The following is a 56,100-nucleotide window of genomic DNA, read 5'->3' as shown; positions in this document are numbered from 1 at the left end:
GTCAGACAACATCATTTTTAATGTGCCACCTTCGCGAGCAAGCTCGCTCCTACAGGAATTGATTCCATGTCCGATCTGAACTTGTTGATCACCCTGAACGTGTTGCTGGAGGAAGGCAGCGTGGCCCGCGCCGCGCAGCGTTTGCACCTGAGCCCGTCAGCCATGAGCCGGGCGCTGGCGCGATTGCGCGAAACCACGGGCGATCCGCTGCTGGTGCGGGCCGGCCGCGGGCTGGTTCCCACGCCTCGGGCGCTGGAGTTGCGTGAACGCGTCGGCGTGCTGGTGCAGGACGCCGAAGCCGTCCTGCGCCCCGCCGAGGCACTCGACCTGAATCAACTGACCCGTACCTTCACCCTGCGCACCAGCGACGGCTTCGTGGAAAATGTCGGACCGCAACTCATCGCCCGCATCAACGAAGAGGCACCCGGCGTGCGCTTGAATTTCGTGCAGAAGCTGAACAAGGACAGCACCCTGCTGCGCGAAGGCTCGGTGGATCTGGAAACCGGCGTGATCGGCGAATCCACCAGCCCGGAAGTGCGGACCCGGATGCTGTTTCGCGATCGGTTCATTGGCGTCGTACGTGAGGGTCATCCACTGACTCAAGGTGAAATGACACCTGAGCGTTATGCCGCCGCCCGGCACATTCTGGTCTCACGTCGGGGCCACGAAAAAGGCGTCATGGACGACGCCTTGAATGAGCTAGGGCTCAAGCGCGACATCATCACCATCGTCGCCGGTTTCTCTTCGGCGATTGCTTTGGCGCGGGCTTCAGACCTGGTAGCCAGCGTGCCGGAGCGGCACGTTGGCAACCTGTGCCAGGGGATGCACTGCTTTGCCCTGCCGTTCCCTACGCCAGCGATCACGGTTTCGATGCTGTGGCACCCGCGCATGGACGCCGACCCTGCACATCGTTGGCTGCGCGGTTGCGTGTGGGAGGTTTGCAGCCGGCAATGACCCGGCGGCCCTCGCCTACTCCTTCAGGATCAGCAGCGCTTCGCCTTTCTTCACGATGTAGGTTGCCAGTTCCGAGGCCTTGCCCTGCCCCACGTTCTTCGCCACATGGGCGACACCTTCGGGGATGTACAACGAGTCACCGGCCTTGAGCGTCACCGGTGCCTGCCCTTCCAGTTGATATTCAAAGGCGCCGCTGATCACGTGTGCCACCTCGACACCGGGGTGAGCATGTTTGGGCGATGTCACGCCCGGATCGAAGTCCACGACCACCTGGAGGACTTCGCGATCGGCGGTGCCCAGGTCTTCGCGTACCAGGTCGGTGCGGTGCAGGCCCTGCTGCCAGCTTTTCATCGCCGGGGCCGGTTGTGCTTCCTGGGCTTGAGCGAGGCTCGCGACAGTGGCGAGCCCTGCGGCGGCCAGAACCAGACCAAGCTTGCCGAGGGTGTGACGGGGGGTGATACGCGACATTGTCTTTCCTCCAGTTGAACCACGCCAGGCCGCGCCGAAAGTGACGCTGCCGGTGATTCCATTTGGAGGCCGCCGTGTATCGCCCGGGTGTCGGGAAACGGCGGTTTTGTATGCCCGGGTAACGGTGGGCGTTGCGGATACCTGCTGATACAAACCTGTATCGGCGGGTACGGCATCGTGGTCAATGGCGAAGATCAAGTGACCGCGACCCGATCCCACCCAGGTCGCGGCTTTCAGGCCCTCAAAAGTCCCTCTTTGGGGTTTGTATGGCTCGGTTTGGCTGTGCAATGACAACGTTATGCCCGCCTGACATTCCCTCCCCGGCGATCTGTTGACCGCCAATCACCCCGTTTTTTGATCGACCTCCTCTCCCCTTGCCAGACCCGCAACCTGGAATGGGGGGAGTGCCCACCGGTCATAATTGATCAACAAGCGGCTGTGCTAATCACAGATTGGTTGATCCAAATTCATGCACCGTCGAATATCTGTTGACCTGACTGATTCGTACCAACAAACTTTTCTTTTATTGTGTATTTCTAAAGGTTTGTCTGATGCGTAAATCATTCACTGTCGTTGCACTAAGCCTCCTTGTATCGCAGTACTCCCTCGCCGGCGAAGCCACCAACACAGCTATCGGTGGCGGTGTCGGTGGCGCCCTTGGAAGCGTGGTCGGTCAGGCTATGGGAGGTAGCACTGGCGCTGCGATCGGAGCCGGCGTAGGTGGCGCAGCTGGGGGCGCAATATCTGCGAAGAGTGGCAACAAGACCGAATCAGCCATTGGCGGGGGGCTCGGTGCAGCGGGTGGCCAGGTAATCGGCAACAGTGTTGGTGGTTCCACCGGTGGCCTGATCGGCGCTGGACTGGGCGGCGCAGCAGGTGGTGCTATCGGCAACAATCTGGCCAAGGACAACGATAACGATAACGATAACGACCACTACGACCACAAGCATAAAAATAAGTACAAGAACAAACATAAACACAAGCATAACGACTGATCTCGGATTCCGAGATAAGGAAGAAGATGACGTTGCCCCCTTCACTCGCGAAGAGCAACTAGCGATATTGACAGCAGCCAGCGGCGAAACGTGGCCGCAACTGCGCCTCCATGATGCTATCAGCTGGCGAAAATCCAATGTGGGTAATCAAGCAGCTCGGCCACAAAGACTGGACCATGATCGCCAAGGTTCATGGTCGCCGGATGCCCTCCGCTGATGTAAAAGCCGGAGGGCGAGCCGAGGCACTTTTTGCCGGTAATGCCAGCGTTATGACAACATCTCCTCTAGACAGTGCGGTTTAAGTCGAATCGATCCAGGTTCATCACTTTGGTCCACGCAGCGACGAAGTCCTTGACGAACTTCTGCTGCGCATCGGCGCAGGCATAGAATTCGGCCAACGCGCGCAACTGCGCATTGGAACCGAAGACCAGATCGACTCGAGTGCCTGTCCACTTCAGCGCGCCGGTCTTGCGATCGCGCCCTTCATACTCTTGCTGGGCATCCGATACCGGCTTCCACTCCACGCCCATATCCAGCAGGTTGGTGAAGAAGTCGTTGGTCAAGGCTTGCGGACGTGTGGTGAACACACCGTGTCTGCTCTGGCCGACATTGGTGTTCAACACACGCAAGCCGCCCAGCAACACCGTCATTTCCGGCGCGGTGAGCGTCAGCAGTTGCGCCTTGTCGATCAACAATTTTTCGGCCGGCACACGGTACTGTTGCTTCAGGTAATTACGGAAGCCGTCGGCAATCGGTTCAAGGTAACCGAAGGATTCGACATCGGTCTGTTCCTGGCTGGCGTCCATACGTCCTGGGCTGAACGGCACTGTCACACTGTGGCCGGCGTTTTTCGCCGCCTGTTCGACACCCGCGCCACCGGCGAGCACGATCAGGTCAGCCAGGGAGATTTTCTTGCCGCCGGATTGCGCGCCATTGAACTCCTTCTGAATGCTTTCGAGTTTTGCCAGCACGCTGGCCAGTTGTTCTGGCTGGTTGGCCTGCCAGGACTTCTGCGGCTCCAGACGCAAACGCCCACCGTTGGCACCGCCGCGTTTATCGGAGCCACGGAAGCAGGAAGCCGCCGCCCACGCCGTCGATACCAGTTGCGAGACCGACAGGCCAGAAGCCAGCACCTTGCTTTTCAAGCCCGCCACATCGCTGTCATTGACCAGCGGATGATCGACGGCAGGGATCGGGTCTTGCCACAGCAGCTCTTCGTTCGGCATTTCCGGGCCGAGGTAGCGTGAGAGCGGCCCCATGTCACGGTGAATCAGCTTGTACCAGGCACGGGCGAAGGCGTCGGCCAACTGGTCTGGATTGGCCAGGAAGCGCCGCGAAATCGGCTCATAGATCGGGTCGAAACGTAGCGACAGGTCCGTGGTCAGCATGGTCGGATCACGCCGTCTGGACGGATCATGGGCATCCGGAATGGTACCGGCGCCAGCGCCGTTTTTCGGCTTCCACTGGTTTGCCCCCGCCGGGCTCTTGGTCAGTTCCCATTCGTAACCGAACAGGTTCTCCAGGTAGTTGTTGCTCCACCGGGTTGGCGTGGTCGTCCAGGTCACTTCCAGGCCGCTGGAGATGGTGTCGCCACCTTTGCCGGTACCGAACGTGCTCTTCCAGCCCAGGCCCTGCAGCTCGAGGCCGGCGGCTTCGGGCTCAGGTCCGACATGCTCGACGGGACCTGCACCGTGGGTTTTGCCGAAGGCATGACCGCCCGCGATCAGCGCGACGGTTTCCTCGTCGTTCATGGCCATGCGCGCAAAGGTTTCACGGATGTCCGTCCCGGCGGCGACCGGATCAGAGTTGCCTTCAGGGCCTTCGGGGTTTACGTAAATCAGGCCCATCTGCACGGCTGCGAGGGGGGCCTCCAGATTGCGCTCTGCGGGGTTTTGCCCGGCATCTTTGCCATACCGCACGTCGCCACCCAGCCACGTTTTTTCCGAGCCCCAGTAGACATCTTCGTCCGGTTCCCAGACATCCGGGCGGCCAGCGGAAAAACCAAAGGTCTTGAAGCCCATGGACTCCAGTGCAACGTTGCCGGCGAGGACGATCAGGTCGGCCCAGGAGATTTTGTTACCGTACTTTTGCTTGATTGGCCAGAGCAGCCGACGGGCCTTGTCGAGGCTGACGTTGTCGGGCCAGCTGTTGAGCGGTGCAAAGCGCTGCTGACCGGAGCCGGCGCCGCCCCGGCCGTCACCGGTGCGATAGGTGCCTGCGGCGTGCCAGGACATGCGGATAAAGAAAGGCCCATAGTGACCGAAGTCCGCCGGCCACCAGTCCTGGGAATCAGTCATCAGCGCAGTCAGGTCTTTTTTCAACGCCTGGAAGTCCAGGCTCTTGAAGGCTTCGGCGTAGTTGAAGTCGCCCCCCAACGGGTCAGATTTTGGCGAGTGTTGACTCAAGATCTTCAGGTTCAGTTGGTTCGGCCACCAGTCGCGGTTCGTCGTGCCACCGCCAGCAGCGGCGTGATTGAACGGGCATTTCGATTCAGTTGACATGGCATCTCCTCTTTATTTTGTTTTCAGCTAACCATCCTTAAGCGTGGATCCGGATCACCGATTGAAGAAATAGCTTTTCGGTATGGGATCCATAGCCTTAAGGCTATGAGGGCCCAGTGATCAGTCGCTCCAGAACATCCATTAAAGTACCGGTCCGGGAAACTGTCGCTTCATCTGGGGAGATAGCTGATAAACAGTTCAAATCTGCAAGCAAATGCAAGATCATGAACACCTGCCACAATGGATAGGTAGCCTTTGCTGCAAGGACGCGTGCGATCGTAAGAATTGTTTGCCGCGAGAGGTTTCGCCATGCTCCTCAAAGCCATTGTGATCTGGTCATTGCTGTCGATCATCGTCGCCGCCGTGTTCTGTCGCCTGATGCATAACGCCAAGGTCGCCGACCGGGCGCTCAAGATCGCCAGGCCGGATCATGAGACTCATGAACGAAATGTTGGCAATGCGTCCATGCCCCAGGACAAAAGTGACAGCGACGATTCGGATTACCACGCGGCCTGAGCCATTCAGGGCATTCCTGCACTCAAAAAAAAACCGGCTGTTCAGCCGGTTTTTTTATTTCACTCAACAGCACTTCGGTCCGGCTTTACTGCCGTAACGGGCTTCCTGACGCTCGCGGAAGAACGCCTCGTAGTCCATCACCGGTTTGTCCGGGTGCTTGGTCTGCATATGCTCGACGTAGTTGTCGTAGTCGGGCATGCCGACCATCAGGCGCGCGGCCTGACCGAGGTATTTGCCGAGGCGACTCAGGTCATTGAACATGATCAGGCATCCGGCAGCGCGTGGAATGGCGCTTCCTTATCCGTGCGCTCCTTGGTGCCCCAGGCGGCAATACCGACCTTGAGCGCGAAGAACAGGATGCTGAACACCACGAACAGGAACAGCGCGGTCAGCGTTGCGTTGGTGTAGGCGTTGAAGATCACGTGCTGCATCTGGTCGATGCTCTTGGCCGGGGCCAGCACCTGACCGTTGGCCAGGGCATCGCTGTACTTCTTCGCCAGGGCGAGGAAGCCGATCGCCGGGTTGGCATCGAACAGCTTGATGAAACCGGCGGTCGTGGTGCAGATCAGCAGCCATACCGCCGGCAGCAAGGTGACCCAGACATAACGCTGGCGCTTCATCTTGATCAGCACCACGGTGCCAAGCATCAGCGCGATACCGGCCAGCATCTGGTTGGAGATGCCGAACAGTGGCCACAAGGTGTTGATGCCACCCAATGGATCGATCACGCCCTGATACAGCAGATAACCCCACATGGCCACACAACCGGCGGTGGCGATCAGGTTGGCGGTCCAGGATTCGGTGCGGCGCAGGGCCGGCACGAACGAGCCAAGCAAGTCCTGGAGCATGAAACGCCCGGCACGGGTACCGGCGTCGACCGCGGTCAGGATGAACAATGCTTCGAACAGGATCGCGAAGTGGTACCAGAACGCCATGGTGTTTTCACCTGGCAGGACGTGGTGCAGGATCTGCGCGATACCGACTGCCAGGGTCGGCGCACCACCGGCCCGGGCCAGGATGGTGGTTTCACCGATGTCATGGGCCACGGCTTGCAAGGCTTCAGGCGTGATGGCGAAGCCCCAGCTGCTGACGGTTTGCGCAACGGCAACCGCGTCGGCACCGACGACGGCAGCCGGGCTGTTCATGGCGAAGTACACGCCCGGATCGATCACCGACGCGGCGACCATGGCCATGATGGCCACGAACGATTCCATCAGCATGCCGCCGTAACCGATGTAGCGGGCATGCCCTTCGCTGGCGAGCAGCTTCGGCGTGGTGCCGGAAGCGATCAGTGCGTGGAAACCCGAGACCGCGCCACAGGCGATGGTGATGAACAGGAACGGGAACAGCCCGCCCTTCCACACCGGGCCGGTGCCGTCGATGAATTGGGTCAGGGCCGGCATTTTCAGCTCGGGCATGGTGATCAGAATGCCGATGGCCAGGGCCACGATGGTGCCGATCTTGAGGAAAGTCGAGAGGTAGTCACGGGGCGCCAGAATCAGCCACACCGGCAACACCGCCGCGACAAAACCGTAACCGATCAGCATCCAGGTGATCTGCAGACCGGTAAAGGTAAAGGCCTTGGCCCACACCGGATCCGCGGCAATCTGCCCGCCGAGCCAGATCGAGCCGAGCAGCAACAGCACGCCGATCACCGAGATCTCGCCGATGCGACCGGGGCGGATGTAGCGCATGTAGATGCCCATGAACATCGCAATCGGGATGGTCGCCATCACCGTGAAAATGCCCCAAGGGCTCTCGGCCAGGGCTTTCACCACGATCAGCGCCAGCACCGCGAGGATGATGATCATGATCAGGAAACAACCGAACAGCGCGATGGTGCCGGGGATGCGGCCCATTTCTTCACGGACCATGTCGCCGAGGGATCGACCGTTGCGGCGGGTGGACATGAACAGGACCATGAAGTCCTGAACGGCACCGGCCAGCACCACACCGGCGATCAGCCACAGCGTGCCGGGCAGATAGCCCATCTGCGCCGCCAAGACCGGGCCAACCAGAGGCCCCGCGCCGGCGATGGCGGCGAAGTGGTGACCGAACAGCACGTGTTTGTTGGTCGGTACGTAGTCCAGACCATCGTTGTTGAGCACAGCCGGAGTGGCCCGATTGGGATCGAGCTGCATCACTTTATTGGCGATGAACAGGCTGTAGTAGCGGTAGGCAACAAGGTAGATGGCGACGGCTGCGACTACGATCCACAGGGCGTTGATCGCTTCGCCGCGGCGCAGGGCCACGACACTCAGCGCAATCGCTCCCAGGACAGCCACGGCAAACCAGGCGAGGTGTTTAGCCAGACGGGGCATAGCGTGTCTCCTGCCGACAGCCAGTGACTGCGGCGGTAATTTTTATAATTGTGTCCGCGGTGCGGAGCTGGCCCAATATCTGCGCATGCCGTCCACAAATAAATCCGCGTTACTACGTACGTGGTGTCTACGTAGTTCTACGTAGAACCATGGCTATCCACCAATCAATGTGGGAGCGAGCCTGCTCGCGAAGGCATTCTGTCATTCAACATGGATGCCGACTGATACACCGCCTTCGCGAGCAGGCTCGCTCCCACAGGTTCAGCATTTCAATTGAATGACCTCTCCCGCCAATGGTCATTCCGTCCAACAAGGCTGTGTTTCTTTGGCATATGATCCCGAGCCTTCGCGCGGGCAGGAGTCAACATGCAGCTCAAACACAAGATCGTCGCCCTCGGGATTCTGCCACTGGTGCTGGCCATTGCCGTCATCTGCGCGCTGGTGATATCCCTCAACCGCCAATTGGGCGACCAACAGGCGCAACTGATCGAAGACAGCATTCTGGCGAGCAAGCGCGCGGAGCTGAAAAACTACGTGGAAATGGCCCAGAGCCTGATCGAGCCGCTGTACGACGACGGCCACGGCGATGCCCACGCCCAGCAACAAGTGCTGGAAGAACTGCGCAAGCTCAGCTTCGGTATCAACGGCTACTTCTTCGTCTACGACCACGAAGGCCGCAGCCTGATGCATGCGCGCCAGTCGGAACTGGTGGGTCAATACCTGTGGGACATGAAAGACCCCCACGGCCTGCCGGTGATCCAGGCGCTGCTCAAAAGCGCGCAATCGGGCGAAGGTTTTCAACGCTACGCCTGGAACAAACCCTCCTCCGGACAGGTGACCGACAAGCTCGCCTATGTGGTGATGCTCGATCGCTGGGGCTGGATGCTCGGCACCGGCATCTACCTCGAAGACGTCGAGCGCGCCACCCAGCAGGCCCGTGCCGAAGTGGCCATGGGCATCCGCAAGACCATGATGGCCATCGCCGTGGTCGCCCTGGTCGCGGTGCTGTTCGTGTTCGCCACCGGCATGACCCTCAATGTCAGCGAACATCGGCTGGCGGACAAGAAACTGCAGCGCCTGACCCAGCGCATTGTCAGCCTGCAGGAGGAGGAACGATCCCGGGTGTCCCGTGAACTGCACGACGGCATCAGTCAGGTGCTGGTTTCGATCAAGTTTCAGTTTGAACTGGCCAGCCATCTGCTGGAACGCGGACAAGCCCACGACAAGGGCCTGAACACGTTAAGGGACGCCACCGAGCGCCTGGGCGATGCCATCGGCGAAGTCCGCAGCCTCTCCCACGACCTGCGCTCATCCTTGCTCGACACCCTCGGCCTGCCAGCGGCCATCGGTCAATTGGCCGCCGAATTCGAGCAGCGCAGCGGGCTGACCGTGACCTATGACGAAAATGAATTCGACTGCCAACTGGTCGACGGCGCCGCTGTTGCACTGTTCCGCATCGTCCAGGAAGGCCTGACCAATATCGAACGCCACGCCCAGGCGAAGAACGTGTCCATTACCCTGCGCGGCTGCGAACAATCGGTGCGGCTGACCGTGGTCGATGACGGCATCGGTTTCAACGTCGCCCAGGTCGAACGTCGTCAGGCCGGCATCGGTTTGCGTAACATCCGTGAACGCGTCGAACATTTTGGCGGGCGCTTCGATTTGATCTCGATGCCGGGCAGAAGCGAGCTGGACGTACGGCTGCCGATGAAACCTGGCGCCAAACGCTGAGCTGGCGCAAAACTACAAGAGTGAATACTGCGATGAACCTGCCCTCCCCGATCCGCGTCGCCCTGGTCGACGATCACTCCCTGGTCCGCGACGGCATCAAGGCGCTGCTGGCCGTGATGTCGCCCCTGGAAATGGTCGGCGAAGCGGAAAACGGCGCCGAAGCCATCGAGATGGTCGGACGCTGCCAGCCGGACCTGCTGCTGGTCGACATCAGCCTGCCGGACATGAACGGCCTGGAGCTGACCCGCGTGCTGCGCAACCAATACCCATCGCTCAAGGTGCTGGTGCTGAGCATGTACGACAATTACGAATACGTCAGTGAATCGGTGCGCTCCGGCGCCAGCGGCTATGTGCTGAAGAACGCCCCGTCACGGGAAATCATTGCTGCCATCGAGGCCATCAGCAGTGGCGGAACCTTCTACAGCGCCGAAATCGCCCAGCGGCTGATCGCCGACAGGAACACCGACAACGAACTGACCCCGAGGGAAAGCCAGGTGCTGTCGAAGATGGTGCAAGGGTTGAACAACAAGGAAATGGCCCGGGAACTGGACATCAGCGTGCGCACGGTGGAAACCCATCGGCTGAGCATTCGGCGCAAGCTCAACATCGACAAGCCGGCGGCACTGGTCAAATACGCCCTCGACCACGGCCTCATTTCCCGCTAACCCCTCCAGACACCACCGCCCCCTTGTAGGAGCGAGCCTGCTCGCGATGGACTTGAAGACACCACGTGCATTCAGAAAGCACGCGTTATCGTTGACGTCCATCGCGAGCAGGCTCGCTCCTACAGGTTCAATGTGTTTGAAATTGCTTTCTTCCCCCCTATCCACCCGACGAGAAACTCACTCAAGGGACTTGCGTCATCGGTATTATGGTATACCATCAGACGCACAGACACCCAAAACCTCCTACGGAGCAGCCCATGAGTTTCGAAATCCGCAAGATCGTCAGCTATGTCGAAGAAACCTTTATCGAAGGCGGCAAAGCCACCGATAAGCCCGTGACCATGGTCGGTCTGGCCGTGGTGATGAAAAACCCCTGGGTGGGCAACGGTTTCGTCGAAGACCTGAAACCACAGATCCGCGCCAATTGCTCCGACCTCGGCGCGCTGATGGTCGAGCGCCTGGTGGGCATCATTGGCGGTGCCGAGAAAATCGAGGCTTACGGCAAGGCCGCGGTGGTCGGCGCCGATGGCGAGATCGAACACGCTTCGGCGGTGATCCACACCCTGCGCTTCGGCAACCATTACCGCGAAGCGGTCAAGGCCAAGAGCTACCTGAGCTTCACCAACAAGCGCGGCGGCCCGGGCACCTCGATCCAGATCCCGATGATGCACAAGGACGACGAAGGCCTGCGTTCGCACTACATCACCCTGGAAATGCAGATCGAAGACGCCCCGCGTGCCGACGAAATTGTTGTGGTCCTGGGTTGCGCCGACGGCGGCCGCCTGCACCCGCGCATCGGCAACCGCTACATCGACCTGGAAGAACTGGCCGCCGAAAAAGCCCAGTAACCGGCCAGTAGAACGACAACAAAAAGGCATTGCAGGAGCGCTCCATGATTCGGCTCACCGCTGAACTCACCCCGGCTGGCACCAGTTACCTGGCGACCGGCCAAGGCCAGCCCGTGGTCTTGATCCACGGCGTGGGCCTGAACAAAGAAATGTGGGGTGGCCAGATCGTTGGCCTGGCCACGAACTACCGCGTCATCGCCTACGACATGCTCGGCCATGGCGCCAGCCCGCGCCCTTCGATCGGAACGCCGCTGCTCGGCTATGCCGACCAGTTGCTGGAGCTGCTCGACCACCTGCAATTGCCCAAGGCAACGGTGATCGGTTTTTCCATGGGCGGGCTGGTGGCGCGGGCGTTTGCCTTGCACTACCCGCAACGCCTGGAAGGCCTGGTGGTGCTCAACAGCGTGTTCAACCGCAGCGCTGAACAACGCGCCGGGGTCATCGCCCGCACCAGTCAGGCTGCCGAACACGGACCGGACGCGAACGCCGAAGCGGCGCTGTCGCGCTGGTTCAGCCGCGAATACCAGGCCGCGAACCCGGCGCAGATCGCTGCGATTCGCCAGACCCTGGCCGGCAATGACCCCCAGGGCTACCTGACCACCTATGAACTTTTCGCCACCCAGGACATGTACCGCGCCGACGACCTGGCCAGCATCCAGGTGCCGACGCTGATCGCCACCGGCGAGCTGGACCCCGGTTCGACCCCGGAAATGGCCCGGCAACTGGCCGAACGCATTCCCGGTGCGACCGTTGCCGTGCTCGCCGAGCAACGGCATATGATGCCCGTAGAGTCTCCGCGCCTGGTCAACCAGCTGTTGCTGGAGTTTCTACAGACCGCGCATTCCCAACAAAACCAGATCAAGGGGATCGTTGCATGACACTCGCACGCTTCCAGATGTGCATCGGCGGTGAATGGGTCGATGCCCTCTCCGGCAAGACCTTCGAAAGCCTCAACCCGGCGTTGGCCGAGCCTTGGGCCGAGCTGCCCGACGCCGACGAAGCCGACGTCGAGCGCGCCGTGCAGGCGGCGCAGACGGCTTTCGACGGCCCGGCATGGCGCGGCTTGACCGCCACCGCTCGCGGCAAATTGTTGCGACGCCTGGGCGACCTGATCGCCGAGAACAAAGAACAACTGGCGCAGCTGGAAAGCCGCGACAACGGCAAGCTGATCCGCGAAACCCGCGGTCAGGTCGGCTATCTGCCGGAGTTCTTCCACTACACCGCAGGCCTGGCGGACAAGCTCGAAGGCGGCACCCTGCCGCTGGACAAGCCGGACCTGTTTGCCTACACCGTGCACGAAGCCATGGGCGTGGTCGCGGCGATCATTCCGTGGAACAGCCCGCTGTACCTCACCGCGATCAAACTTGCGCCGGCCCTCGCCGCGGGCAACACCATCGTGATCAAGCCGTCGGAACACGCCTCGGCGACCATCCTCGAACTGGCGCGCCTGGCGCTGGAAGCCGGGATTCCGCCGGGGGTGGTCAACGTCGTCACCGGTTATGGCCCAAGCACCGGCGCCGCCCTCACCCGCCATCCGCTGGTGCGCAAGATCGCCTTCACCGGCGGCGCGGCCACGGCCCGGCATGTGGTGCGCAGCAGCGCCGAGAATTTCGCCAAGCTGTCGCTGGAACTGGGCGGTAAATCGCCGAACATCATCTTCGCCGACGCCGACCTCGACAGCGCGATCAACGGCGCCATCGCCGGGATCTATGCCGCCTCAGGGCAGAGCTGCGTCTCCGGTTCGCGCTTGCTGGTGCAGGACGAGATCTACGACGAGTTCGTCGGCCGTCTGGTGGAACGCGCCCGGCGCATCCGCATTGGCAACCCGCAGGACGACAGCAGCGAAATGGGCCCGATGGCCACCGCGCAGCAACTGGCCGTGGTCGAAGGCTTGGTCGCCGACGCCATCGCCGAGGGTGCGCGTCTGCGTCTGGGCGGCAAGCGTCCAGAGAACCTGGGCGACGGCTGGTTCTATGAGCCGACGCTGTTCGAGTGCGACCGCAATTCGATGAAGATCATGCAGGAAGAAGTCTTTGGCCCGGTGGCCTCGGTCATCCGTTTCAAGGACGAAGCCGAAGCGCTGGCGATTGCCAACGACTCGCAGTTCGGCCTCGCCGCCGGCATCTGGACCCGTGACCTGGGTCGTGCCCATCGCCTGGCCCGGGACGTGCGTTCCGGGATCATCTGGGTCAACACCTACCGCGCGGTCTCGGCCATGGCGCCGATCGGCGGCTTCAAGAACAGCGGTTATGGACGCGAAAGCGGCATCGATTCGGTGCTGGCCTACACCGAGCTGAAAACGGTGTGGATCAACCTGTCCCAGGCACCGATGCCTGATCCCTTCGTGATGCGCTAGGAGTCCTGGAAAATGATCGAACCCGGCATTTACAAAGACGTGATGAGCTCGTTCCCGTCCGGGGTCACGGTGGTCACCACCCTGGACCCGGACGGCGGCATCGTCGGCATCACCGCCAGCGCCTTCAGTGCGCTGTCGATCGACCCGGCACTGGTGCTGTTCTGCCCCAACTACGGTTCCGACACCTACCCGGTGCTGCGCGACAGCAAGCAGTTCGCGATTCACCTGCTGTCCGCCGACCAGACCGCCGAAGCCTATGCCTTCGCCGGTAAAGGCAAAGACAAGGCCAAAGGCATCGAGTGGCACCTGAGCGAACTGGGTAACCCGATCCTGGCCAAGGCGACGGCGATCATCGAGTGCGAACTGTGGCGCGAATACGACGGCGGCGATCACGCGATCATCGTCGGCGCGGTGAAGAACCTGATCCTGCCCGCGCAACCGGTGACGCCAATGATCTACCACAAAGGCAAGCTGGGCCCGTTGCCCACCCTGGCCTGACGCAGCCCCCTGTAGGAGCGAGCCTGCTCGCGATGGTCGTGAACGATAACGCGTGCTGTCTGACAGCCCTTGGCGTTCTCAGGTTTTTCGCGAGCAGGCTCGCTCCTACAGGTAACCCCTTACTCTCAGGAGCCGACATGAGCCCAGCAGCCTCGTTACTGTTCCGTCAGCAGGCCTACATCAACGGCCAATGGCTGGACGCGCCGGATGGCGCCTGTCAGGACATCTTCAACCCGGCCACCGGTGAACTCATCGGCCAGGTGCCGAACCTCGGCGCCGAGCATGCGCGTATGGCCATCGAGGCCGCCAACAAAGCCTGGCCGGCCTGGCGCGTACTGACCGCCAAGGAACGCAGCAATACCCTCAAGCGCTGGCATGCCTCGATGCTGGAAAACGCCGACGCCCTGGCCGAGATCCTCACCCTCGAACAAGGCAAGCCACTGACTGAGGCCAAGGGCGAAATCCTCTACGCCGCGAGCTTCATCGAGTGGTTCGCCGAAGAAGCCAAGCGCATCTACGGCGACACCATTCCCAGCCACAAGGGCGATGCACGCATCGTGGTCAGCAAGGAGCCGATTGGCGTGGTCGCGGCCATCACGCCGTGGAACTTCCCGGCGGCGATGATCACCCGCAAGGCCGGCCCGGCACTGGCCGCCGGTTGCCCGTGCATTGTCAAACCGGCCCCGGAAACGCCCTTCTCGGCGCTGGCCATGGCGGTTCTGGCGGAACAGGCCGGGATTCCAGCGGGCATTTTCAACGTGATCACCGGCGACGCCATCGCTATCGGCGCCGAGCTGACCGCCAGCCCGAAGGTGCGCAAACTGTCGTTCACCGGTTCCACTGCCATCGGCAAATTGCTGATGGCCCAGTGCGCGCCGACGCTGAAAAAAGTCTCGCTGGAACTGGGCGGCAACGCGCCGTTCATTGTCTTCGACGATGCCGACCTGGAGCGTGCCGTCGATGGCGCGCTGATCGCCAAATTCCGCAACGCCGGGCAGACCTGCGTCTGCGTCAATCGCTTCCTGGTCCAGGCCGGTATCCACGACGCCTTTGTGGCGCGCCTGACCGAGCGGGTTTCGCAACTCAAGGTTGGCAGCGGCTTTGACGCGGGTGTCACCCAAGGGCCGCTGATCAACGAGCGTGCCGTGGCCAAGGTCGAAGACCATGTGCAGGACGCGCTGGCCCACGGCGCACAACTGCTGTGCGGCGGTGAACGCCATGCATTGGGCAACGGCTTCTTCCAGCCAACCGTTTTGGCGGGCGTTACCACGCAAATGAAAGTCGCCCAAGAAGAAACCTTCGGCCCACTGGCGGCGGTGTTCCGTTTCGACACCGAGGCCCAGGCCGTCGAGATGGCCAACGACACCGAGTTCGGCCTGGCCGCCTACTGCTACACCCGCGACCTGGGCCGCGCCTGGCGCATGAGCGAATCACTGGAGTACGGCATGGTCGGGATCAACGAAGGGCTGATTTCCACAGAAGTCGCGCCGTTTGGCGGCATCAAGTCCTCGGGGCTCGGCCGTGAAGGGTCGAAGTACGGCATCGAGGATTACCTGGAACTCAAATATACCTTGATGGGCGGCCTCTGAGCCCACGGGAGCTACGCAAATGAACAGCGAAAAATACGAAAAAGGCCTGAAAATCCGCACCCAGGTGCTGGGCGAAGACTACGTCAACCGCACCATCGAAAACGCCGACGACTTCACCCGGCCATTGCAGGAAATGGTCACCGAATATTGTTGGGGTCATATCTGGGGCCGTGAGGGTTTGTCGCTCAAGGAGCGCAGCATGATCAACCTGGCGATGATCTCGGCCCTCAACCGGCCCCACGAACTCAAGCTGCATGTGCGCGGCGCCTTGCGTAACGGCCTGAGTCGTGAGCAAATACGCGAAATATTGCTTCAGGTCGGCATTTATTGCGGTGTCCCCGCTGCCGTAGACAGTTTCCGGCTCGCCCGTGAAGCCTTCGCCGAAGCCGATGCCGAGGCCTCCAGTTAACCCTTGGCTGTTTGATGACAGAGCACATGGATTCCCGTAATCGAAGTGCTCTTTTTGCATGGACAGCCACAATCAGAGCGGACCCCATGAAACGCCTGCCACTCGACGACAGCTTCAAGGTCAATCGCAACCCCGTCACCCTGCGCGAAATCGTGCTGGATAAACTGCGAAGCGCCATCATGAACTTCCAGCTCCTGCCGGGAGACCGTCTGGTCGAACGCGATCTGTGCGATCGCCTGGGCGTCAGCCGTACTTCCGTGCGCGAAGCCTTGCGTCACCTGGAATCCGAAGGCCTGGTGGAGTTCGCCGACGCCAAGGGCCCGCGGGTCGCGATCATCACCCTGGCCGACGCCGGGGACATCTACGAGCTGCGCTGCGTACTCGAAGGGCTGATCGTGCAACTGTTCACCCTGCGCGCCAAGGCCAAGGACATCAAGGCCCTGGAAAAAGCCCTGGAAGAAAACCGCAAGGCGCTCAAGGACGGCGAACTGCAACAGGTCATCGACTCGGTGCAGGGTTTCTACGACGTGCTGCTCGAAGGCTCGGGCAACCATGTCGCGGCCACTCAACTGCGCCAGTTGCAGGCACGCATCAGCTACCTGCGCGCGACTTCGGTGTCCCAGGAAAACCGTCGCGGCGCCAGCAACCAGGAAATGGAACGCATGGTCGAAGCGATCAAGAGCGGTGACCCGCTGGCCGCCCACCAGGCGTGCGTCGACCACGTGCGTGCGGCCGCTGCCGTGGCCCTGGACTACCTCAAGCGCAAACAGGAAGAAACCGGCGCCACGCCGCAGATCACCCTGCCCATCGCGCTGAAAGAACCGCGCATAGGTCGCTGAAATGTTCAGCCCGAGCTTTTGCCCCAAGTGCGGCAGCGCTGATCTCGGTCAGCAACTGCCGCCGGGCGATACGCACGAGCGCCTGATGTGCCGCGGCTGCGGCTACATCCATTACGTCAATCCGAAGATCATTGCCGGCTGCATCATCGAGCAGGACGGCAAGTACCTGTTGTGCCAGCGCGCGATTCCACCGCGCCCCGGCACCTGGACGCTGCCGGCGGGCTTCATGGAAAGCGGCGAGACCACCGAGCAGGCGGCCTTGCGCGAAGTCTGGGAAGAAAGCGGCGTGCGCGCGGAAATCGTCTCGCCCTATTCGATCTTCAGCGTGCCCAGGATCAGCGAGGTGTACATCATCTTCCGCGCCATCGCGCTGGAGATCACCGGGCAGTACGGCCCGGAAACCCTCGACTACCAATTCTTCGCGCCTGAGGATATTCCCTGGGACAGCATCTACTACCCGGCGATCCGGCAGATCCTTGAACGTTATATCGAGGAGCGCCAGGCTGGGGTGTATGGCATCTACATGGGCAATGACGACAGCGGGAAGATTCACTTTATTCGCTGATAGTTGTGGGTTTTGGCTCCGGTCCTGCTCCGTGGGCCCGAGGCGCCTACCGGCCTGATTCCTCATGCGTGCGCATTTCCCCGTAGGAACTGGTAGGAGCTGTCGAGTGCAACGAGGCTGCGATCTTTTGGCTGTATTACTGACAATCAAGATCAAAAGATCGCCCGAGCGCGGACCGAGCCTTCGGCAGCTCCTACGACGTGATACATCCGCGAAATCAGATCGGCTGGCGGGCCGCCAGGATCAAACAACTCCAACAACCCCATCCCCATGCATCTGCCGCAACAACCTCAGACCACCCTCGAAAAACGCCGATGAACCAACCTGCCCCGCCTCGACCGCCAATCCTTGCAACTGTTCACGCCCGGTCACTTCGGGAAACTCTTCAATTCTCTGCAACAACCGCCACGCCAACGGACTCAATTCAGAAAACCTCACACTCCAGTCCTCCGCCCGCCGCACCAGCAGTAATGTCGGCTGATCAGGCAAAGCGTCCGGCTGATGATCCGGCCCCACCCGCTGCACCGGCCAGGCATACGCCAACGGCCAGGCCAGCGCCGATACCTGCAACGGCCGCTCCAGCAGCAACGCAGCATCACCGGCAACCAGAGGCTCGGCGTCGGACTGTTGCAAGGCCATTTCCACCCACTCGTAATGCGCCAGCTCCACCATGAACGGTGGCCACGGCCCATCGCTCAATGCTTGAGGCCCGGCCGCGAGAAACTCGACAAACTCCTGGGCGATCTCACCGAATTTCGGCGTGCGGGCGCGGTAGTCCCGCAGAAAGATGCGCACCAGCGAACGCCAGCGTTCCTCCCCCAGAATCTTCACCAGCACAGGAAAAGTGCCACTGAGCAGCGAAGACAGGTTGGCGAACACCAGATCGCGGTAAACCTGTGCCCGCACCGGGTCCATTTCGGTGGGAGGCGCGTGCTGTTCAGGATCGCGCAGGTAAAGGCCCATAGTGGTTTGTTGCTGCAAAAGATTCGGCTTACCCACGGTCCACACCCTCCTGTTGCAGGCGGCGAATGGTCTGCAGTTCCGCCACCAGTTCGGCGAATGCCGGAAAGTTGAAGTCCCGCTCCAGCAAGGTCGGTTGTACGCCAAACCGGACATAAGCCTGGGCCAGCAACGACCACACCGCTGGCTTCACCGAAGCGCCATGGGTGTCGATTTTCAAGGTATCGGACTCGTCGAAATGCCCGGCGATATGCATCGCCACCACCCGGCCCGCATCGATGCCCGCGAGAAACGCCTGTGGATCGAAACCGTGGTTGATCGAATTGACGTAGACATTGTTGACGTCCAGCAGCAGGTCGCAATCAGCCTCGCGCAACACCGCATTGGTGAACGTCACCTCGTCCATGTCCTGTTGGGGCGCGGCGTAGTAGGAGACGTTTTCCACCGCCAGGCGCCGGCCAAGGATGTCCTGGGCCTGACGGATACGCGCGGCGACGTGGTGCACCGCTTCTTCGGTAAACGGCAGCGGCAACAGGTCGTACAGGTGACCGTCATCGCTGCAATAGCTCAAATGCTCGCTGTACAACGGCACGTTGTAGTGATCGAGAAAAACCCGGACTTCCTGCAAAAACCCGACGTCCAGCGGCGACGCCCCGCCCAGGGACAGGGACAGGCCGTGACAGGACAACGGATAACGCTCGGCCAGCGCCCGCAGCGCCGCACCATGGGCACCGCCGATGCCGATCCAGTTCTCCGGCGCGACTTCCAGAAAGTCGAAATGTCCGGCCGGGGCCGCTTGCAGCTCTTTGAGTAAACCGCGACGCAGGCCAAGCCCTGCGCTGGCCCTGCCTACGGGGGCAATGGATGTCTGCATGGTGTCGATCTCGCATGTGTCCAGGATTGCGGGCAGGTGCCCGCCTTGAGACACAGTTAATCGAAGGGGTGTATCGGGACTGTGTTCGACAGGGGCCGACAATGGGTGTCTGTGTATCGAAACCGGGGTTGGACACAATGGAATACACGACACAAATCCCTTGTGGGAGCGGGCTTGCTCGCGATAGCGGATTTACATTCAATGCTAATGGTGGCTGATCCGCCGCCTTCGCGAGCAGGCTCGCTCCCACAGGGGTTTAGTGTCAGTCAGGGAGGCTTTCGTCGCTCGAGACAGCAGTACACACGCCCCGAACTAAACTCAACGCACACAGGGCCCGCTCAGCGTCCTGCACATTCCCACGACCACCGCCCAGCGGCGAACACCTCGCCAGACACCGCCCCTGGACCATGATCCTGCTTAAGGAGCACACATGATGGACGAGGCCAGACTCAACGATTTCATGGGTAAACTGGTGAATGACATGGGCGGCGCGGCGATGCTCGCCAACGTCATCCTCGGCGAAGAGCTCGGCCTGTACCGGGCGATGGCCGACAGTCAGCCGATCACCCCCGAAACCCTTGCCGGGAAAACCGGCTGCAACACCCGCCTGCTGCGCGAATGGCTCAGCGCCCATGCCGCCTCCGGCTACATGGAACACCATGATGGCCAGTTCCGCCTGCCCGAAGAGCAGGCCATGGCTTTGGCAAACGAAGACTCACCGGTCTATGTGGCGGGCGGGATCAGCGTAGTCGCGTCGTTTTTCCACGACAAGGACAAGCTGGTCAACGCCATGCGCGGCAACGGCGCCCTGCCCTGGGGCGATCACCATCCGTGCATGTTCAGCGGCACCGAACGCTTCTTCCGCCCCGGCTACAAAGCCCACTTGGTCGCCGAATGGTTACCGGCCCTCGACGGTGTGGTGGCCAAACTGGAAGCCGGGGCCAAAGTGGCGGACATCGGCTGTGGCCATGGCGCCTCCACGGTGATCATGGCCCAGGCCTTTGCGGATTCGCGCTTCGTCGGTTTCGACTATCACGCGCCCTCCGTTACCGTCGCCACCCAACGCGCCGAGGAAGGCGGTGTGTCCGGTCGTGCCCGGTTCTTCCAGGGCACGGCCAAAAGCTATCCTGGCAGCGACTACGACCTGATCTGCTACTTCGACTGCCTGCACGACATGGGCGACCCGGTAGGTGCGGCCAAACACGCTTATGAATCGCTGAAGGACGACGGCACGGTGCTGCTGGTCGAGCCCTACGCCAACGACTTGCTCGACGACAACGTCAACCCGGTCGGACGCCTGTTCTACGCAGCCTCGACCTTCATCTGCACGCCCAACTCGCTGTCCCAGGAAGTCGGCCTCGGCCTCGGCGCCCAGGCCGGTGAAGCGCGGTTGCGCAAGGTGTTCAGCGAGGCTGGATTCAGCCGTTTTCGCCGCGCCACGCAAACGCCGTTCAACCTGATACTGGAGGCGCGCAAGTAAACACCGCCGCCCTCTCTATAGGAGCGAGCTGGCTCGCGATAAACGCGATCACGCCGCGGGGTGTCAGGCTTACAGTGTTATCGTTGACGACCATCGCGAGCAGGCTCGCTCCTACAGGTTTACCGGTATGCTCGACCGCCAGACCCGTGACCAACTCGATCGCCTCCATCAGCTCATGGCCGACGCGCCGTTCGCCGTGCTGACCGGCGCCGGTATCAGCACGCCCTCGGGCATTCCGGATTATCGCGACAACCAGGGCGTGCGCCGGGGCCGGCAGCCGATGATGTATCAGGAATTTCTCTCGGCCCCGGAATTCCGACGGCGCTATTGGGCGCGGGCGATGCTCGGCTGGCCACGGGTGCGTCTGGCCCGGCCGAACGTGACCCACGAAACTCTGGCCCGTTTGCAAGGCACGCGGCAGATCAGCGGGTTGATCACCCAGAACGTCGACACCCTGCACGACCAGGCCGGCAGCCATGACGTGATCGAACTCCACGGCCGTCTGCACCGGGTGTTGTGCCTGGATTGCGGTCAGCACAGCGAGCGCGATTCGATCCAGCGCCTGATGGAAACACAGAACCCGTACCTGGCCGGCGTCGACGCGGTACAGGCGCCGGACGGCGACACCTTGCTCGACCCGGCCTTCGAGGCACGCTTCCAGGTCCCGCACTGCCCGCATTGCGCCGGGGAACGGATGAAACCGGATGTGGTGTTCTTTGGCGAGAACGTCGCGCAGGCCACGGCGGCCAAGGCGATGGCGGCCGTTGAACAGGCTGCCGGGTTGTTGGTACTCGGGTCTTCGTTGATGGCCTATTCGGCATTTCGTCTGTGCCAGGCGGTGGTGGATCAGGGCAAGCCGTTGATCGCGATCAACCTGGGCAAGACCCGGGCCGATGAGATGCTGGACTTGAAGATCGAGGGGGCATGCGAGCAGTTTCTTCCGTTATTGGCCCAACGCCTTAACCACTGACAAAACCCAATCCCTGTAGGAGTGAGCCTGCTCGCGATGGGGCCAGCACATACAACATCGTTGTCGACTGACACTGCGCCATCGCGAGCAGGCTCACTCCTACAGGGAGATTGTGTTCAGCTCATGGCAACTCGCTGCCCCAGGTTTTCCTCCTTCAGCACATCAAACAACGCCTGCGCCGCCGCCGACAGCTCTCCCCCGGGCAACGTCAACACCCCCAGCGCCCGCTCCACCACCGGGTCACGCAAAGTGATGCAACGCGCCCCCAGCTCACGCATCTGCCCGGCACACAAGGCCGGCACCGCGCTCACGCCCAAGCCACTGGCGACCATGCGCCCGACCGTCGCCAGTTGATGGCTTTCAAACTCCACCGGCAGTTTCATGCCGCGGGCCTGCAAATGCTCTTCAAGCATGACCCGCACGGTGGACGGTCGCTGCAAGGTAATGAACGGTTCCTTGAGCAGGGTTTGCCAGTCGATGTCATCGAGTTCGGCCAGTGCCGAATCCAGGGGCACTACTGCGACAAATCGGTCGATGTACAACGGCGTGAATTGCAGCGACGAACTCATGGTCGGCTCGAACGCCACCCCCAGTTCCACCTGGCGGTCACGGACCATTTCCAGCACCTGCTCGTTGATCACGTCATTGACCGTCACGTTGACGTTCGGATAACGGGCGCGGAATGTCTTGAGGATCGGCGGCAGCAGGTTGCCAGCGAACGACGGCATCGCCGCCAGAGTCACGCGACCGCGCTGCAGGGTGAAGCGTTGACGCAGTTCATCCTCGACATTGTCCCAGTCGGCGATCAGCCGGCGCGCCAGCGGCACCAGGGATTCGCCTTCGGCGGTGAGCGCCACGTTGCGCGTTGTGCGGGTGAACAAGCGCCCGCCCAGGCCCTCCTCCAGCGCCTTGATGGTCAGGCTCAGGGCCGATTGCGACAGGTGCAGGCGTTCGCAGGCCACGGCAAAGCTCAGGCTCTGGGCCACGGCCAGAAAGGCGCGGATCTGCTTGACGGTCATACTCGATTTCTCCCGGGTATTGTAGGAGCTGCCGAAGGCTGCGATCTTTTGATCTTGATCCAAAAGAGCGCAGCCTTCGGCAGCCCCTACATATTGTTGAGTTTTATCTATTAATCAACCTTAAAAAACAACTTAACAAATGAATACTCCAGCGAGACACTCCATTCCATTCGGCTAGCCAGCCGCCCACAAAGAATAAAAGAGGTGCATATGGCAGGTTTCGACAAGCGCGTGAGTTCCTACGAGGAAGCGTTGGCAGGTCTTGAAGACGGCATGACCGTGATCGCCGGCGGCTTCGGCCTGTGCGGGATCCCGGAAAACCTGATCAACGAGATCAAGCGCAAAGGTACTCGCGACCTCACCGTGGTTTCCAACAACTGCGGCGTCGACGGTTTCGGCCTCGGCGTACTGCTGACCGACCGCCAGATCAGCAAAGTGGTGGCGTCCTACGTCGGCGAAAACAAGCTGTTCGAAGAGCAACTGCTCAACGGCGAAATCGAAGTCACCCTGACCCCGCAAGGCACCCTCGCTGAAAAAATGCGCGCAGGCGGTGCCGGCATCCCGGCCTTCTTCACCGCTACCGGCGTTGGCACGCCTGTCGCCGACGGCAAGGAAGTCCGCGAATTCCATGGCCGCAAGTACCTGATGGAAGAGTCCATCACCGGCGACTTCGCCATCGTCAAAGGCTGGAAAGCCGACCATTTCGGTAACGTGATCTATCGCCACACGGCCCAGAACTTCAACCCGCTGGCCGCCACCGCCGGCAAGATCACCGTGGTCGAAGTCGAAGAAATCGTCGAACCCGGCGAGCTGGACCCGGCGCAGATCCACACCCCTGGCATCTACGTCGACCGGATCATCTGCGGCACGTTCGAGAAGCGCATCGAACAGCGCACCGTGCGTAAGTGATCCCCTGCCCCCGGACCGAATGAAGGAATAACGACAATGGCACTTTCCCGCGAACAAATGGCTCAGCGCGTCGCCCGCGAAATGCAGGACGGCTTCTACGTGAACCTGGGTATCGGCATTCCGACCCTGGTCGCCAACTACATCCCCGAAGGCATGGAAGTCATGCTGCAATCGGAAAACGGCCTGCTGGGCATGGGTCCTTTTCCTACTGAAGAAACCATCGATGCCGACATGATCAACGCCGGCAAGCAAACCGTGACCGCGCGTACCGGCGCATCGATTTTCTCCTCCGCCGAATCCTTCGCGATGATCCGCGGTGGTCATGTCGACCTGACCGTGTTGGGCGCCTTTGAGGTGGACGTGCAAGGCAACATCGCCTCGTGGATGATCCCCGGCAAACTGGTCAAGGGCATGGGCGGCGCGATGGACCTGGTAGCCGGTGCCGACAACATCATCGTCATCATGACCCACGCATCCAAGGATGGTGAGTCCAAGCTGTTGTCCCAATGCAGCCTGCCGCTGACCGGCGCCGGGTGCATCAAGCGCGTACTGACTGACCTGGCTTACCTGGAAATCGAAAACGGCGCGTTCATTTTGAAAGAGCGTGCACCGGGTGTCAGCGTCGAAGAGATCGTTGCCAAGACTGCCGGTAAACTGATCGTGCCGGACCACGTGCCGGAAATGCAGTTCGCTGCCCAGTGAGGAATCATTCCATGCAAGAAGTCGTCATTGTTGCCGCCACGCGCACCGCGATCGGCAGCTTCCAGGGATCCCTGGCCAATGTGTCCGCGGTTGACCTGGGTGCTGCGGTGATCCGCCAGTTGCTGGCGCAAACCGGCCTGGATCCTGCGCAAGTCGATGAAGTGATCATGGGCCAGGTGTTGACCGCCGGCGCCGGGCAAAACCCTGCACGCCAGGCCGCGATCAAGGCCGGCCTGCCCTTCGCCGTGCCGGCCATGACCCTGAACAAGGTCTGCGGTTCGGGCCTCAAGGCCCTGCACCTGGGTGCCCAGGCGATTCGCTGCGGCGATGCCGAGGTGATCATCGCCGGTGGCCAGGAAAACATGAGCCTGGCCAACTACGTCATGCCCGGCGCCCGCACCGGCCTGCGCATGGGCCACGCGCAAATCGTCGACACCATGATCAGCGATGGCCTGTGGGATGCGTTCAACGATTTCCACATGGGCATCACCGCCGAGAACCTGGCCGAGAAGTACAGCCTGACTCGCGAGCAGCAGGACGCGTTCGCCGCCGCCTCGCAACAGAAAGCCGTGGCCGCCATCGAAGCCGGGCGCTTCGTCGATGAAATCACCCCGATCCTGATCCCGCAGCGCAAGGGCGATCCGCTGTCCTTCGCCACCGACGAGCAGCCACGGGCCGGCACCACCGCCGAATCCCTGGGCAAGCTCAAGCCGGCCTTCAAGAAAGACGGTTCGGTGACCGCCGGCAACGCCTCGTCGCTGAACGACGGTGCCGCGGCCGTGATCCTGATGAGCGCTGAAAAGGCCAAGGCCCTCGGCCTGCCGGTACTGGCGAAAATCGCCGCCTACGCCAACGCAGGCGTCGATCCGGCGATCATGGGCATCGGCCCGGTGTCGGCCACGCGCCGCTGCCTGGACAAGGCCGGCTGGAACATCGACCAGCTTGAGCTGGTTGAAGCCAACGAAGCCTTCGCCGCGCAATCCCTGGCGGTGGCCAAGGACCTGGAATGGGATTTGAACAAGGTCAACGTCAACGGCGGCGCCATTGCCCTGGGTCACCCGATCGGGGCCTCGGGTTGCCGCGTGCTGGTGACCCTGCTGCATGAAATGCTCAAGCGCGACGCCAAAAAAGGCCTCGCCACCCTGTGTATCGGAGGTGGTCAGGGCGTGGCACTGGCGCTCGAGCGGGCGTAAGCCAACAGCGTTCAACAGATGGCGCGGGGACCCACGAAGATCCGTGACCGTCTGGAAAAACACCCGGTGCGATGCAAGTCGCACCGGGTTCTTTTTTGCCTGCGTTTTTTCAGGTGGACCGCGATGAGGCCCGATCTGTCACCCCAGAAACTGCAGAATCAACCATGACGGATTGGCCCCATCGCGGGATGCCCAAAAAATCGTATGCGCAAAAGACCTTTCGCACAATTTCCAAAGGGCTTGAATTTTGTATACAAAATTCGCACACACATAAAGCAATCCACCCGATGCAATGCTACCGTTGCCACCTCACTCAGGTCGGAGACGTGCGCGTGTTGATCCTTAAACTGCTGGTAATTCCAGGCTTCCTGCTACTGATTTCCCTGGCTGGCAAACGCTGGGGGCCGAGCGTGGCCGGCTGGTTATCGGGGTTGCCGGTGGTGGTCGGGCCGATTCTGTTGTTCCTCGCCCTTGAACAAGGCGAGGCGTTCGCTGCGCAATCGGCCACCGCTGCGCTGTCGGCCATGTTCGCGATGATTGCGTTTTGCGTGACCTACGCCCAGGTCGCACAACGGGCCGGATGGCCGCTGGCGCTGGTGATCTCGCTGTCGGTCTGGGCGCTGGTGGCGGTTGCCCTGTCGCTGATCCCGGCCTCCCTGGTGTTTTCGGTGTGCGCCGCCGCCACCGCGCTGCTTGCCGCACCGTACCTGTTCCCCGCCGTGCAACCGGTGCTCAATGGCCCGGCGCCGAAATCCGACAAACTCCTGCTGCGCATGCTGGCCGGTGCTTTGCTCACGCTAGTCGTGACCCTGCTGGCCAGCACTGTCGGCGACCGCTGGAGCGGCCTGCTGGCGGTGTTCCCGGTACTGGGTAGCGTGATGGCGGTGTTCTCCCAGCAAACCCGTGGCCCGGCCTTTACCGCCGCGTTGCTGCGCGCCACCGCCACCGGCATGTACTCGTTCGCCGCCTTCTGCCTGGTGTTGGCGCTGGCCCTGCCGACGATGGGAATGAACGCTTTTGTGCTGGGCATCGCGGTGTCGGTGGCCATGCTGGGCGTGACCAAACGCCTGCTGGCGCGGCCGGCCGGTCCGACGACACACACTGAAGGCGCTGCCATCAAACGCTAGGCTGCATCGGGTCAGCGGGATGTCCTCAGCATAGGTGGGTGCCCGGCCAAGGTGACCGCTCGGTAGAGCACACTGGAACGCATCACAACCTCCATGGGATGATCGCGCCCCACCGCGCGCCCATCCCTGGAGATCCCGATGTCATTGTTGAGTAAAAAAGCCCTTGTCCTGCTGCTGGCAGCTGCTACCGGCCTGGGGGCTTTGAATGCGCAGGCCGCCAAGGCCACTTCCAGCGATGCGCCCGCCCGGAAAGTCTCAATGCTCGGCGGCAAGTTCACCTTCAACCTGCCCAAGGGTTTCATCGCCAACCCACTGCCGGCCAGCCCGGAGGGTGCGAGCGGCACCCTGTACAGCAATGAAACCACCAAGACCGTGGTGATCGCTGCTGAAAACACCCTGCCCAACGGTATCAACGTCAAGGACAACGACGGCGCGTTCCTCGACGGCACCGTGGCCGATTTCGATGCGGCGCAACACAAGTCCCTGCCCGACTACAACAAGCTCAGCGAGAAAGCCCTGACCCGGACAACCGGGCTGGGCCTGCGCCAGGTCGACGGCACTGCCACTCAGGGCGGTGGCCTGACCCTCACCACCACGCTGATGGCGGCATCCGGTACCCGCATGGCGGTGATCCAGGTGATTTCCCGTCCCGGCGACATGGCGGCCCACGAAACCCTGATCAAACAGATCGTCAGCGGAAAATAAGGCTCAGGGGTTGAGACGCTGCAACCAGGCGCTCAAATCCTGGATCTCGTCGGCGCTGATGTTGTGACCGACACCGGGGTAGCCGTGGAACTCGGGTTCGAGTGACACGCTCTGCAACAGGCTGTTGGCTTCGGTGCCATCGCTGTAGGGGAGGCGTTTGTCCTGTTCGCCATGACCGATGAAAATGGCCAGCGACTGGCGTTTTTCATCCGGTACAAGCTCGGACTTGAGCACTGGCAGAATCCGTCCGCTCAATGCAGCGATCCCGCCGAGCGCCTCGGGATGCCGCAGGCCCACTTCGTAGGACATGATCGCACCCTGGCTGAATCCCACCAGGTACACCTTCTCGGGTTCGGTGTGATATTTCTTCGTGGCCTGTGCGACAAAATCCAGCATTACCTGGCCGCTGGACTTCAGATCATCGGTCTCGCCGTTGTAGGCCCCTTCACCCTTCTTGCGGAACCACTGGTAACTGCCCTCCTGCATCACCATCGGCGCTCGTACCGACAGGTAGGTGTAGGACTCGGGCAAATTATCCTTGATATCGAACAGGTCCTGCTCGTTACTGCCGTAACCGTGGAGGAAAATCACCAGAGGTTGATGGTTCGAATCGGCGTTGGCCTGTTCCAGGTATTTGAGCGGCAAGTCGGTTTGCAGCGGGGTTTGGGCGTGGACGACAGTGGATGCCAGGAGCGTAAGCAGCGCGAGAATCTTCAACATGGGTCTTCCTTCACGGAATGCAGGATTCGGGGAAGAGCCTAACACTGGTCAGTAGGCAGAGACATCTCGGGTGTGGCTGATGCCGCCATCGCGAGCAAGCTCACTCCTACAGATGAAATGCATTCCACTGTAGGAGCGAGCCTGCTCGCGATGAGGCCAGGACAGACACCGACGTACCTGGATCAGTCGTTAACCAACTTCCCCACCCGAATCGGCTCGCGCCCCGCCACTTTCGCCTGCCAGGTCCCCGGCTGGGTATAACGCCCACGGTCGATGGCAAACAGCACGCCGCTGGTGCCGGCCTGCACGGTGGTGACCTTGTCGCTCAACGGGTCGACCACCTCGAACAGCGCATCGCCCTTTTCCACCCACTCCCCGGCCTCACGCAGGAAGCTGACTACGCCGTGATGCGGTGCGAACAGGTATTGGGTGCCTTCGAATGGCATGCCTTCACAGCATTCGGCCGGTGCCGCCGGCCAGGTGCCGGAGATGAAACCCTGCTCGGCGAGAAACCCGAGAATGGCCTCACAATTGGCCTGGGCCTGGTCGACACGGGTGTCGCCCATGCTGCCCAGCTCCAGCGTGGTCGCCAGGTTGGCCGGCGGAATCGCCGCCGCCGGGAACGCCCTGGCCAGGCGCAACCATGGCGAAGAACAGGACTCATCGAACGAACTGCCGCCGGAGTCTTCACACAACAGCGCCACGCTGGCCTTCAAACGCGCCGCCAGGGATTGCCATTGTGGCCAGTGCTGCGGCAACGCGTAGAGGTGGATCGCCGCATCGAAGTCGCAATGCAGGTCGAGGGTGATGTCGGCGTCGCAGGCATGGCGCAGCAACAGACGGTGCATCGCTTCCAGCTGCGATGTCGCTGCCGGCAAGTCGTCGAGGACCTGGCCCATGGCCTGGCGAATCAGCGCGATGTTGGCCTGGGCATCGCTGCCGAGGCGATCACCGATCAACCCGGCCACCGGCGCACTGAGTTCGACGAACGAGCGGTTGAAGTTCTTGCCGCTGCCGAGCTCGAAACGCCCCATGTGGCTGCCTTGCAGGTGCTGATCGAGGCCGATGGGATTGGCCACCGGCACCAGTTCGATCACAGCGTTCAATTGTCCCTGTTGTTCAAGTTCGGCCAGGCGTTTCTTCAACTCCCAGGCCGTGCGCATGCCCGGCAATTCGTCGGCGTGCAGGCTGGCCTGGATGTACACCTTGCGCGTGCCCGCGCCATAACGAAACACGCTGAGGGTGCGCTCGGTGCCCAGGTGGCTCCAGGGAAGCTTGTGGTCGATGCGTTGCATGGGAAACTCCTACAGTTGGGATATGTGTCAGGCAGGATAAATCAGGAACACAAAAAAAATGGCAACCGCGCCAACGGTTGCCACTTTTTCAACCCGCTCGCTTACTCGCCATAAACGTCAAACTTGAAGTACTTGTCCTGCACTTGCTTGTACTTGCCATTGGCGCGGATGTCGGTGATCGCTGTGTTGAATTTCTCGGCCAGGGCGGTATCACCCTTGCGCACGGCAATGCCGGCGCCGCCACCGAAGTATTTCGGATCGTTGTACTCAGGGCCGACGAAGGCAAAACCTTTACCGGCGTCGGTTTTCAGGAAACCGTCGTCCAGGTTGACCGAATCGGCCAGCAGCGCGTCAATGCGGCCGGAGACCATGTCCAGGTTGGCTTCCTGCTGGGAGCCGTAACGCACCAGGACAATTCCCGCCGGTTGCAATACTTCAGTGGCGAAGCGGTCGTGGGTACTGGCGCGCAGAACACCGACTTTCTTGCCCTTGAGTTCGGTCAGCGGGTCCTTGACGTCGCTGCCTTCCTTCATCACGAAGCGCGCCGGGGTGTGGTAGTACTTGATGGTGAAATCGACGTTCTTCTTGCGATCGTCAGTGATGGTCATGGACGACAGGATGGCGTCGATTTTCTTGACCTTCAGTGCAGGGATCAGGCCGTCGAACTCTTGCTCGACCCAGGTGCACTTGACCTTCATCTGCTCGCACAGGGCGTCGCCGATGTCCACGTCGAAACCGGTGAGTTTGCCGTCAGGGGTTTTCATCGAGAATGGCGGGTAGCCGGCTTCGATGCCGATGCGGATCGGCTTGGCGTCATCGGCCACGGCGGTCAGGGACAACATCGACAGTGCCAGGGCACCGAACATCACTAGCTTCTTCATTTATAACTCCTGTGCGCGGAGGCTTTTATTGGCAGCTTCGATTGGCAGCGTTCGGTTATCGCTTTGTGAGCGGGAACCGAAGTGGCCGGCAGTCTAGAGTGGCTACCGGAGGGCAAATTACGCCGAGGCGACAAATATTTATAGAAAAGTGGCGGCAGGATGGAGGTATTGAGATGCACGCGCCATCACGGGGCAAAGTCTGTCGGACAAGTCGCGTTTTCAGCACAAACCTGCAGCGTTTGCGGCTGCATCCGACGGAATGAGACGACTGGCGATGCTGGATGTTTTACGGCACATTGAGTGCCCTTGCGTCCCATCGAGACTAGCGTAATGCCCACGTTGAACCTGATCCAGCACCACCCCGCCGAAGGTCCGGGTGCCATCGTCATCTGGGCCGAATCCCGAGGGCTGGCGCTGAAGGTGTTTCGCGCCGACCTGGGCCAATTGCCGCCCGTCAGCGCCGATCCCGTGATCCTGTTGGGTGGGCCTTACGAATCCAATGCCGGTCCGGCCTGGCTGGAAGCCGAACGGCAATGGCTCGCAGGCACTCTGGAACTGGGTGGGGCCGTATTCGCGATTTGCCTGGGGGCACAGTTGCTGGCGCTGAGTCTCGGAGGGAATGTACGGCGGATGGACCAGACCGAAACCGGATGGACCCGCGTAACCTTTATCGATGGGCAAACGCTGAAGGCGCTGGAGTGGCACGAAGACGCCATCGACCTGCCGCCTGCCGCGCAACTGCTGGCCAGCAGCGCGTTATGCGCACAGCAGATGTACCGCGCCGGGCCGACGCGGCTGGGGTTGCAGTTTCATCCGGAGTGGAATGCCGAATCGGTGGCCTTGCTCAATGCGCATTTTGGCGATGAGTCGCCGTTGCCACGGGGGGAGCAGGAGACCGAGGCTTATGCAGCGGTGGCCGCGTGGTTGGAAGCGACACTGGATGAGTGGTGGGCGGCCGCAAATCAATAAAAAAGATCAAAAGATCGCAGGCTGCGCCAGCTCCTACAGGCACCGCAATCCAATGTAGGAGCTGGCGCAGCCTGCGATCTTTTACGGTTACATCAACACTCGCAACCGACCACGCTGCTGGCTTGCCGCTGTACCCCGACACTCAATTCAAACCCTTCATCCAGCCACCCGGTCACGCCGCCGATCATCTCCTTGACCGGATAACCCAGGGCCGCCAGTTTCACTGCAGCCTTGTTGGCGCCATTGCAATGAGGCCCCGCGCAATAGACCACAAACAGGCTGTTTTTCGGATACCCGGCCAAACCTTCGGCGGTCAGCAAGCGCCTGGGAATGTTGATCGCTCCCGACACATGCCCGCGTTCGAACGCCAGCGGGCCACGAACATCCACCAGAACGAAATCGACTTCGCCAGCCAGCTGGCTGCCGTGGACGTCGGAACAATCGGTTTCGAACGTCAGACGGTTGCTGAAATGCATCAGGGCGATGGCCGATGGGGCGGCGGGAATTTCGCGTACCAGACTGGTCATGTTGTGTACTCCAAGGAATCGGTGGGTGTAGGAGGACTTTATCCGCCAGCCACTTGCCGCTACAGTGGCGCACAAGACACTCACCGGGAACTTTCCGCCAAATGCACCTCAGCCCAGGAATGGTTGCGATTCTGGCCTACGACGGCCTCTGCACGTTCGAGTTCGGCATTGCCGTGGAGATCTTCGGCCTGCCACGCCCGGAATTCGATTTCCCGTGGTACGAGCATCGTATCGTCGCCGTCGATCATGGCCCGATGCGTGCCATGGGTGGCATCCAGGTCCTGGCCGATGGCGGCATGGAAATGCTCGCCGACGCGCGGACCATCATCATCCCCGGCTGGCGCGACCGCAGCGCCGCAGTACCCGCGCCGCTGATCGCCGCCCTGCGCCAGGCCCATGCACGGGGGGCGCGGTTGCTGTCGATCTGCTCCGGTGTTTTCGTCCTCGCCGCCACCGGCTTGCTCGACGGGCGCGGCGCGACCACGCACTGGCGCTATACCTCGGAACTGGCCGAGCGGTTTCCCGGCATCCTGGTGGACCCGGGCGTGCTGTATGTCGATTCAGGCCAATTGATCACTTCCGCTGGCAGCGCGGCAGGCATCGATGCCTGCCTGCATCTGGTGGCACGGGATTTCGGTACGCAGGTGGCCAACTCCGTGGCCCGACGCCTGGTCATGTCCCCGCAACGCAGTGGTGGCCAGGCGCAATTCATTCCGACACCGGTCAGCCCGACACCGCGCAGCGATCTTTCCCGTGTCATGCAGTGGGCACGCGAGCGTTTGCACGAGCCGCTGGAGGTGCGCGACCTGGCCAGCGAAGCTGCCATGAGCGAACGCACGTTCCTGCGCCGCTTCACCGAAGCCAGTGGCCAGTCACCAAAAACCTGGTTGCAGCACGAACGCCTGGGCCGCGCCCGCGAACTGCTGGAAAGCAGCGACCAGAACACCGAGCAGATAGCCGAACGTTGTGGTTATCGCTCGGTGGAAAGCTTCCGGGTGGCCTTTCGAACGGTGGTTGGCGTGCCGCCGTCGGTGTATCGGGAGCGGTTTGGGCGTGGGGGCAATGCTGGTTTTTGAGGTGTTCTCGAGGGCCTCTTCGCGAGCAGGCTCGCTCCCACAGGGAACTGCATTTCAAATAATGTGGGAGCGAGCCTGCTCGCGAAGGCGCCAGACCGGGCAATTCAGCGCTCAAGGCTTGCGCAACAAATAGGTATCCATGATCCAGCCATTGGCCAGCCTTGCAGCCTTGCGCACCCGTTCGATTTCATCCGCCACATCCTTGAGCCTGCCGCTGATCAGGATTTGATCCGGCGTCCCCAGATAGGCGCCCCAGTAAATCTCGGTGTCCTGATCCACCACCTGACGGTAAGCATCCTGAGCATCGAGCATCACCACCAGGCTGTCGGCATCGCTCACCTGCCCTGCCGCCAGACGCCGGCCCGTGGTGATTTCAACCGAGCGGCCAATCTGGTTGAGCGGCACCTTGTGCTGTGCCGCCAACGCCTGGACGCTGGTAATGCCGGGGATCACCTCGAATTCGAATGCACAGGCGCCACAGACCTGGATCGCCTGCAAGATGCGCAGGGTGCTGTCGTACAGCGCCGGATCGCCCCACACCAGAAAACCACCACACTGGCCGTCGGACAATTCCTCGTTGATCAGCCGTTCGAAGGTCTGCTGCCTGGCCAGGTTCAGGTCGTCGACACTGGTCTTGTAGTCCACTTCACCGCGCTCGCGCTCCGGGCTGTGGGCTTCGACAAAACGGTAAGCGTGGTCGGTGATGTAGCGTGAACAGATTTCGCGCCGCAAATCGATGAGTGTGTTTTTGCTCTCGCCCTTGTCCATGAGAAAAAAAACGTCGACCTGATTCAGCGCCTTCACCGCTTGCATCGTGATGTAGTCGGGATTGCCAGCACCGATACCGATGACCAGGAGTTTTTTCATCACAGCAAGTCCTCGGGGCCGGTGCCCGGCAAGCGCAGCCGCCAGCGGCCATGGAACCGCAACTCGACCGCCGACAGGGGTTCGACGTCGATCAGGCCGGACGATGCGCCTTGCAACACCTGCGTCAGTGCGGCGCGGATGACGAAGGGATGGGTAATGGCAACGATGTGCCCTGGCGTCGACTGCAACGTTGTCAACCACGCGCCCACGCGCTCGCCCAGTTGCACCAGCGACTCACCACCGTGGGGTGCCGAAGCCGGGTCGCCCAGCCAATGCTGGAGCGCTTCGGAAGCGTTTTTTTGCAGATCGCCAATGCGCTCACCGCCCCAGCGCCCGAAGTTGCAGTCCTTCAGCGCGTCAACAATCTCCGATGCGCTGCCGAACAGTTCAGCGGTTTGCCGGGTGCGCAATTCCGGGCCGCAGACGAGGCGTGGAGTGCCCTTGAACTGATTGCCACGGGAAAGCCTGAGCGCTTGCCAATCCATCTCCAGAGGCTCGTCCAATGGAAAACGCGCCAATTTCTGTGCGACGGTTCGAGCATGACAAATCAGGGTTAAACGGGTCGCCTGCACCAGCAATCACTCTAAAGATGGAAAGGAACGACGGCGTCAGGGGACCGCCATCGGGCAATTGTGCCGCAACAAAGCAGCCCCGGGTGGTGTTTAATTTTTCTGCCTGAAACGGATCCTTCAGTCATTTCCTGCCAGGTTTTCTGTTATGGCTGACCGCAATCAAGGCAATCACCTACAAGACTTTACGACATCGGCGTAGTCCCTTGGTACAGGCACTTCGCCCCTTTTTCGGGCACGGCCAGACCACGCGAAAATTCACTAGACAGGCAGGACGCGATAATTAAATACTCCTTTCAACGGACTGTTAAATCATGTTCCACACTCATCCAGCAGGAGCCCGGACACCCTTTCTCGAATACCCGATCAACGCACCTGGCCAGGCATCGCCTGCCGCCGAATCGCCCGTTTCTTGTTTAATGCGGTCCACTCCAATAAACATCTGACAAGAAAAAGAGTGGCGCCTGACAACGTTCAGACGACCACCGGTTGAATGTGTGGAAAAACCGACAGTGATAGTCAGGTTCGGCCCAAACCGTCGAATCGTTTGATACAGGAGTGTCTCCATGCTGGTCTTGCGTCCAGTCGAGTCAGCCGACCTGCCCCAGTTACAAAGGCTGGCTCGTGAAAGCCTCGTGGGCGTTACATCCCTGCCCGACGATAGCGAACGGTTACACGGAAAAATCCTCGATTCCTGTGCGTCGTTCGAGAAGGACGTCGCGGGTCATGGCCCGGAAAACTATTTCTTTGTGCTCGAAGACCTGACGACGCAGCACCTGGTCGGCTGCTCGGAAATCCTCGCTACGGCGGGGTTCAACGAGCCGTTCTACAGCCTGCGCAACCGGCACTTCACCAGTGCCTCGAGGGAACTGAACATCGAGCACGGTGTACCGGCCTTGTCGTTGTGCCACGACCTCAGTGGCCACACCCTGCTGCGGGGCTTCCATATCGATGCCGCGCGTGTGCGCAGCGCGCATTCCGAACTGCTGTCGCGGGCGCGCCTGTTGTTCATCGCCGCCCACGCCCGGCGTTTTTCCGAAACGGTGATCACCGAAATCGTCGGCTACAGCAGTGATGAAGGCCACTCGCCATTTTGGGATGCCGTGGGCAAGCATTTCTTCGACTTGCCCTACGTCGAGGCCGAACGGCTTTGCGGCCTGCAGAGCCGCACCTTTCTCGCCGAACTGATGCCGCAGTATCCGATTTACGTGCCCATGCTGCCCCAGGCGGCACAGGACTGTATCGGCAGCATCCACCCCGACGGCCAGGAAGCCTTCGATATCCTCGAGCGTGAAGGCTTCGAAACCAACAGCTACATCGATTTGTTCGATGGAGGCCCGACCCTGTATGCGCGCACGTCGGGCATTCGTTCCATCGCCCACAGCCAGTGCGCTATCACGCGGCCGGGACCTGTGATCGATGCCCGCGGCAGCTTTCTGGTGAGCAACGAGTCCTTGAAGGATTACCGGGCCATCGTCGCCGATCTTGATTACATCGCCGGGCAACCCGTGGCACTGGACGCAGCCATGTGCAAGGCGCTGAAGGTGACCGAGGGCAGCCCGATCAGGCTGATCGCCCTGTGAATACCCGCCAGCGACGTCACCGCCCGAGCACACACGAACAAGGAACAGCCGCATGATTGTCCGTCCGGTCCAGATCACCGATCTGCCCGCCCTGGTCACGCTGGTGCGTCAGGCCGTTCCGGGACTTACCAGCCTGCCGGCCGACGAAGAACGCCTGGCCCACCGGATCCGCTGGGCCCGACGCACGTTCGCCGGGCAGGTCGATCGGGCCGATGCCGATTATCTGTTCGTGCTCGAGGACGACGAGCAGCAAGTGGTGGGCGTCAGCGCTCTGACGGGGGGCGTCGGCCTGCGCGAGCCCTGGTACAACTACCGGGTCGGGCTGACGGTCAGTGCGGCACCGGACCTGGGTATCGAGCGCCAGATCCCGACCCTGTTCCTGAGCAATGAATTGACCGGGCAATCGCAAGTCTGCTCGCTGTACCTGCGCGCCGATCAGCGCCAGGGCAGCAACGGCCGTTTGCTTTCGCTCGGACGTTTGTTGTTTGTGGCCGAGTTTACGCAGCTGTTCGGCAACCGGCTCATCGCCGAGTTACGCGGCAGTGCCGACGAACGAGGTGGCTCGCCGTTCTGGGACAGCCTCGGCCGGCACTTTTTCAAGATGGATTTCAGCCACGCCGATCACTTGTCCGGGCTGGGCAACAAATCGTTCATCGCCGAATTGATGCCGCGCCAGCCGCTGTACACCTGCCTGCTTACCGAACAGGCCCAGGCGGTGATCGGCAAGGCCCACCCGAATACCGAGCCGGCCCTGAAAATCCTCAGCGCCGAAGGGTTTGCCCACAAGGGCTACATCGATATCTTCGACGGCGGACCGGTCCTTGAAGCCCCGGTTTGCGGGATCCGCACCGTGCGCGACAGCCAACCGCTGTCACTGGCCATCGGCTCGCCGGACGATAAAGCGCCCCTCTGGCTGATCCACAACCGCCGCCTGGAAAACTGCCGCATTACCTGCGCCCCGGCCCGACGGTTGGGCAACAGCCTGGTGGTTGACCGCCTGACCGCCAAGCGCTTACAGCTGCAACCCGGCGACTCGGTGCGCGCCGTGCCGCTGCCTGACCAACGGCAACAGGCCGAGGCGGCGTGACTCATCAGCTCCATCGTTGCGACGTCAATCTGACTGACCCGGCAAATTCGTCATCATTCTCCCCCTGCGCGCGTGATAGCCTTTTAATCTTCGGCGTTGACACTTTTGCTCAAGCCCCTCCATTCCATTGGTGGAACTCATATGTCCAGGCTTTCCCATCAAGATTTGCGCCGCAATTTTCGCCAATTGTTCGCCTCCGACACCTGCTACCACACAGCCTCGGTTTTCGACCCGATGTCGGCCCGCATCGCCGCCGACCTGGGCTTCGAAGTCGGGATCCTTGGTGGTTCGGTCGCCTCGTTGCAAGTGCTGGGCGCCCCTGACTTTGCCCTGATCACCCTCAGCGAATTCGCTGAACAGGCCACCCGCATCGGCCGTGTCGCCCAATTGCCGGTGATTGCCGACGCCGACCACGGCTACGGCAACGCGCTCAACGTCATGCGCACCATCGTCGAACTCGAACGGGCCGGCGTCGCCGCGCTGACCATCGAAGACACCCTGCTGCCTGCGCAGTTTGGCCGCAAGTCCACCGACCTGATCACGGTCGCCGAAGGTGTCGGCAAGATCCGCGCGGCACTGGAAGCCCGCTGCGATAAGGAAATGGCGATCATCGCCCGCACCCATGCGGGGATTGCGCCGGTGCAGGAAATCATCAGCCGCACCCGGCAATACCAGCGCGCCGGGGCCGACGGTATCTGCATGGTGGGCGTAAAGGACTTCGACCATCTGGAGCAGATCGCCGAGCACCTGAGCGTGCCGCTGATGCTGGTGACCTACGGCAACCCGCTGCTACGCGATGACAAGCGCCTGGCCGAACTGGGTGTTCGAGTGACCATCGACGGCCATGGCGCTTACTTCGCCGCGATCAAGGCAACCTACGACAGCCTGCGCGAGCAACGCCAGATCCTCACCCAGACCTCGGACCTGAACGCGACCGAGCTGACGCACACCTACACCCAACCCGAGGAGTACATCCGCTACGCGGAAGAGTTCATGAGCGTGAAGGAGTGACGGTCTCAACAGACACTCCGCCTTCGCGAGCAGACAATCACACCGAGTCGAGCAGTTCGGGATGGGGTTTCCCATTACCGCAACAGATCACTCGATTGCGCCCGGTGGTCTTGGCTTCGTATAGCGCATGGTCGGCGTCATTGAGCCAGAGCATTGCGTCGGCGTGGGCCGGGTTGAAGGAGGCCAGGCCAATGCTCAGGCTGACTTTCAGCGCCGGGTTCTGCTCGTCCCCCAAGGTGGCGAAGCGATCGCGCAGGGCCTCCATGACGGCGGCGGCGCGGTTCAGGGGCAGGTCCGGAAGGATCACGCAGAACTCGTCACCGCCGTAGCGCCCTGCCACATCGGTCGCTCGCAGGCTGTGCTTGAGCATTTTGCTCAACTGACGCAGGACGATGTCGCCGGCAACATGGCCGTAGGTATCGTTGATGGCTTTGAAATGGTCGATATCGATCAGCGCAATCGCCCCGCCTTTTTGCTGACGTTTGCAACGCTGGAACTCGACCTCCAGCTGGTCCTTCCAGGAGCCATGGTTCAGCAGGCCCGTCAGGCTGTCGGTGCGGCTCAGTGCCAGCAGTTCACGCTTCTGACGGCCGAGGGCATGGGCCTGGCGAAAGCAGAACCAGCCCAGCGCCAACGGATACAGGCACAGCAATGGCAAACAGGCATAGAGCTGCACCGGGCTGGTAGCAGGAATGAACGCCGGGGCGAAAATCTGCAAGCCTACGCAGAGGCCCAGCACTTGCGCGGCCGTCCCGGCCAGCAGGAAGCGCAAGCCGCCGATGGCCACGTTGTGCATGGCCATCATGGAGATGGTGGTCGCGCTGGGCAGTGGATTGAATTGCATGGCGGCAATCCAGAAGCCGCCGAGAAAGGCATCGATCAGCAGATTGCGGTGTTCGGCATGATAGGGCGTCCTGGCCCGGCGCGCCCATTGGTAAGCCAGGTGCGGCCAGACAAGGCCATTGAACCACATGAATCCCCAGACCCAGGGCGCCGGATCGAGTGGATACATCGCCGCGCTCACACACACCAATCCCAGGGCCACCCCCAGGATTCGCGATGTGTAGAGCCTCCTGGCCAATGAAGATCCCTTTCCTCCCGTTTTTGCCATAGGGCCTCTGTGCCACTCGACGGAATGCGATAACAGCCTGCGCCTGTGTGCTGGAGTCTATCAGGATGAAATCAAATAGCCATCACCGACTGACAGGCTGAATATCGCGACATCACGCTCGAATAAAAGCAAAAGCCTCGTCTCCAGAAACGGCTATACATGAAAGAAGGGTTGATCAATGACCATAAGAGGAGGCCCATGCAGACCTTTCAAGTATTGATCATCGGCAGCGGTTTTGGCGGACAATGTGCTGCAATCAATTTGCTCAAGGCCGGCATCGACGATTTCCGCCTGCTGGAGCGACGGGATTTCTTCGGCGGCACCTGGTGCCAGAACACCTATCCCGGCGCGGCAGTCGATGTGCCCTCGCCGCTTTACTCCTTGTCTTTCGCCCCGTATCGCTGGACGCAAATGTTCGCAGGACAAGCCGAACTGCACCGCTACACCCGCCATGTGGTGGAACGCTTCGGCCTGCGGGACAAGGTGGAACTGGACGCTAATGTCGAGCGCATCGAATGGGACGACGCCAACAAGCGCTGGACGGTTTACACCGTCGACAAAGGCACATTTTGCGCGCAGTTCCTGATCAACGCGACCGGGCCGCTGAGTCAACCGGTGGTGCCGTACTTCAACGGACAGGAACGTTTTCAGGGCAAAACTTTCCACACCAACAACTGGGATCACGGCTACGACTACCGGCAAAAATCCGTGGCCATCGTCGGCAGCGGCGCCAGTGCGGCCCAGGTCATTCCGGCCATTGCCCCGGACGTCGGGCACTTGCATGTGTTCCAGCGCACGCCCCACTGGGTATTGCCCCGGGCTGATCACAGGTTTGGCCGCTTCCAGCGCTGGCTGCTGGGGCTCAAGCCCGTCTACAAGTTGCTGCGCTGGGGTATCTACTGGCAATTCGAAACCCGGGTGTTTGGCTTCAAGTATTCGAAGCCGGCCGTGCACAGGGTTCAGCGCCAGGCCCTGCGCTTCCTCAAGCTCCAGGTGCCGGACACCGAACTGCGGCGCAAACTGACGCCGGACTACACCATGGGCTGCAAACGGGTGATTTTGTCCAGCACGCTGTACCCGGCACTGGCCCGCCGCAACGTGACGCTGCACAGCCGCGAACAAGGCATCGCGGCCATCGACGAAACCGGCATCGTTGCCCTCGATGGCCAACATATAGACGTGGACCTGATCGTCTGGTCCACCGGCTACGATGCCACCGACGGGGTGATTTGCTACCCGGTAACGGGCAAAAACGGCACCTGTCTCAAGGAGGTCTGGGCACAATACCCGCGGGCCTATCTCGGCACCGCCCTGCCCGACTTCCCCAACCTGTTCATCGTCACCGGGCCGAACACCGGCATCGGCCACACCTCGGCGCTGTTCATCATCGAATCCCAGATGAATTACATCCTCGATTGCATTCGCACCTTGAGGGATCAAGGTTTACGCAGCATCGAAGTTCGCCATGAGGCAGAACGTACCTACACTGAAATGATCCACCGGGAAATGGAGCGCACCGTGTGGAAGTCCGGTGGTTGCCATAGTTGGTATCAAAGCAGGAGCGGTCATGTGATTGCCATGTTTCCGGGGTTCAGCTTCAGCTTTCATCGCTTGACCCGAGCGCTGAAACCCGCCGATCACATTTTGTCCTGAGCAGATACAAGGGAGACGCATGATGCTTTTGTTATTCGTCGTTCTCGCAGTGTTCGTCGCCTGGAGCTGGCTGACCTACCCGGCCATCGGCTACTGGCTCTATGACTTGAACATGGCGGCCGAGGCCAAGTTGTACCGGCTGCACAAAATCGTCGTGCCTATCCCCGAGATGACCGTCTCGACCTGGCAAGGCGGGCCGTACGAGGCCACCAGCAGTGTGCTGATGCTCCATGGCTTCAGCGCTGACAAGAACCTCTGGCTGCGTTTCGCCCGGCACTTTGTCGGCAGTCACCGGGTGATCATCCCGGACATCGCCGGCCATGGCGAAACCGGCTTCAAGGCCGGCGGCGGCTATGACATCCCGCTGCAGGCCAAGCGCATGATCCAGCTGCTGGATGTGTGCGGGGTGGAGAAAGTCCATGTCATCGGCAATTCCATGGGTGGCTACATGGCCGCATGGCTCGCAGCCACGTACCCCGAGCGCATTGTGTCCTTGGCACTGTTCGACCCGGCGGGTGTCACCGCGCCCGAGCCCAGTGACCTCGAGCGGCATTTGGCCAGGGGCCACAACCCGTTTCTGATTCACTCGCGCGAAGAATTCCAGCGCTTCTACGCCATGACCATGGCTTCGCCACCCTGGGTACCGAAGCTGGTTCTCGATGCCGTCGCCCAGCGCTATGAACAGTCCCGCGAGGAGCTGGAAGAAATCTTCCGTGAAATGCGCGCCAGTCCGCCGATGGAACCGCACCTGCCCGACATCACCGCCCCGGCCCTGTTGCTGTGGGGGCGCAAGGACCGGCTGATCGATGTCAGCAGCGTGGCGGTCTGGAGCAAGGGCATCGTCGACCTGCGCGTGCATATCTGGGACGCCGTCGGGCACATGCCCATGGTGGAAGCCCCCACCGGTTCGGCGCGGCTGTATCGGGAGTTTTTGGCATCGCTGCGCTCGGAGAGCCCACAGGATCAACGACTGCACTAGGAAACCAATTGAGAACGCCCCCTAGGCATGCAGTCCTTTGCAGAATGAAGTTCGTCAGAAACTTCGTTTGTCGGCGTCGCTCAAGGCTGCGATCTTTCGTCCATCCTTTACGTCACCGCGCCAGGAATCCTGTTCATGAACCACCCGAACTTCGTCAGCCCTGACCTGATCCGCCAACGCTTCTCCAAAGCGATGTCCGACATGTATCGCGAGGAAGTGCCGTTGTACGGCGCATTGATGGAGCTGGTGGAGCAGACCAACCGTCACGTACTGGACAGCGATCCACAGGTCGCACAACAGCTCACGAGCACCGGCGAAATCGAGCGCCTGGACCTGGAGCGTCATGGGGCGATCCGCGTCGGTACGTCCGCTGAACTGGCGACCCTCGCCCGCCTGTTCGCGGTAATGGGCATGCATCCGGTGGGTTACTACGACCTGACACCCGCCGGCGTGCCGGTGCATTCCACGGCTTTTCGCGCGGTGCATGAAGCGTCGTTGCAGGTCAGCCCGTTCCGGGTATTCACCTCGCTGTTGCGCCTGGAATTGATCGAAGACCTGGAGCTGCGAGCGTTCGCCCAGTCGATGCTCGACCAGCGCGCGATCTTCACCCCCACGGCCCTCTCCCTCATCGAACGTGCCGAATCCCGGGGTGGCCTGACCGAGCAGGAAGCCCTGGAATTCGTCGAACAGGCCCTGGAAACGTTTCGCTGGCACCACAGCGCCACCGTCACTGCCGAGCAGTATCGACAACTCAGCGCCCAGCATCGTCTGATCGCCGACGTGGTGGCGTTCAAGGGCCCCCACATCAACCACCTGACACCACGGACCCTGGACATCGACATCGTCCAGGCGCAAATGCCGGCCCATGGCATCACCCCCAAGGCGGTGATCGAAGGCCCGCCCCGCCGCCAATGCCCGATCCTGTTGCGCCAGACCAGTTTCAAGGCCCTGGACGAGCCGATTGCCTTCACCGATCAAAACCAGGCTCGCGGCAGTCACAGCGCTAGATTCGGCGAAATCGAACAGCGCGGTGCCGCCCTCACGCCCAAAGGCCGGGCACTGTACGACCGCTTGCTCAATGCCGCGCGGGACGAACTCAAGGACTTTCCCAACGAAGCCAACGCCGCGCGTTACAACGCGCTCATGGCGCAGCACTTCAGCGAATTCCCTGACACCTGGGAAGGCATGCGCCAACAGGGCCTGGCTTACTTCCGCTACTTCGTGACGGAACAAGGCCTGGCGGCGGGTGACCTGACAAACGCCGCCCTGGAAGACCTGCTCGGCAGCGGTTGCCTGCGGGTGGAACCGCTGGTGTACGAAGACTTCCTCCCGGTCAGCGCAGCGGGGATTTTCCAGTCGAACCTTGGGGATGCGGCGCAGACCCGTTACGGCGTTCACTCCAACCAGCAAGCCTTCGAACAGGCTCTGGGGCGGCCGACGATCGATGAACTGCAGCTGTACGCCGACAGCCAGCGGCGTTCGATCGAGCAGTGTTTCGCGGCGTTGGCCGATGTCGTTCAAGTCAATAAAAAACATGACTGAACGATCTCTCACCGCTCAATAAAAAAACGGGCGACCTGTTGGTCGCCCGTTTTTTTATATCCGAAACTTTCAAAACAGCAAAAAAAGTGTTCGCCCAGTGCACTGGCCTCGGCAATCCATGCACTGGTAAAGAGCCTTGCACTGGGCGAACGGAAAGTATTTTAGTAGAAGTGGCTAAATATGTCGGTGGGGCAAAGATGAAATTTATCGACATCATATGTAATAAAATGTTGACTTAAATCCTGTCCCGCACCAAGCCACAAACTCACCAGTTCGGCCATACGAGTTGATTATTCCTGTACAAAACCTGCACAAAAACAATCAACCCGTTCAGAGCCAATATTAGTGCTGGCTGGTCACCGTCAATACATCGGTATAAACCACGTTCACGCTTTGCCCGACTTTCAAGTCCTTGAGTTTGGCCTGGACTTCAGGGCGTTTGACGTCGACAGTCTTGGACTGGCCTTCCGGGTTTTCGAAGGTCACCTGGTGTTTTTTCACGTCAATATGGGTGATTTTCAACTGCACTTTCACCTGACGGTAAGCTTCGCCACCCGGGTTGGCGCTGCCTGGCGCTGCGCGAATTTCGCCAATGGCTTCGGCGGTGCCGGGCAGGCCTTTGTCGATATCGGTGTCGAGGTAGGCGGCAACGGCGCTGGTGACCGTGATGTCCACCGTATCGCCGGCCTTGAGGTTATCGAGGTTTTTCGCCTTGTCGGTCAACTGCACCGGGAACTCGTTACCCTGCGGGCCTTTCAGAACCACGGAATGGTTCGCGGCATCAACCGAAACGACTTTGGTGGAGACTTGATCGGCCACCACGACTTCGGACAGCGGAATATCGGCGGCAACTGCGCCAAAACTGGCGGCAGACAGCAAGGTTGCGAGGGTGATGGCTTTGCTCAGTGCGTGGCGTTTCATAGACAGAACTTTCCCTGTGATTGATGGCAACAAACGGCGTTGAAAACGGGCTCAACACCGTGTGTGCGAGTGAGCATAGACGCTGTTCAGCGAGTGGTCGCGCCAGGGCGGTGATATTCCTTGCACAAGCCCCCTAGTACCCACAATGCTGTTCACTTAAGGAAATTGTAGGAGCGAGCTTGCTCCGGGCGGCGTTCCGACGATGGATTCAAGTGCGCCGCGTTTAGCCAGTAAATACGCGTTATCGTTAACGACCATCGCGAGCAAGCTCGCTCCTACAGAGGACCACATTCGCTTAACTGAACAGCTTTGCCCTAGTACCCGGTCATTTCCAGATATCCGTTCCCTGCATGACTGCCACTGAGGCGCACCGGGCCTTCCCAATATGGAATGCGCAAGTCCATCCAGGCCTGGGGATTGAGCGCGGTGATGGCGATATCGAGGTGTCTGGCGGGGATCTTGATCGACCAGCGCACGGGCATCTCGCGTCCTGCCACGCGGGCGGTGTCTTGTGGCGCGAGGCTGATGTCGCTGGCGCGCAGCAATTGTGTCTGGCCCCGGGCGTCGATCCAAGTGCCGATGAGGTAAGGCTCGCCGTCCTTTTGCCGCATGCGATACAGCATCACCTGCTCGCCGCTGTCCAGGTGCAGGGAGAACCAGTCCCAACCGGTCTGATTGCCTGTCAGGGGCTGGCTGCTCCATTCGCGGTCAAGCCAGGCCGGGCCACTGACCTGAAAGGTCTGGCCGTCGATATCCAGCGTGCCGCTGGCCTGGAAAAACGGCTGGCTGTAGTAATACGAGGCCTGACCCTGCTCGGATTTCTGGCTGAACCCCTGGTCCCCCTGAAGCACCAGCGGACCTGTCGAGGTCAACCGCAACCGGTAGCTGAAACGCCGGTCACGAGCACTGAGCTGCAGGTCGGCTAACGGGTCGTCGGCAGTCGCCTGGCTGCGCAACTGCCAGTCGTCGATCCACGCATTGAACGGCGCGACGCTGACACCGGCCTGACCGACGCCACCACGGGCATAGCGTTCAGCCGCGTGATGCACCGTCGCCGATGTCACCGCCGCGTGACCGAGCCAGATCGTCTGATTCTGCCAACCCGCCACCTCGGGGGTGGCTGTCAAGGCACTGCGGAACAACGTCCATTGCGCGCCGAACTCATGCCCCTGATCGTCCTTCAGGTTGGCCGTGACGTACCACCACTCGATGCGAAAGCCGTCGTGCGGGCCGTGATCCGCCGGGAAGCTGAACACCCGACCGGGCACTACCTTGGTGAACGCAGCGGCCTGGTTGCCCAGCCCGGCAAAACCCTTTTCGACCGGTGCCGGTTGATCGCAACCGCTCGCCAGCAGCGCCAGGAGCAACACGCAGGCTTTAATCTTCATGGGCAAACGTCCGCAGCAGGTCCGCTGGTTGCGTGCGGTACAAACGGTACAACGGCCAGGCCGAGGCCAGCAGCGTCGCCACCAGCGCCAGCCCCATCAATTGCAACAGTTGCCATGGAAACACCCGCAACGGCAGGCGCCAGCCAAAGGCCTGCACGTTGATCACCGTGTCCAGGCACCACGCCAGGGCGATGCCCAGCGGCAACGCCAGCACCAGGGTCAGCAGCGCCAGCAGCCAGGTTTGCCCGAGGTTGAGCAACATCAAATGCCGACGAGTCACGCCCAGTGCCCACAGCGGCGCCAGTTGCCCGAGACGGCTCTGGCTTTGGGTCAACAGACTGATGAACAGCGCCACCCCGGCCACGCACAGCGTCAGGCTGTTGAGCGCGGCGGTGGCGGCGAAGGTGCGTTCGAAGACTTGCGTGGACCAGCCCTTGAGCCGCGCCTGATCGACGATGCGGCTGTCGTCGAGGGTAAAACGCGCCTGCAGCGCCGTGACGAACGCCGGGATCGACGCAGGCTCGATGCGCAGGTTGAAGCGGCTCGGTGCCAATTGCGGCCAGCCGCGCAGCAAGTGATCGATATTGACCAGAATGTGGCCCTTGGGATTGCCGTAGTCGGCGTAGATCCCAACGATCCGCGGCGACCACGGGCCGGTGGGCGTCGGCAGCGTCAGGTGATCGCCGAGCTGCACGCGCAAGCGCCGGGCCAGTTGTTCGCTAAGCATCACCGCATCGTCCTTGGCCAAGCGCTCCCAAGGGGTGTCGCCCAAGGCTTCGAGCAGCGGCCAGTGCTGGCGATAGGTCGGGTGGTCGATGATCCCGGACAGGTCCGTCGGCCAGCCCTGCAACTGGATCGACACCTGCCAGTTGGGCAGCACCGCCGCCAGTTGCGGCTGCTGGACGAGCCAGCCGTGCAGCTCCCTGGCCTGGGCCGGGCTCTGGGGATTGAGGTAAAGTTCGGCCGTCAGCCGTTGCTCGAGCCAGTCGCTGAAAGTCTGGCGAAAGCCTGCGGTCATGCTGCCGGCACCGATGTTCGCCGCCATGGCCAACAGCAGCGCCATCAACGCCAGGCTCAGGGCCGGCAGTTGCTGGCGGCAATCGGCGACAAACCACTGGCCGAGCACCGAGCGACTGCGCTGCGAACCGAGACTGAGCAGCGAACTGAGCACCACCGGCAGTGCCAGTGCGGCACCGATCAACAGCGCCGCCATCAACACGAAGCCAATGACCAGGCTGTCACCGAAAGTCAGCGCCAGCAACGCGATCGCCCCGGCCATTGCCGCCACCCCGCCCTGGCGTCGCAACCAGCGGGCATGGGCCTGATGCCAGGCTTGCGGGTCGGCCAGCGCCAGCAAGGGCAAGCGCGCCGCCCGCAACAGGCTGCTGGCACCGGCCAGCAACGCGCCGATCAGGCTCAAGCCGATACCGCTCAACCACCACGACAGGCTGAGGCTCAACTGCCCCGCCACTTCGGCGCCGTACAAGCCACGCAGGCTGGCGGCGACATCGGGCAACAGCACACCGGCCAGCAGGTAGCCGCTGACCACCCCGGCTACACCGCCGATCAGGGCCAGCCCACCCAATTCGACGGAGAGACAAGCGATCAGCATCCGCGCACTCACGCCGCAGGCACGCAGGGTCCGGAACAAGCCTCGGCGTTGCTCCAGCGCCAGCCCGATGGCGGCGTGTACGATAAAAAGGCCGACCACGAACGACAGCACCCCAAGAGCATCGAGGTTCAGGTGAAAGCTTTCGGTCAGGCGCGCCAAGTTGTTTTCTTCACCGGCGCTCTTGAGTTGCAGCTGCCCCTTGAGCGAATCCGGCAGCGGCGCAGTGAATTCCTTCGGCAACAGCAGACGCGACAACTGATCCGGCAACCCCAGAATCTGCTGGGCAAAACCGATGTCCACCAGCAGCACACCGGGTGCCATATCGGCCTGCACATGCAACGGCGGCAGTGCCGCGCCAGCCAGGGTCAAGGGCTGGTCACCCTCACGCAAACCCAGTGCCTGCAAGGTTTGCGACGATATCCAGGTAGTGCCCGGCGGGCTGAAAAAATCGACCACCTGCTCAATCGCCAGGGCCTGCCCGGCCACCGCCGCGCCCGCCGGCAGCGACACCGGCTCGATGCCCATCAACTGCAAGCGCTGCTCTTCATGGCCTTTGAGCGTGACTCGCCCTTGCAGTACCGGTGACACCGGCCACCCCGCTCGGCGCAGATCGATAAACCATTGCTGCGTGAACGTGCCGCCACCGGGTGCACCGAGACTGGCCTGAGGTTCGCCGCCGATCAACTGACTGGCGCGGGCATAGCTGTCGCGGGCCTGGCTGTTGAGTGCCTGGACGCCGGTCAGCAGGCTGGTGGCCAGCCACAACCCGGTCAGCACACTGAAAAACTGCACCGGGTGCTGCCGCCAGTGGCTGAGCAGAGCGCGCAGGGTTTCGCCAAAAATGCGCATGTCAGCGCGCCCCCACACCGGCAAGACGACCACCGCACAGCAGCGCTTTTTCCGCCAGCCGCGCCGCCACGCCGGGACTGTGGGTGACCATCAACAGGCTGGTGGGACTGTCGTCGAGCAATTCCAGCAGCAACTGCAACACCTCGGCGGCGGTGGTTTCATCGAGGCTGCCGGTGGGCTCGTCGGCCAGCAGCAGTTGCGGGCGCGACGCCAGCGCCCGCCCCAGCGCAACCCGTTGCTGCTGGCCGCCGGACAGTTGCTCCGGGTAGCGCCGCAGCAACTCGCCCAGGCCCAGGCGCTGCACCAGATGCGCCTGCCAGTGTGGGTCATGGCGCCCGGCCAGACGCGCCTGAATCGCCAGGTTGTCTTCGACCCGCAGGCTGCCAATCAGGTTGAACTGCTGGAACACCAGGCCGATTTCCGTGCGGCGCCAGTTCGCCAGTTGCCCTTCATTCATCTGCTCCAGACGATGCCCGCCACTGCGAATGCTGCCGCGATCGATCCGGTCCAGCCCGGCGATCAGGTGCAGCAAGGTGCTTTTGCCACTGCCCGACTCGCCCATCAGTGCCAGGCTGCTGCCGGGCCTGAGCGTCAGATCGACGCCTTGCAGCACCGGCAGCGGCCCCTGCGGGGTGGTGTAGCTTTTGAAAACGCCATGGACTTCAAGCATGGGTCAACCTGCTGGATATGCCTGGTCCAAGAATAGCGGCCCTGAATGTTTTTTGTCCGTTGCTGATGATCGCCCTGCCCGAGCCCCGCCCTACTCTCGAAGCTGGTCTGACCATAACGATAAAAAACGGAGACACCATGCCTCGTTTCACCTTGAGCCCTCGTGGGCTGCTCGCTTGTCTGATCACAGCCTGCCTTGCGCAATCGGTGGTCGCCGCCGACGCACCGGTCGCGGCCAGCCCGCAAACCTCGGCCAGTAACGCCGCCGTGCTGCAACAACTGCCCTTCACCGACCGCACCGACTACGAGTCGGTCACCAAGGGCCTGATCGCGCCGTTCAAGGGCCAGGTCAAGGACGCCTCGGGCAAGGTCATCTGGGATATCCAGGCCTATGACTTCCTCGGCAAGGATCAGGCCCCGGAGTCAGTCAACCCGAGCCTGTGGCGCCTGGCCCAGCTCAGCGCCCATGCCGGACTGTTTGAAGTCAGCCCACGGCTGTATCAGGTTCGCGGCCTCGATCTGGCCAACATGACCATCATCGAAGGTGACGACGGCCTGATCATCATTGACCCGCTGACCATGGCCGAAACCGCCAAGGCGGCACTGGACCTGTACTACCAGAACCGTCCGCACAAACCGGTGGTGGCGGTGATCTACAGCCACACCCACGTCGACCACTTCGGTGGCGTGCGCGGGGTCATCGACGAGGCCGACGTCAAGGCCGGCAAGGTCAAGGTGTTCGCCCCCACCGGGTTCATGGAACACGTGATGAGCGAGAACGTCTACGCCGGCAACGCCATGAGCCGCCGCGCACAGTTCCAGTTCGGCAGCCTGTTGCCCCGTGGCGAAAAAGGCCAGGTCGATGCCGGCTTGGGCAAGAGCACGCCGAGCGGCGGCACCGTCACCTTGATCCCGCCCACCGACCTGATCGACAAAGAGCTGGAAACCCGCACCATCGCAGGCCTCGACGTGGAGTTCCAGTTGACCCCGGGCACCGAAGCACCGGCGGAGATGAACCTGTACCTGCCGCAGTTGCGCGCCTTGTGCATGGCGGAAAACGCCACGCAAATGATGCACAACATCCTCACCCCCCGCGGCGCCCAGGTGCGTGACGCCAAGGCTTGGGCAGAGTACCTGGACAGCAGCCTGGCGCGTTACGGTGACAAGAGCGATGTGTTGTTCGCCCAGCACAACTGGCCGACCTGGGGCGGCGAGCGCATCCGCACCTTCCTCGCCGACCAGCGCGACATGTACGCCTTCCTCAACGACCGCACCCTGCACTTGCTGAATCAGGGCCTGACGCCGCTGGAAATCGCCGATTCGATCAAGAAGCTGCCCGGCACCCTCGACCAGAAGTGGTACACCCGTGGCTACTACGGCTCACTGAGTTTCAACACCCGCGCGGTGTATCAGCGCTACATGGGTTTCTATGACGGTAATCCGGCCAACCTCAATCCACTGCCACCGGTAGAAACGGCCAAGCGTTCGGTCGAAGCCATGGGCGGCGACGCGGCCGTGCTGGGGAAAATGCAGGCGGCAATGGCCAAGGGTGAATACCGCTGGGCCGCGCAACTGGGCAATCAGTTGCTGTTCGCCAACCCGGACAACGGCGATGCGCGCAAAGCCCAGGCCCAGGCGCTGGAGCAAATGGGCTATCAAAGTGAAAACGCCACCTGGCGCAACATGTACCTGACCGGTGCCATGGAACTGCGCAACGGCGTGCCACCCCAAGCGGGCACTTCGGTATCGGTGGACATGGTGCGGGCGATGAGCCCGCAGATGTTCTTCGACTTCCTGGCGGTTCGTCTGGACAGTGAAAAGGCTGTAGGCCATGACCTGACCCTGAACTGGACTTTCGAGGATCAGAACAAGGACTTCAACCTGACCCTGCGCAATGGAGTGCTGACCCACCGTGCCGGGCTCAATCCCCAGGCGGACGCCAGTGTGAACATGACCAAGGCCACCCTGGAACAGATCAGCCTCAAGCAACTGGATATCCCGACAGCGATCCAGAAAGGCCTGATCAAGTTGCAAGGCAATGGCAAGAAGCTTGGGGAGTTGATGAGCAGCCTCGATACCTTCGCGCCGCAGTTCAATATCGTCACGCCTTGAACCGGTGACGCGGCAAACCGCATCGCCTCCATCTCGAGCAGCACCGTCGCTCCCACACCGGATCTGTGTCATTCACAAATACTGTGAACAGCCTGGATCCCTTGTGGGAGCGACTGACTGGTCTTATTTGGCGGTAAATTTGGTGTAGCTGTTGATCAGGTTGCGATAGTTCGGCAGGCGTTCAGACAGCAGGTTGGCCAGGCCTTCCATGTCGTTGCGCCAGTCGCCTTGCAGCTCGCAGGCCACGGAGAACCAGTTCAGCAGGTGCGCACCGGCGGCCGACATGCGTGCCCAGGCCGCTTGTTGCACGGTGGTGTTGAAGGTGCCGGAAGCGTCGGTCACCACAAACACCTCAAAGCCTTCGGCAATGGCCGACAGGGTCGGGAACGCCACGCATACGTCGGTCACCACACCGGCGATGATCAGTTGCTTGCGACCGGTAGCCTTGATCGCCTTGACGAAGTCTTCGTTGTCCCAGGCGTTGATCTGGCCCGGGCGTGCAATGAACGGCGCGTCCGGGAACTGCGCCTTGAGCTCCGGCACGATCGGACCGTTCGGACCGCTGTCGAAACTGGTGGTGAGGATGGTCGGTAATTTGAAGAACTTGGCGATGTCACCCAGGGCCAGCACGTTGTTCTTGAACTCGTTGGGCGAGAAATCCTGTACCAGCGAGATCAGACCGGTCTGGTGGTCGACCAGCAATACCACGGCATCGTCTTTGTTCAGGCGTTTGTACGGAACGTTGCTCATTGGAAACTCCTTGGTGGATGGTTGTCGCAGTCAACGCCGACCTGTTGGGCCGGCGCTTTTTTAAATGGGTCAGAAGGCAAAACACGAGCAGCCAAAGGCGCCCCAGAAACCGGCGAAATCGCTGACCGGCGCGTTCGACAGGCGCGCCCGTTCATGGCTGTGGGAATGCACCGCACACGGCCCGCTGCAATGGTGAACCTGGGCCTGCATCGGCGACGTCGGGCGCCAGTGGCCCGGCACCTTCACCACCGGCGACCAGTCCGGCAGCACCGGCACGCTGGCCGGCCCGAGCTTCTCGAAGTCACCGGCGCCGTACACCACCTTGCCGCCGACCACAGTCAGCACCGACTCGATCCACTTGATCGCCTCTTCATCGACGCTGAAAAAGTCCGCGCTGAGGGCGGCGACGTCGGCCAGTTGCCCGACCTTGATCTGGCCTTTCTTGCCTTGCTCCGACGAGAACCAGGCGCTGCCGTGGGTGAACAGTTCCAACGCCGTCAGGCGTGAAAGGCCTTCGGCGTGCAGCTCCATGCCGCCGACGGTGCGGCCACTGACCATCCAGTACAGCGAAGTCCACGGGTTGTAGCTCGACACCCGCGTGGCGTCGGTACCGGCACCGACCGGTACGCCCTCGGCCAGCATGCGCTTGATCGGTGGCGTGGCTTCGGCCGCTTTCGCGCCGTAACGCTCGACGAAATATTCACCCTGGAACGCCATGCGATCCTGAATCGCAATGCCGCCTCCCAACGCCCTCACCCGCTCGATGTTCTGCGGGGTGATGGTTTCGGCGTGGTCGAAAAACCACGGCAAGCCGTTGAACGGAATGTCGCGGTTGACCTTCTCGAATACGTCGAGCATGCGGCTGATGGATTCGTTGTAGGTGGCGTGCAAACGGAACGGCCAGCGTTGCTCGACCAAGTGGCGCACCACCGGCTCCAGTTCGGCTTCCATGGTTTGCGGAAGGTCCGGGCGCGGTTCGAGGAAGTCTTCGAAGTCCGCCGCCGAGAACACCAGCATTTCCCCGGCGCCGTTGTGCCGCAGGAAATCGTCGCCCTGGTGCAGCTTCACGCTGCTGGTCCAGTTCTTGAAGTCGGTCAACTCTTCCTTGGGCTTCTGGGTGAACAGGTTGTAGGCGATGCGCACGGTCAGTTGCTCATCCTTCGCCAACTGCTCGATCACCTGGTAATCGTCCGGGTAATTCTGGAAACCGCCGCCGGCATCGATGGCACTGGTCAGGCCCAGGCGATTGAGTTCGCGCATGAACTGGCGGGTCGAGTTGACCTGATACTCCAGCGGCAGTTTCGGCCCCTTGGCCAGGGTCGAGTACAGAATCATCGCGTTCGGCCGCGCCACCAGCATGCCGGTCGGCTCGCCATTGGCGTCGCGCACGATCTCGCCACCCGGCGGGTTCGGCGTGTCGCGGGTGTAGCCGGCTACGCGCAACGCGGCACGGTTGAGCAAGGCGCGGTCGTACAGGTGCAGCACGAAAACCGGCGTGTCTGGTGCCGCCTGATTGAGCTCGGCCAGGGTCGGCATGCGTTTTTCGGCGAACTGGAATTCGTTCCAGCCACCGACCACCCGCACCCACTGCGGCGTCGGCGTGCGGTCAGCCTGATCCTTGAGCATGCGCAAGGCATCGGCCAGGGACGGCACACCCTCCCAGCGCAGTTCGAGGTTGTAGTTCAAGCCACCACGGATCAGGTGCAAGTGCGAGTCGTTGAGCCCGGGAATCACACAACGGCCCTTGAGGTCGATCACCTGGGTGTTCGAACCACGCAGGGCCATGGCCTGGGCATCGCTGCCGACCACGACGAAACGACCGTCGCTGATCGCCACGGCGCTGGCGAGCGGTTTTTCGCGGTCAACGGTGTGGAATTGACCATTGAACAGAATCAGATCGGCGTTCATCACGGTTCCTCGTGCAAAGTAGCGGGAGACAGCCAGGGCGCAAACAGACGCGTCGCCATGGGCATGAAGATGTAAACCACCGACAGTACGATGGTCAGGGTGATCAGGAACGTGGCCACCACGTAATTGGAGAGCAAGGCGTTGAGCTGCAACAACGGCCCCCAGAGCAGCGGCACCAGCAAGGTGTGCGGCAGGATTACCAGCAGCGTCACCACGGCCTGCTTCCAGCGCGGCGGTGGCGTACCGGCTTCGGCCTGGGGCGAGAACCAGAACTCGTTGACCGGATTGACTTCGGTCTGGTCGCCATCGGCGAGCATCGGCGCGGCTTCGTCGACCAGTGCCTGGCGTTGCGGTGAATCGAGCCAGTTCTGCATCGCTTCGGTCGAGCAAAAGCGCAACACGCAGGTGTAGGTGTCGAGGCCGGCGTGCTTGCCGCGTACCACATCCACGCCCAGGTGCCCGACGTTCTGTGCCGCCACCTTGACGATGTTGCGCAGCCAGGCTTCATAAGGCACTTCGAAACCGGCCTTGACCCGGTGTTTGACGATCAGGGTCACCACCTCATCAGGCCCGGGACTTGCCGGCTCACGGCGATTGGATTCAGACATAACGCAAGGCTCCGGCGAAACGGACATTGAGCGCCAGCCGTCCCGGCCCGGCGATGAAAATGCTGGTGAAGACAATCAGCAACAGCCAGCCGAACTGGCCTTCGAAGAGGGTCCACTGCGGATGCACGATCAACATCGACACCCACAGCACAAACAGAATAGGCAAACACGCCAGACGCGCCAGCAACCCGCCGACGATCAGCAGCGGGCACACGACCTCGGCAAAAATCGCCAACATCAGCGTCAGGTTCGCGCCCAGGTGGAAAGGGTCTTCGATGTTTTGCAACTCGGCACTGTAGTGCAGCAGCTTGGGCAAGCCGTGCACCCACAACAGGAACAACCCGCCGCTGCCCCGCAGAAACAGCAGCCCCCAGTCTTGCGCCCGATCATCGCGTCGCGAAGCGTCCATGGCCTACCCATACAAATGAAAAACCACCGGCGTCGATGTGCCGGGACTGGATTCGATAGTGCCGGGGAAGGAGGAGGAAAAATTGAATGTACGTGCTCTGTTTGCGGGAAGACCGAGATCGACCACACGACATAGAACCCTGTGGGAGCGAGCTTGCTCCCACAGGTTTATTTGTTGTTGCCTCTACCGGGTTACTCCTGCGGGTCGAGATTATCCAGCGCCCGATTCACCGCCAGCTCACCAAGCATGATGATCTGCGCAATCCCCAGCAGCGCGTTGCGATGAGGGATTTGCAGAAATCCCGCAAGGTCACTGGCCATGATGCTGGCCGAGGCCAGGGATTCGCAGGCGTGGGCCAATAGAGTTTCGGTATTGATGTCGGGGGCGATGACAAACATCGTGCTGGGTTTGTGCGATGGAGCCGGATCTTTCGGGGGATTGAGGTAGTGATCCAGTGCGCGGTCGGCGGCTTCGTGGAGCTTTCTGGAGTCGAGCGAATCGTAGGGGGAAACGTCGTCGGATTGTGGGGGATTCGGAGTTGGTTTGCACATGGTCAAGCTCCTTTATACCTGGTGAAACCACCAAAACCCGTCGCTAAACAAGTAAGGGTGGCAGCTGTACGCAGGTTAGCGAACCGGGAGGTATAAGACCCGGTAGACCCGAAGGTCTCCCGCGCACAGCCACCATGTCGAAAATTGCAAACACACGAATATGTGCAATAGAGACTGGAGCCTTGTTGCGCTTATACCTGGTCGGGTCGCTAAACCCGATCGCTGAATTTGCAGCGACCGGGAAACGATAAAGACCGGGTACAAGACGCACAAGCCGGCGGATTCTGGCGTAGTTGTAGGCAACGACGCAAGGCGGTGTGGCTTTCAGGAAACAAGGCTGACGGCTATTAAACAGGGCTGTCAGAACACGGCACATTCCCTGTGGGAGCGATCTTGCTCGCGATGGCGGCATTACATTCGGCACTGGTGTTGACTGATCCACCGCTATCGCGAGCAGGCTCGCTCCTACAGTGGATCAGCGTTTGTCTGTGAGAGGTTGGTTGGCTGGCAGGCCGCCTTCGCGAGCAGGCTCGCTCCTACAGTGGATCAGCGTTTGTCTGTGAGAGGTTGGTTGGCTGGCAGGCCGCCTTCGCGGGCAAGCCCGCTCCTACAGTGGATCAGCGTTTGTCTGTGAGCGATTGGTTGGCTGGCAGGCCGCCATCGTCGGAACGCCGCCCGGACCAAGCTCGCTCCCACAAAAGAGCAAAGGCAGATCGGCGTACGCAGACGCTTCTCACCACTCATCAGGCCGAGCGTTAGCTCGCCTGCAGCTTTTGATCTTGATCCACCCGCCCCCTCGGCAGGCTGAGTGGAGGTGTTCATCCGGGGATGGGCGCGCAGCGCCGTTCGACGCAGTCGAACTCATTGCATGTAGGTCGAAGCGAAGCCGACCGGAGGGCAATGCCCCCGGCCAAAACCGCAGCGAAGGAACCCCGAGCCTTAGCGAGGGGCCGTACGTTCGGGGCGAGACCTTTGGTTCCTTTGGGGCGTTTGCCAAAGGGACTCGCCGTAAGGGCCAGCCCTTTCAAGGTCTTCGTTTAGAATCCCCTAAAAACCAGTCAGGGTGACGAAAACGATGTGGACAGAAGTTCTAGCGCGGTTTGAAAAAAAGACACCGGCCAGTGTCATGACTAAATTGATACTGGAGCAGGCTGTTCCTGCCGAATGGGTTGATCAGGTGTTTGAAGAACACCGTCAACGCCAGTACCCGCGTGAGCTTTTGTTTTCGACCATCGTTGAGCTGATGTCCCTTGTTTCAT

Annotated in this window: 52 protein-coding genes and 2 pseudogenes; 31 read left to right on the top strand and 23 right to left on the bottom strand. The window is 61.4% G+C overall.

The genetic code is table 11. From position 1 onward, the window contains the following. Positions 1-66: 66 nt before the first annotated feature. Positions 67-954, top strand: coding sequence for a LysR family transcriptional regulator (locus KGA83_RS15655; RefSeq protein ID WP_223530125.1), 888 nt, complete (start codon positions 67-69; stop codon positions 952-954). A gap of 15 nt (positions 955-969) precedes the next feature. On the opposite strand, the gene KGA83_RS15650 is transcribed toward KGA83_RS15655, so the two are convergent. Then, on the bottom strand, positions 970-1,422 hold the full coding sequence (locus KGA83_RS15650; RefSeq protein WP_108219717.1) for a cupin domain-containing protein: 453 nt from the start codon (positions 1,420-1,422) through the stop codon (positions 970-972). A gap of 551 nt (positions 1,423-1,973) precedes the next feature. Between KGA83_RS15650 and KGA83_RS15645 the strand changes: the two genes are divergently transcribed. Both KGA83_RS15645 and KGA83_RS30080 read left to right on the top strand, forming a co-directional pair. Beyond that, positions 1,974-2,417: a glycine zipper domain-containing protein gene (locus KGA83_RS15645; protein WP_115948313.1), complete on the top strand. Its 444-nt coding sequence runs from the start codon at positions 1,974-1,976 to the stop codon at positions 2,415-2,417. A gap of 104 nt (positions 2,418-2,521) precedes the next feature. Further along, positions 2,522-2,719 (top strand): annotated as a pseudogene (locus tag KGA83_RS30080) (site-specific integrase); the annotation flags it as partial. Here KGA83_RS30080 and katG read toward each other — a convergent pair. Beyond that, a complete protein-coding gene (katG, locus tag KGA83_RS15640; protein WP_223530123.1) occupies positions 2,702-4,918 on the bottom strand; it encodes a catalase/peroxidase HPI in 2,217 nt (738 codons plus the stop codon). The pseudogene KGA83_RS30080 and the gene katG overlap by 18 nt on opposite strands. Positions 4,919-5,227: 309 nt before the next feature. On the opposite strand from katG, the gene KGA83_RS15635 reads away from it, so the two are divergent. Next, positions 5,228-5,434 carry a hypothetical protein gene (locus tag KGA83_RS15635; protein WP_108219714.1) on the top strand — a complete coding sequence of 69 codons (207 nt, stop codon included), beginning with the start codon at positions 5,228-5,230 and terminating at the stop codon, positions 5,432-5,434. A 63-nt stretch (positions 5,435-5,497) separates the two neighbouring features. Here KGA83_RS15635 and KGA83_RS15630 read toward each other — a convergent pair whose 3' ends face one another. Together KGA83_RS15630 and KGA83_RS15625 are read right to left on the bottom strand one after the other, a co-directional pair. Continuing rightward, positions 5,498-5,695, bottom strand: coding sequence for a YbdD/YjiX family protein (locus tag KGA83_RS15630; RefSeq protein ID WP_007976534.1), 198 nt, complete (start codon positions 5,693-5,695; stop codon positions 5,498-5,500). Positions 5,696-5,697: 2 nt separating this feature from the next. Beyond that, positions 5,698-7,755 carry a carbon starvation CstA family protein gene (locus KGA83_RS15625; RefSeq protein WP_108219713.1) on the bottom strand — a complete coding sequence of 686 codons (2,058 nt, stop codon included), beginning with the start codon at positions 7,753-7,755 and terminating at the stop codon, positions 5,698-5,700. Positions 7,756-8,121: 366 nt separating this feature from the next. Between KGA83_RS15625 and KGA83_RS15620 the strand changes: the two genes are divergently transcribed. The 10 genes from KGA83_RS15620 to KGA83_RS15575 all read left to right on the top strand — a co-directional run bounded on the left by KGA83_RS15620 (position 8,122) and on the right by KGA83_RS15575 (position 17,255). Further along, entirely contained in the window at positions 8,122-9,486 is a 1,365-nt protein-coding gene (locus tag KGA83_RS15620; protein WP_108219712.1) for a cache domain-containing protein, read from the top strand. A 32-nt stretch (positions 9,487-9,518) separates the two neighbouring features. Next, the gene (locus KGA83_RS15615) at positions 9,519-10,151 is read left to right on the top strand and encodes a response regulator (RefSeq protein ID WP_108219711.1); all 633 of its coding nucleotides are present in this window, start codon (positions 9,519-9,521) and stop codon (positions 10,149-10,151) included. A 257-nt stretch (positions 10,152-10,408) separates the two neighbouring features. After that, positions 10,409-10,999: an amino acid synthesis family protein gene (locus KGA83_RS15610; RefSeq protein ID WP_003225712.1), complete on the top strand. Its 591-nt coding sequence runs from the start codon at positions 10,409-10,411 to the stop codon at positions 10,997-10,999. A gap of 44 nt (positions 11,000-11,043) precedes the next feature. Continuing rightward, complete coding sequence (locus KGA83_RS15605; RefSeq protein ID WP_108219710.1) at positions 11,044-11,877, top strand: alpha/beta fold hydrolase; 834 nt, start codon at positions 11,044-11,046, stop codon at positions 11,875-11,877. Beyond that, positions 11,874-13,355 (top strand): aldehyde dehydrogenase, encoded by a 1,482-nt coding sequence (locus tag KGA83_RS15600; protein WP_108219709.1) that lies wholly within the window; start codon positions 11,874-11,876, stop codon positions 13,353-13,355. The genes KGA83_RS15605 and KGA83_RS15600 overlap by 4 nt, the downstream gene beginning before the upstream one ends. Before the next feature lie 12 nt (positions 13,356-13,367). Beyond that, entirely contained in the window at positions 13,368-13,853 is a 486-nt protein-coding gene (locus tag KGA83_RS15595; protein ID WP_090456302.1) for a flavin reductase family protein, read from the top strand. A gap of 137 nt (positions 13,854-13,990) precedes the next feature. Next, positions 13,991-15,442, top strand: coding sequence for an NAD-dependent succinate-semialdehyde dehydrogenase (locus KGA83_RS15590; protein WP_223530121.1), 1,452 nt, complete (start codon positions 13,991-13,993; stop codon positions 15,440-15,442). 19 nt (positions 15,443-15,461) lie between these two features. Continuing rightward, complete coding sequence (locus KGA83_RS15585) at positions 15,462-15,851, top strand: carboxymuconolactone decarboxylase family protein (RefSeq protein ID WP_223530119.1); 390 nt, start codon at positions 15,462-15,464, stop codon at positions 15,849-15,851. Positions 15,852-15,937: 86 nt separating this feature from the next. Further along, the gene (locus KGA83_RS15580; RefSeq protein ID WP_108219706.1) at positions 15,938-16,690 is read left to right on the top strand and encodes a GntR family transcriptional regulator; all 753 of its coding nucleotides are present in this window, start codon (positions 15,938-15,940) and stop codon (positions 16,688-16,690) included. A gap of 1 nt (position 16,691) precedes the next feature. Beyond that, positions 16,692-17,255, top strand: coding sequence for an NUDIX hydrolase (locus KGA83_RS15575; RefSeq protein ID WP_108219705.1), 564 nt, complete (start codon positions 16,692-16,694; stop codon positions 17,253-17,255). 243 nt (positions 17,256-17,498) lie between these two features. Here KGA83_RS15575 and KGA83_RS15570 read toward each other — a convergent pair whose 3' ends face one another. Then, on the bottom strand, positions 17,499-18,254 hold the full coding sequence (locus KGA83_RS15570; protein WP_223530118.1) for a DUF2063 domain-containing protein: 756 nt from the start codon (positions 18,252-18,254) through the stop codon (positions 17,499-17,501). Then, complete coding sequence (locus KGA83_RS15565) at positions 18,247-19,089, bottom strand: DUF692 domain-containing protein (RefSeq protein ID WP_223530116.1); 843 nt, start codon at positions 19,087-19,089, stop codon at positions 18,247-18,249. Before KGA83_RS15565 ends, KGA83_RS15570 begins: the two co-directional genes overlap by 8 nt. A gap of 433 nt (positions 19,090-19,522) precedes the next feature. On the opposite strand from KGA83_RS15565, the gene KGA83_RS15560 reads away from it, so the two are divergent. Continuing rightward, positions 19,523-20,569, top strand: coding sequence for a class I SAM-dependent methyltransferase (locus tag KGA83_RS15560; RefSeq protein ID WP_223530114.1), 1,047 nt, complete (start codon positions 19,523-19,525; stop codon positions 20,567-20,569). A 127-nt stretch (positions 20,570-20,696) separates the two neighbouring features. Continuing rightward, positions 20,697-21,539, top strand: coding sequence for an NAD-dependent protein deacetylase (locus KGA83_RS15555; RefSeq protein ID WP_223530112.1), 843 nt, complete (start codon positions 20,697-20,699; stop codon positions 21,537-21,539). Positions 21,540-21,655: 116 nt separating this feature from the next. Here KGA83_RS15555 and KGA83_RS15550 read toward each other — a convergent pair whose 3' ends face one another. Next, positions 21,656-22,558, bottom strand: coding sequence for a LysR family transcriptional regulator (locus KGA83_RS15550; protein WP_108219701.1), 903 nt, complete (start codon positions 22,556-22,558; stop codon positions 21,656-21,658). A gap of 210 nt (positions 22,559-22,768) precedes the next feature. Between KGA83_RS15550 and KGA83_RS15545 the strand changes: the two genes are divergently transcribed. The 5 genes from KGA83_RS15545 to KGA83_RS15525 all read left to right on the top strand — a co-directional run bounded on the left by KGA83_RS15545 (position 22,769) and on the right by KGA83_RS15525 (position 27,194). Continuing rightward, positions 22,769-23,467, top strand: a complete 699-nt coding sequence (locus KGA83_RS15545; RefSeq protein ID WP_108219700.1) for a CoA transferase subunit A — start codon at positions 22,769-22,771, stop codon at positions 23,465-23,467. Positions 23,468-23,503: 36 nt separating this feature from the next. Continuing rightward, positions 23,504-24,169 (top strand): CoA transferase subunit B, encoded by a 666-nt coding sequence (locus KGA83_RS15540; RefSeq protein WP_008026717.1) that lies wholly within the window; start codon positions 23,504-23,506, stop codon positions 24,167-24,169. Between the two features lie 11 nt (positions 24,170-24,180). Further along, positions 24,181-25,362, top strand: a complete 1,182-nt coding sequence (locus KGA83_RS15535) for an acetyl-CoA C-acetyltransferase (protein ID WP_108219699.1) — start codon at positions 24,181-24,183, stop codon at positions 25,360-25,362. A gap of 332 nt (positions 25,363-25,694) precedes the next feature. Further along, positions 25,695-26,489, top strand: a complete 795-nt coding sequence (locus KGA83_RS15530; protein WP_223530110.1) for a hypothetical protein — start codon at positions 25,695-25,697, stop codon at positions 26,487-26,489. Positions 26,490-26,627: 138 nt separating this feature from the next. After that, complete coding sequence (locus KGA83_RS15525; protein ID WP_223530109.1) at positions 26,628-27,194, top strand: hypothetical protein; 567 nt, start codon at positions 26,628-26,630, stop codon at positions 27,192-27,194. A 3-nt stretch (positions 27,195-27,197) separates the two neighbouring features. On the opposite strand, the gene KGA83_RS15520 is transcribed toward KGA83_RS15525, so the two are convergent. The 3 genes from KGA83_RS15520 to KGA83_RS15510 form a co-directional block, all read right to left on the bottom strand. Continuing rightward, positions 27,198-27,914: an alpha/beta hydrolase gene (locus tag KGA83_RS15520; RefSeq protein ID WP_223530107.1), complete on the bottom strand. Its 717-nt coding sequence runs from the start codon at positions 27,912-27,914 to the stop codon at positions 27,198-27,200. A 182-nt stretch (positions 27,915-28,096) separates the two neighbouring features. After that, positions 28,097-29,209, bottom strand: a complete 1,113-nt coding sequence (locus KGA83_RS15515; protein WP_223530105.1) for a succinylglutamate desuccinylase/aspartoacylase family protein — start codon at positions 29,207-29,209, stop codon at positions 28,097-28,099. A 101-nt stretch (positions 29,210-29,310) separates the two neighbouring features. Then, positions 29,311-30,090 carry an ABC transporter substrate-binding protein gene (locus KGA83_RS15510; RefSeq protein ID WP_223530103.1) on the bottom strand — a complete coding sequence of 260 codons (780 nt, stop codon included), beginning with the start codon at positions 30,088-30,090 and terminating at the stop codon, positions 29,311-29,313. Positions 30,091-30,420: 330 nt separating this feature from the next. Here KGA83_RS15510 and KGA83_RS15505 point away from each other — a divergent pair, with 330 nt between their 5' ends. Next, positions 30,421-31,059 carry a type 1 glutamine amidotransferase gene (locus tag KGA83_RS15505; RefSeq protein ID WP_223530101.1) on the top strand — a complete coding sequence of 213 codons (639 nt, stop codon included), beginning with the start codon at positions 30,421-30,423 and terminating at the stop codon, positions 31,057-31,059. 92 nt (positions 31,060-31,151) lie between these two features. Here KGA83_RS15505 and KGA83_RS15500 read toward each other — a convergent pair whose 3' ends face one another. After that, positions 31,152-31,586, bottom strand: coding sequence for a rhodanese-like domain-containing protein (locus KGA83_RS15500; protein WP_108219693.1), 435 nt, complete (start codon positions 31,584-31,586; stop codon positions 31,152-31,154). 101 nt (positions 31,587-31,687) lie between these two features. On the opposite strand from KGA83_RS15500, the gene ftrA reads away from it, so the two are divergent. Next, positions 31,688-32,662, top strand: a complete 975-nt coding sequence (gene ftrA / locus KGA83_RS15495; RefSeq protein WP_223530099.1) for a transcriptional regulator FtrA — start codon at positions 31,688-31,690, stop codon at positions 32,660-32,662. A 111-nt stretch (positions 32,663-32,773) separates the two neighbouring features. Here the strand turns inward: ftrA and cobF are convergent, their stop codons facing one another. Both cobF and KGA83_RS15485 read right to left on the bottom strand, forming a co-directional pair. Next, positions 32,774-33,529 carry a precorrin-6A synthase (deacetylating) gene (gene cobF, locus KGA83_RS15490; protein ID WP_223530097.1) on the bottom strand — a complete coding sequence of 252 codons (756 nt, stop codon included), beginning with the start codon at positions 33,527-33,529 and terminating at the stop codon, positions 32,774-32,776. Continuing rightward, positions 33,529-34,101 (bottom strand): histidine phosphatase family protein, encoded by a 573-nt coding sequence (locus KGA83_RS15485; RefSeq protein ID WP_223530096.1) that lies wholly within the window; start codon positions 34,099-34,101, stop codon positions 33,529-33,531. Before KGA83_RS15485 ends, cobF begins: the two co-directional genes overlap by 1 nt. 563 nt (positions 34,102-34,664) lie before the next feature. Between KGA83_RS15485 and KGA83_RS15480 the strand changes: the two genes are divergently transcribed. The 3 genes from KGA83_RS15480 (at position 34,665) to KGA83_RS15470 (ending at position 37,779) form a co-directional block, all read left to right on the top strand. Then, entirely contained in the window at positions 34,665-35,681 is a 1,017-nt protein-coding gene (locus KGA83_RS15480; RefSeq protein WP_223530095.1) for an arginine N-succinyltransferase, read from the top strand. A 52-nt stretch (positions 35,682-35,733) separates the two neighbouring features. Next, on the top strand, positions 35,734-36,768 hold the full coding sequence (astA, locus tag KGA83_RS15475) for an arginine N-succinyltransferase (protein WP_108219688.1): 1,035 nt from the start codon (positions 35,734-35,736) through the stop codon (positions 36,766-36,768). 141 nt (positions 36,769-36,909) lie between these two features. After that, entirely contained in the window at positions 36,910-37,779 is an 870-nt protein-coding gene (locus KGA83_RS15470; RefSeq protein ID WP_108219687.1) for an oxaloacetate decarboxylase, read from the top strand. A 37-nt stretch (positions 37,780-37,816) separates the two neighbouring features. Here the strand turns inward: KGA83_RS15470 and KGA83_RS15465 are convergent, their stop codons facing one another. Further along, positions 37,817-38,890 (bottom strand): diguanylate cyclase, encoded by a 1,074-nt coding sequence (locus KGA83_RS15465; protein ID WP_223530094.1) that lies wholly within the window; start codon positions 38,888-38,890, stop codon positions 37,817-37,819. Between the two features lie 198 nt (positions 38,891-39,088). On the opposite strand from KGA83_RS15465, the gene KGA83_RS15460 reads away from it, so the two are divergent. From KGA83_RS15460 to KGA83_RS15450, 3 genes are all read left to right on the top strand, one after another. Continuing rightward, positions 39,089-40,543: a flavin-containing monooxygenase gene (locus KGA83_RS15460; protein ID WP_223530093.1), complete on the top strand. Its 1,455-nt coding sequence runs from the start codon at positions 39,089-39,091 to the stop codon at positions 40,541-40,543. Positions 40,544-40,565: 22 nt separating this feature from the next. Next, positions 40,566-41,522 carry an alpha/beta fold hydrolase gene (locus KGA83_RS15455; RefSeq protein ID WP_108219684.1) on the top strand — a complete coding sequence of 319 codons (957 nt, stop codon included), beginning with the start codon at positions 40,566-40,568 and terminating at the stop codon, positions 41,520-41,522. A 135-nt stretch (positions 41,523-41,657) separates the two neighbouring features. Next, on the top strand, positions 41,658-43,064 hold the full coding sequence (locus KGA83_RS15450) for a VOC family protein (RefSeq protein ID WP_108219683.1): 1,407 nt from the start codon (positions 41,658-41,660) through the stop codon (positions 43,062-43,064). A 342-nt stretch (positions 43,065-43,406) separates the two neighbouring features. Here the strand turns inward: KGA83_RS15450 and KGA83_RS15445 are convergent, their stop codons facing one another. The 4 genes from KGA83_RS15445 to KGA83_RS15430 form a co-directional block, all read right to left on the bottom strand. Then, complete coding sequence (locus tag KGA83_RS15445; protein ID WP_223530092.1) at positions 43,407-43,985, bottom strand: hypothetical protein; 579 nt, start codon at positions 43,983-43,985, stop codon at positions 43,407-43,409. Positions 43,986-44,299: 314 nt separating this feature from the next. Next, positions 44,300-45,373, bottom strand: a complete 1,074-nt coding sequence (locus KGA83_RS15440) for a lipocalin-like domain-containing protein (protein WP_223530091.1) — start codon at positions 45,371-45,373, stop codon at positions 44,300-44,302. Beyond that, entirely contained in the window at positions 45,363-47,834 is a 2,472-nt protein-coding gene (locus KGA83_RS15435; protein ID WP_223530090.1) for an ABC transporter permease, read from the bottom strand. The genes KGA83_RS15440 and KGA83_RS15435 overlap by 11 nt, the downstream gene beginning before the upstream one ends. 1 nt (position 47,835) lies before the next feature. Next, entirely contained in the window at positions 47,836-48,504 is a 669-nt protein-coding gene (locus KGA83_RS15430; protein WP_108219679.1) for an ABC transporter ATP-binding protein, read from the bottom strand. Positions 48,505-48,641: 137 nt separating this feature from the next. Here KGA83_RS15430 and KGA83_RS15425 point away from each other — a divergent pair, with 137 nt between their 5' ends. Next, a complete protein-coding gene (locus KGA83_RS15425; RefSeq protein WP_223530088.1) occupies positions 48,642-50,615 on the top strand; it encodes an alkyl/aryl-sulfatase in 1,974 nt (657 codons plus the stop codon). A gap of 123 nt (positions 50,616-50,738) precedes the next feature. Here KGA83_RS15425 and ycaC read toward each other — a convergent pair whose 3' ends face one another. From ycaC to KGA83_RS15400, 5 genes are all read right to left on the bottom strand, one after another. Next, positions 50,739-51,365, bottom strand: coding sequence for an isochorismate family cysteine hydrolase YcaC (gene ycaC, locus KGA83_RS15420; protein WP_095942850.1), 627 nt, complete (start codon positions 51,363-51,365; stop codon positions 50,739-50,741). A gap of 69 nt (positions 51,366-51,434) precedes the next feature. After that, the gene (locus KGA83_RS15415; RefSeq protein ID WP_223530087.1) at positions 51,435-53,273 is read right to left on the bottom strand and encodes an amidohydrolase; all 1,839 of its coding nucleotides are present in this window, start codon (positions 53,271-53,273) and stop codon (positions 51,435-51,437) included. Beyond that, entirely contained in the window at positions 53,273-53,881 is a 609-nt protein-coding gene (locus tag KGA83_RS15410) for an antibiotic biosynthesis monooxygenase (protein ID WP_108219676.1), read from the bottom strand. The genes KGA83_RS15415 and KGA83_RS15410 overlap by 1 nt, the downstream gene beginning before the upstream one ends. Beyond that, on the bottom strand, positions 53,874-54,290 hold the full coding sequence (locus tag KGA83_RS15405) for a DoxX family protein (RefSeq protein ID WP_108219675.1): 417 nt from the start codon (positions 54,288-54,290) through the stop codon (positions 53,874-53,876). The genes KGA83_RS15410 and KGA83_RS15405 overlap by 8 nt, the downstream gene beginning before the upstream one ends. Before the next feature lie 191 nt (positions 54,291-54,481). Continuing rightward, complete coding sequence (locus tag KGA83_RS15400) at positions 54,482-54,841, bottom strand: DUF6124 family protein (RefSeq protein ID WP_115948307.1); 360 nt, start codon at positions 54,839-54,841, stop codon at positions 54,482-54,484. 1,126 nt (positions 54,842-55,967) lie between these two features. Here KGA83_RS15400 and KGA83_RS15395 point away from each other — a divergent pair. Then, a pseudogene (locus KGA83_RS15395) lies at positions 55,968-56,100 on the top strand (IS4 family transposase); the annotation flags it as partial.

Origin of the sequence: Pseudomonas sp. GL-R-19, from assembly GCF_019956375.1 — a bacterium.
Lineage (GTDB): Bacteria > Pseudomonadota > Gammaproteobacteria > Pseudomonadales > Pseudomonadaceae > Aquipseudomonas.
This window is presented reverse-complemented; position numbering and strand designations above follow the sequence as displayed.

What these genes read in the sequence shown, in the direction of transcription:
- KGA83_RS15465 (WP_223530094.1), bottom strand. Translation starts at nt 38,890, where the DNA reads ATGGCAAAAACGGGAGGAAAGGGATCTTCATTGGCCAGGAGGCTCTAC.
- KGA83_RS15445 (WP_223530092.1), bottom strand. Translation starts at nt 43,985, where the DNA reads ATGAAACGCCACGCACTGAGCAAAGCCATCACCCTCGCAACCTTGCTG.
- KGA83_RS15645 (WP_115948313.1), top strand. Translation starts at nt 1,974, where the DNA reads ATGCGTAAATCATTCACTGTCGTTGCACTAAGCCTCCTTGTATCGCAG.
- KGA83_RS15450 (WP_108219683.1), top strand. Translation starts at nt 41,658, where the DNA reads ATGAACCACCCGAACTTCGTCAGCCCTGACCTGATCCGCCAACGCTTC.
- KGA83_RS15400 (WP_115948307.1), bottom strand. Translation starts at nt 54,841, where the DNA reads ATGTGCAAACCAACTCCGAATCCCCCACAATCCGACGACGTTTCCCCC.
- KGA83_RS15630 (WP_007976534.1), bottom strand. Translation starts at nt 5,695, where the DNA reads ATGTTCAATGACCTGAGTCGCCTCGGCAAATACCTCGGTCAGGCCGCG.
- KGA83_RS15650 (WP_108219717.1), bottom strand. Translation starts at nt 1,422, where the DNA reads ATGTCGCGTATCACCCCCCGTCACACCCTCGGCAAGCTTGGTCTGGTT.
- KGA83_RS15580 (WP_108219706.1), top strand. Translation starts at nt 15,938, where the DNA reads ATGAAACGCCTGCCACTCGACGACAGCTTCAAGGTCAATCGCAACCCC.
- KGA83_RS15550 (WP_108219701.1), bottom strand. Translation starts at nt 22,558, where the DNA reads ATGACCGTCAAGCAGATCCGCGCCTTTCTGGCCGTGGCCCAGAGCCTG.
- ftrA (WP_223530099.1), top strand. Translation starts at nt 31,688, where the DNA reads ATGCACCTCAGCCCAGGAATGGTTGCGATTCTGGCCTACGACGGCCTC.
- KGA83_RS15430 (WP_108219679.1), bottom strand. Translation starts at nt 48,504, where the DNA reads ATGCTTGAAGTCCATGGCGTTTTCAAAAGCTACACCACCCCGCAGGGG.
- KGA83_RS15525 (WP_223530109.1), top strand. Translation starts at nt 26,628, where the DNA reads ATGTCATTGTTGAGTAAAAAAGCCCTTGTCCTGCTGCTGGCAGCTGCT.
- KGA83_RS15440 (WP_223530091.1), bottom strand. Translation starts at nt 45,373, where the DNA reads ATGAAGATTAAAGCCTGCGTGTTGCTCCTGGCGCTGCTGGCGAGCGGT.
- KGA83_RS15510 (WP_223530103.1), bottom strand. Translation starts at nt 30,090, where the DNA reads ATGAAGAAGCTAGTGATGTTCGGTGCCCTGGCACTGTCGATGTTGTCC.
- KGA83_RS15615 (WP_108219711.1), top strand. Translation starts at nt 9,519, where the DNA reads ATGAACCTGCCCTCCCCGATCCGCGTCGCCCTGGTCGACGATCACTCC.
- KGA83_RS15590 (WP_223530121.1), top strand. Translation starts at nt 13,991, where the DNA reads ATGAGCCCAGCAGCCTCGTTACTGTTCCGTCAGCAGGCCTACATCAAC.
- KGA83_RS15405 (WP_108219675.1), bottom strand. Translation starts at nt 54,290, where the DNA reads ATGGACGCTTCGCGACGCGATGATCGGGCGCAAGACTGGGGGCTGCTG.
- astA (WP_108219688.1), top strand. Translation starts at nt 35,734, where the DNA reads ATGATTGTCCGTCCGGTCCAGATCACCGATCTGCCCGCCCTGGTCACG.
- KGA83_RS15425 (WP_223530088.1), top strand. Translation starts at nt 48,642, where the DNA reads ATGCCTCGTTTCACCTTGAGCCCTCGTGGGCTGCTCGCTTGTCTGATC.
- KGA83_RS15600 (WP_108219709.1), top strand. Translation starts at nt 11,874, where the DNA reads ATGACACTCGCACGCTTCCAGATGTGCATCGGCGGTGAATGGGTCGAT.
- KGA83_RS15410 (WP_108219676.1), bottom strand. Translation starts at nt 53,881, where the DNA reads ATGTCTGAATCCAATCGCCGTGAGCCGGCAAGTCCCGGGCCTGATGAG.
- KGA83_RS15610 (WP_003225712.1), top strand. Translation starts at nt 10,409, where the DNA reads ATGAGTTTCGAAATCCGCAAGATCGTCAGCTATGTCGAAGAAACCTTT.
- KGA83_RS15625 (WP_108219713.1), bottom strand. Translation starts at nt 7,755, where the DNA reads ATGCCCCGTCTGGCTAAACACCTCGCCTGGTTTGCCGTGGCTGTCCTG.
- KGA83_RS15605 (WP_108219710.1), top strand. Translation starts at nt 11,044, where the DNA reads ATGATTCGGCTCACCGCTGAACTCACCCCGGCTGGCACCAGTTACCTG.
- KGA83_RS15635 (WP_108219714.1), top strand. Translation starts at nt 5,228, where the DNA reads ATGCTCCTCAAAGCCATTGTGATCTGGTCATTGCTGTCGATCATCGTC.
- KGA83_RS15415 (WP_223530087.1), bottom strand. Translation starts at nt 53,273, where the DNA reads ATGAACGCCGATCTGATTCTGTTCAATGGTCAATTCCACACCGTTGAC.
- KGA83_RS15505 (WP_223530101.1), top strand. Translation starts at nt 30,421, where the DNA reads ATGCCCACGTTGAACCTGATCCAGCACCACCCCGCCGAAGGTCCGGGT.
- KGA83_RS15500 (WP_108219693.1), bottom strand. Translation starts at nt 31,586, where the DNA reads ATGACCAGTCTGGTACGCGAAATTCCCGCCGCCCCATCGGCCATCGCC.
- KGA83_RS15595 (WP_090456302.1), top strand. Translation starts at nt 13,368, where the DNA reads ATGATCGAACCCGGCATTTACAAAGACGTGATGAGCTCGTTCCCGTCC.
- KGA83_RS15455 (WP_108219684.1), top strand. Translation starts at nt 40,566, where the DNA reads ATGCTTTTGTTATTCGTCGTTCTCGCAGTGTTCGTCGCCTGGAGCTGG.
- KGA83_RS15565 (WP_223530116.1), bottom strand. Translation starts at nt 19,089, where the DNA reads ATGCAGACATCCATTGCCCCCGTAGGCAGGGCCAGCGCAGGGCTTGGC.
- katG (WP_223530123.1), bottom strand. Translation starts at nt 4,918, where the DNA reads ATGTCAACTGAATCGAAATGCCCGTTCAATCACGCCGCTGCTGGCGGT.
- KGA83_RS15585 (WP_223530119.1), top strand. Translation starts at nt 15,462, where the DNA reads ATGAACAGCGAAAAATACGAAAAAGGCCTGAAAATCCGCACCCAGGTG.
- KGA83_RS15470 (WP_108219687.1), top strand. Translation starts at nt 36,910, where the DNA reads ATGTCCAGGCTTTCCCATCAAGATTTGCGCCGCAATTTTCGCCAATTG.
- KGA83_RS15520 (WP_223530107.1), bottom strand. Translation starts at nt 27,914, where the DNA reads ATGTTGAAGATTCTCGCGCTGCTTACGCTCCTGGCATCCACTGTCGTC.
- KGA83_RS15575 (WP_108219705.1), top strand. Translation starts at nt 16,692, where the DNA reads ATGTTCAGCCCGAGCTTTTGCCCCAAGTGCGGCAGCGCTGATCTCGGT.
- KGA83_RS15515 (WP_223530105.1), bottom strand. Translation starts at nt 29,209, where the DNA reads ATGCAACGCATCGACCACAAGCTTCCCTGGAGCCACCTGGGCACCGAG.
- ycaC (WP_095942850.1), bottom strand. Translation starts at nt 51,365, where the DNA reads ATGAGCAACGTTCCGTACAAACGCCTGAACAAAGACGATGCCGTGGTA.
- KGA83_RS15535 (WP_108219699.1), top strand. Translation starts at nt 24,181, where the DNA reads ATGCAAGAAGTCGTCATTGTTGCCGCCACGCGCACCGCGATCGGCAGC.
- KGA83_RS15655 (WP_223530125.1), top strand. Translation starts at nt 67, where the DNA reads ATGTCCGATCTGAACTTGTTGATCACCCTGAACGTGTTGCTGGAGGAA.
- KGA83_RS15460 (WP_223530093.1), top strand. Translation starts at nt 39,089, where the DNA reads ATGCAGACCTTTCAAGTATTGATCATCGGCAGCGGTTTTGGCGGACAA.
- KGA83_RS15545 (WP_108219700.1), top strand. Translation starts at nt 22,769, where the DNA reads ATGGCAGGTTTCGACAAGCGCGTGAGTTCCTACGAGGAAGCGTTGGCA.
- KGA83_RS15555 (WP_223530112.1), top strand. Translation starts at nt 20,697, where the DNA reads ATGCTCGACCGCCAGACCCGTGACCAACTCGATCGCCTCCATCAGCTC.
- KGA83_RS15540 (WP_008026717.1), top strand. Translation starts at nt 23,504, where the DNA reads ATGGCACTTTCCCGCGAACAAATGGCTCAGCGCGTCGCCCGCGAAATG.
- KGA83_RS15480 (WP_223530095.1), top strand. Translation starts at nt 34,665, where the DNA reads ATGCTGGTCTTGCGTCCAGTCGAGTCAGCCGACCTGCCCCAGTTACAA.
- KGA83_RS15560 (WP_223530114.1), top strand. Translation starts at nt 19,523, where the DNA reads ATGGACGAGGCCAGACTCAACGATTTCATGGGTAAACTGGTGAATGAC.
- KGA83_RS15435 (WP_223530090.1), bottom strand. Translation starts at nt 47,834, where the DNA reads ATGCGCATTTTTGGCGAAACCCTGCGCGCTCTGCTCAGCCACTGGCGG.
- cobF (WP_223530097.1), bottom strand. Translation starts at nt 33,529, where the DNA reads ATGAAAAAACTCCTGGTCATCGGTATCGGTGCTGGCAATCCCGACTAC.
- KGA83_RS15620 (WP_108219712.1), top strand. Translation starts at nt 8,122, where the DNA reads ATGCAGCTCAAACACAAGATCGTCGCCCTCGGGATTCTGCCACTGGTG.